The 56,452-nt window shown below is 59.1% G+C and carries 52 protein-coding genes, 2 tRNA genes and 3 pseudogenes (1 of these 57 running past the window's edge); 39 read left to right on the top strand and 18 right to left on the bottom strand.

The window, feature by feature from the left end; genetic code table 11:
• Together ALO80_RS07735 and ALO80_RS07730 are read left to right on the top strand one after the other, a co-directional pair.
• Positions 1 to 83: the final stretch of a tannase/feruloyl esterase family alpha/beta hydrolase gene (locus ALO80_RS07735; RefSeq protein ID WP_055008535.1), read on the top strand. The gene continues 1,657 nt to the left of window position 1, outside the view; 83 of the gene's 1,740 nt are visible here — the last part of the coding sequence; its start codon lies off the left edge, out of view; the stop codon is at positions 81 to 83.
• Positions 84 to 281: 198 nt separating this feature from the next.
• Positions 282 to 355: transfer RNA gene (locus ALO80_RS07730), tRNA-Cys, on the top strand.
• A gap of 82 nt (positions 356 to 437) precedes the next feature.
• On the opposite strand, the gene ALO80_RS07725 is transcribed toward ALO80_RS07730, so the two are convergent.
• A complete protein-coding gene (locus tag ALO80_RS07725; RefSeq protein ID WP_055008534.1) occupies positions 438 to 821 on the bottom strand; it encodes a YceK/YidQ family lipoprotein in 384 nt (127 codons plus the stop codon).
• A gap of 166 nt (positions 822 to 987) precedes the next feature.
• Here ALO80_RS07725 and ALO80_RS07720 point away from each other — a divergent pair, with 166 nt between their 5' ends.
• From ALO80_RS07720 to ALO80_RS07705, 4 genes are all read left to right on the top strand, one after another.
• Positions 988 to 1,626: an isochorismatase family cysteine hydrolase gene (locus ALO80_RS07720; RefSeq protein WP_055008533.1), complete on the top strand. Its 639-nt coding sequence runs from the start codon at positions 988 to 990 to the stop codon at positions 1,624 to 1,626.
• A 227-nt stretch (positions 1,627 to 1,853) separates the two neighbouring features.
• Complete coding sequence (locus ALO80_RS07715) at positions 1,854 to 2,855, top strand: isopenicillin N synthase family dioxygenase (RefSeq protein ID WP_055008532.1); 1,002 nt, start codon at positions 1,854 to 1,856, stop codon at positions 2,853 to 2,855.
• A gap of 1 nt (position 2,856) precedes the next feature.
• Complete coding sequence (locus ALO80_RS07710; protein WP_055008531.1) at positions 2,857 to 3,243, top strand: VOC family protein; 387 nt, start codon at positions 2,857 to 2,859, stop codon at positions 3,241 to 3,243.
• A gap of 172 nt (positions 3,244 to 3,415) precedes the next feature.
• A complete protein-coding gene (locus ALO80_RS07705) occupies positions 3,416 to 4,066 on the top strand; it encodes a lytic polysaccharide monooxygenase auxiliary activity family 9 protein (RefSeq protein ID WP_083493191.1) in 651 nt (216 codons plus the stop codon).
• 389 nt (positions 4,067 to 4,455) lie between these two features.
• Here the strand turns inward: ALO80_RS07705 and ALO80_RS07700 are convergent.
• Both ALO80_RS07700 and ALO80_RS07695 read right to left on the bottom strand, forming a co-directional pair.
• A pseudogene (locus ALO80_RS07700) lies at positions 4,456 to 4,845 on the bottom strand (tyrosine-type recombinase/integrase); the annotation flags it as partial.
• Positions 4,846 to 4,897: 52 nt separating this feature from the next.
• Positions 4,898 to 5,200, bottom strand: coding sequence for a hypothetical protein (locus ALO80_RS07695; protein ID WP_055008529.1), 303 nt, complete (start codon positions 5,198 to 5,200; stop codon positions 4,898 to 4,900).
• A 140-nt stretch (positions 5,201 to 5,340) separates the two neighbouring features.
• On the opposite strand from ALO80_RS07695, the pseudogene ALO80_RS31950 reads away from it, so the two are divergent.
• Positions 5,341 to 5,937: pseudogene (locus tag ALO80_RS31950) on the top strand (SGNH/GDSL hydrolase family protein); the annotation flags it as partial.
• A 28-nt stretch (positions 5,938 to 5,965) separates the two neighbouring features.
• On the opposite strand, the pseudogene ALO80_RS07685 reads toward ALO80_RS31950, so the two are convergent.
• Positions 5,966 to 6,184, bottom strand: a pseudogene (locus tag ALO80_RS07685) (SOS response-associated peptidase family protein); the annotation flags it as partial.
• A gap of 224 nt (positions 6,185 to 6,408) precedes the next feature.
• Here ALO80_RS07685 and ALO80_RS07680 point away from each other — a divergent pair.
• Together ALO80_RS07680 and rarD are read left to right on the top strand one after the other, a co-directional pair.
• A complete protein-coding gene (locus ALO80_RS07680) occupies positions 6,409 to 7,344 on the top strand; it encodes a LysR family transcriptional regulator (protein WP_055008527.1) in 936 nt (311 codons plus the stop codon).
• Positions 7,345 to 7,374: 30 nt separating this feature from the next.
• The gene (gene rarD / locus ALO80_RS07675) at positions 7,375 to 8,280 is read left to right on the top strand and encodes an EamA family transporter RarD (RefSeq protein ID WP_055008526.1); all 906 of its coding nucleotides are present in this window, start codon (positions 7,375 to 7,377) and stop codon (positions 8,278 to 8,280) included.
• Positions 8,281 to 8,452: 172 nt separating this feature from the next.
• Here rarD and ALO80_RS31385 read toward each other — a convergent pair whose 3' ends face one another.
• From ALO80_RS31385 to ALO80_RS07640, 7 genes are all read right to left on the bottom strand, one after another.
• Positions 8,453 to 8,797 carry a hypothetical protein gene (locus ALO80_RS31385; protein ID WP_055008525.1) on the bottom strand — a complete coding sequence of 115 codons (345 nt, stop codon included), beginning with the start codon at positions 8,795 to 8,797 and terminating at the stop codon, positions 8,453 to 8,455.
• 184 nt (positions 8,798 to 8,981) lie between these two features.
• Positions 8,982 to 9,067, bottom strand: a tRNA-Leu gene (locus tag ALO80_RS07665).
• Between the two features lie 166 nt (positions 9,068 to 9,233).
• Positions 9,234 to 10,304, bottom strand: a complete 1,071-nt coding sequence (locus ALO80_RS07660) for a DNA topoisomerase IB (protein WP_055008524.1) — start codon at positions 10,302 to 10,304, stop codon at positions 9,234 to 9,236.
• A gap of 88 nt (positions 10,305 to 10,392) precedes the next feature.
• The gene (modC, locus tag ALO80_RS07655; RefSeq protein ID WP_055008523.1) at positions 10,393 to 11,481 is read right to left on the bottom strand and encodes a molybdenum ABC transporter ATP-binding protein; all 1,089 of its coding nucleotides are present in this window, start codon (positions 11,479 to 11,481) and stop codon (positions 10,393 to 10,395) included.
• Between the two features lie 3 nt (positions 11,482 to 11,484).
• Positions 11,485 to 12,165 (bottom strand): molybdate ABC transporter permease subunit, encoded by a 681-nt coding sequence (gene modB / locus ALO80_RS07650; RefSeq protein ID WP_055008522.1) that lies wholly within the window; start codon positions 12,163 to 12,165, stop codon positions 11,485 to 11,487.
• Positions 12,166 to 12,933, bottom strand: coding sequence for a molybdate ABC transporter substrate-binding protein (gene modA, locus ALO80_RS07645; RefSeq protein WP_055008521.1), 768 nt, complete (start codon positions 12,931 to 12,933; stop codon positions 12,166 to 12,168).
• Positions 12,934 to 13,034: 101 nt separating this feature from the next.
• Positions 13,035 to 14,114 carry an NAD(P)H-dependent flavin oxidoreductase gene (locus ALO80_RS07640; protein ID WP_055008520.1) on the bottom strand — a complete coding sequence of 360 codons (1,080 nt, stop codon included), beginning with the start codon at positions 14,112 to 14,114 and terminating at the stop codon, positions 13,035 to 13,037.
• 142 nt (positions 14,115 to 14,256) lie between these two features.
• Here ALO80_RS07640 and acuR point away from each other — a divergent pair, with 142 nt between their 5' ends.
• Together acuR and acuI are read left to right on the top strand one after the other, a co-directional pair.
• Positions 14,257 to 14,892, top strand: a complete 636-nt coding sequence (acuR, locus tag ALO80_RS07635) for an acrylate utilization transcriptional regulator AcuR (RefSeq protein WP_055008519.1) — start codon at positions 14,257 to 14,259, stop codon at positions 14,890 to 14,892.
• Between the two features lie 50 nt (positions 14,893 to 14,942).
• Complete coding sequence (gene acuI / locus ALO80_RS07630) at positions 14,943 to 15,926, top strand: acrylyl-CoA reductase (NADPH) (protein ID WP_055008518.1); 984 nt, start codon at positions 14,943 to 14,945, stop codon at positions 15,924 to 15,926.
• Here the strand turns inward: acuI and ALO80_RS07625 are convergent.
• Positions 15,887 to 16,408 carry an antitoxin Xre/MbcA/ParS toxin-binding domain-containing protein gene (locus ALO80_RS07625; protein WP_055008517.1) on the bottom strand — a complete coding sequence of 174 codons (522 nt, stop codon included), beginning with the start codon at positions 16,406 to 16,408 and terminating at the stop codon, positions 15,887 to 15,889. The genes acuI and ALO80_RS07625 overlap by 40 nt on opposite strands.
• A gap of 234 nt (positions 16,409 to 16,642) precedes the next feature.
• Here ALO80_RS07625 and ALO80_RS07620 point away from each other — a divergent pair, with 234 nt between their 5' ends.
• The 11 genes from ALO80_RS07620 to ALO80_RS07565 all read left to right on the top strand — a co-directional run bounded on the left by ALO80_RS07620 (position 16,643) and on the right by ALO80_RS07565 (position 30,227).
• Positions 16,643 to 17,608: a site-specific integrase gene (locus ALO80_RS07620; protein ID WP_055008516.1), complete on the top strand. Its 966-nt coding sequence runs from the start codon at positions 16,643 to 16,645 to the stop codon at positions 17,606 to 17,608.
• A 332-nt stretch (positions 17,609 to 17,940) separates the two neighbouring features.
• Positions 17,941 to 18,333, top strand: a complete 393-nt coding sequence (locus ALO80_RS07615; protein WP_054987414.1) for a cupin domain-containing protein — start codon at positions 17,941 to 17,943, stop codon at positions 18,331 to 18,333.
• The gene (locus ALO80_RS07610; protein ID WP_055008515.1) at positions 18,326 to 19,825 is read left to right on the top strand and encodes a methionine--tRNA ligase; all 1,500 of its coding nucleotides are present in this window, start codon (positions 18,326 to 18,328) and stop codon (positions 19,823 to 19,825) included. Before ALO80_RS07615 ends, ALO80_RS07610 begins: the two co-directional genes overlap by 8 nt.
• A 13-nt stretch (positions 19,826 to 19,838) precedes the next feature.
• Entirely contained in the window at positions 19,839 to 20,978 is a 1,140-nt protein-coding gene (locus ALO80_RS07605; RefSeq protein WP_055008514.1) for an NAD(P)/FAD-dependent oxidoreductase, read from the top strand.
• Positions 20,975 to 21,952: an ABC transporter substrate-binding protein gene (locus ALO80_RS07600; RefSeq protein ID WP_055008513.1), complete on the top strand. Its 978-nt coding sequence runs from the start codon at positions 20,975 to 20,977 to the stop codon at positions 21,950 to 21,952. Before ALO80_RS07605 ends, ALO80_RS07600 begins: the two co-directional genes overlap by 4 nt.
• A gap of 54 nt (positions 21,953 to 22,006) precedes the next feature.
• Positions 22,007 to 23,326, top strand: coding sequence for a lysine N(6)-hydroxylase/L-ornithine N(5)-oxygenase family protein (locus ALO80_RS07595; RefSeq protein ID WP_055008512.1), 1,320 nt, complete (start codon positions 22,007 to 22,009; stop codon positions 23,324 to 23,326).
• A gap of 5 nt (positions 23,327 to 23,331) precedes the next feature.
• Positions 23,332 to 25,434, top strand: a complete 2,103-nt coding sequence (gene sbnB / locus ALO80_RS29225) for a 2,3-diaminopropionate biosynthesis protein SbnB (RefSeq protein WP_083493184.1) — start codon at positions 23,332 to 23,334, stop codon at positions 25,432 to 25,434.
• Positions 25,434 to 27,179 (top strand): FAD/NAD(P)-binding protein, encoded by a 1,746-nt coding sequence (locus tag ALO80_RS07580; RefSeq protein ID WP_055008511.1) that lies wholly within the window; start codon positions 25,434 to 25,436, stop codon positions 27,177 to 27,179. Before sbnB ends, ALO80_RS07580 begins: the two co-directional genes overlap by 1 nt.
• 27 nt (positions 27,180 to 27,206) lie before the next feature.
• Entirely contained in the window at positions 27,207 to 27,851 is a 645-nt protein-coding gene (locus ALO80_RS07575; RefSeq protein ID WP_055008510.1) for a LysE family transporter, read from the top strand.
• Between the two features lie 24 nt (positions 27,852 to 27,875).
• Positions 27,876 to 29,030 (top strand): iron-containing alcohol dehydrogenase, encoded by a 1,155-nt coding sequence (locus ALO80_RS07570; RefSeq protein WP_055008509.1) that lies wholly within the window; start codon positions 27,876 to 27,878, stop codon positions 29,028 to 29,030.
• Between the two features lie 3 nt (positions 29,031 to 29,033).
• Positions 29,034 to 30,227 (top strand): serine hydrolase domain-containing protein, encoded by a 1,194-nt coding sequence (locus ALO80_RS07565; RefSeq protein ID WP_055008508.1) that lies wholly within the window; start codon positions 29,034 to 29,036, stop codon positions 30,225 to 30,227.
• Here ALO80_RS07565 and ftrA read toward each other — a convergent pair.
• On the bottom strand, positions 30,187 to 31,140 hold the full coding sequence (gene ftrA / locus ALO80_RS07560; protein ID WP_055008507.1) for a transcriptional regulator FtrA: 954 nt from the start codon (positions 31,138 to 31,140) through the stop codon (positions 30,187 to 30,189). The two genes, ALO80_RS07565 and ftrA, sit on opposite strands and share 41 nt — an antisense overlap.
• Positions 31,141 to 31,270: 130 nt before the next feature.
• Between ftrA and ALO80_RS07555 the strand changes: the two genes are divergently transcribed.
• The 4 genes from ALO80_RS07555 to treS all read left to right on the top strand — a co-directional run bounded on the left by ALO80_RS07555 (position 31,271) and on the right by treS (position 35,192).
• Positions 31,271 to 31,876 carry a DJ-1/PfpI family protein gene (locus ALO80_RS07555; RefSeq protein WP_005734627.1) on the top strand — a complete coding sequence of 202 codons (606 nt, stop codon included), beginning with the start codon at positions 31,271 to 31,273 and terminating at the stop codon, positions 31,874 to 31,876.
• A gap of 228 nt (positions 31,877 to 32,104) precedes the next feature.
• On the top strand, positions 32,105 to 32,365 hold the full coding sequence (locus ALO80_RS07550) for a helix-turn-helix domain-containing protein (RefSeq protein ID WP_010430082.1): 261 nt from the start codon (positions 32,105 to 32,107) through the stop codon (positions 32,363 to 32,365).
• Positions 32,366 to 32,400: 35 nt separating this feature from the next.
• Entirely contained in the window at positions 32,401 to 32,970 is a 570-nt protein-coding gene (locus ALO80_RS07545; protein ID WP_235812457.1) for a LysR substrate-binding domain-containing protein, read from the top strand.
• Positions 32,971 to 33,128: 158 nt separating this feature from the next.
• Positions 33,129 to 35,192 (top strand): maltose alpha-D-glucosyltransferase, encoded by a 2,064-nt coding sequence (gene treS / locus ALO80_RS07540; RefSeq protein ID WP_055008506.1) that lies wholly within the window; start codon positions 33,129 to 33,131, stop codon positions 35,190 to 35,192.
• A 42-nt stretch (positions 35,193 to 35,234) separates the two neighbouring features.
• Here the strand turns inward: treS and ALO80_RS07535 are convergent, their stop codons facing one another.
• Complete coding sequence (locus tag ALO80_RS07535; protein ID WP_055008505.1) at positions 35,235 to 37,007, bottom strand: sigma-54-dependent Fis family transcriptional regulator; 1,773 nt, start codon at positions 37,005 to 37,007, stop codon at positions 35,235 to 35,237.
• A 280-nt stretch (positions 37,008 to 37,287) separates the two neighbouring features.
• Here ALO80_RS07535 and ALO80_RS07530 point away from each other — a divergent pair, with 280 nt between their 5' ends.
• The 3 genes from ALO80_RS07530 (at position 37,288) to ALO80_RS07520 (ending at position 40,653) form a co-directional block, all read left to right on the top strand.
• On the top strand, positions 37,288 to 38,769 hold the full coding sequence (locus ALO80_RS07530) for a benzaldehyde dehydrogenase (RefSeq protein ID WP_055008504.1): 1,482 nt from the start codon (positions 37,288 to 37,290) through the stop codon (positions 38,767 to 38,769).
• Positions 38,770 to 38,852: 83 nt separating this feature from the next.
• Positions 38,853 to 39,620: a coniferyl-alcohol dehydrogenase gene (locus ALO80_RS07525; protein ID WP_055008503.1), complete on the top strand. Its 768-nt coding sequence runs from the start codon at positions 38,853 to 38,855 to the stop codon at positions 39,618 to 39,620.
• Positions 39,621 to 39,705: 85 nt separating this feature from the next.
• On the top strand, positions 39,706 to 40,653 hold the full coding sequence (locus ALO80_RS07520; protein WP_055008502.1) for a SphA family protein: 948 nt from the start codon (positions 39,706 to 39,708) through the stop codon (positions 40,651 to 40,653).
• Between the two features lie 112 nt (positions 40,654 to 40,765).
• On the opposite strand, the gene mhpT is transcribed toward ALO80_RS07520, so the two are convergent.
• A complete protein-coding gene (gene mhpT / locus ALO80_RS07515; protein WP_055008501.1) occupies positions 40,766 to 41,980 on the bottom strand; it encodes a 3-(3-hydroxy-phenyl)propionate transporter MhpT in 1,215 nt (404 codons plus the stop codon).
• A 327-nt stretch (positions 41,981 to 42,307) separates the two neighbouring features.
• On the opposite strand from mhpT, the gene ALO80_RS07510 reads away from it, so the two are divergent.
• Positions 42,308 to 43,630 carry an OprD family porin gene (locus ALO80_RS07510; RefSeq protein WP_055008500.1) on the top strand — a complete coding sequence of 441 codons (1,323 nt, stop codon included), beginning with the start codon at positions 42,308 to 42,310 and terminating at the stop codon, positions 43,628 to 43,630.
• A gap of 44 nt (positions 43,631 to 43,674) precedes the next feature.
• Here ALO80_RS07510 and ALO80_RS07505 read toward each other — a convergent pair whose 3' ends face one another.
• Complete coding sequence (locus ALO80_RS07505; RefSeq protein WP_055005022.1) at positions 43,675 to 44,163, bottom strand: MarR family winged helix-turn-helix transcriptional regulator; 489 nt, start codon at positions 44,161 to 44,163, stop codon at positions 43,675 to 43,677.
• Between the two features lie 211 nt (positions 44,164 to 44,374).
• On the opposite strand from ALO80_RS07505, the gene ALO80_RS07500 reads away from it, so the two are divergent.
• The 5 genes from ALO80_RS07500 to ALO80_RS07480 all read left to right on the top strand — a co-directional run bounded on the left by ALO80_RS07500 (position 44,375) and on the right by ALO80_RS07480 (position 50,547).
• The gene (locus tag ALO80_RS07500) at positions 44,375 to 45,205 is read left to right on the top strand and encodes a p-hydroxycinnamoyl CoA hydratase/lyase (protein ID WP_054987395.1); all 831 of its coding nucleotides are present in this window, start codon (positions 44,375 to 44,377) and stop codon (positions 45,203 to 45,205) included.
• Between the two features lie 130 nt (positions 45,206 to 45,335).
• Positions 45,336 to 46,784, top strand: coding sequence for an aldehyde dehydrogenase (locus tag ALO80_RS07495; RefSeq protein WP_055008499.1), 1,449 nt, complete (start codon positions 45,336 to 45,338; stop codon positions 46,782 to 46,784).
• A gap of 155 nt (positions 46,785 to 46,939) precedes the next feature.
• Entirely contained in the window at positions 46,940 to 48,826 is a 1,887-nt protein-coding gene (locus tag ALO80_RS07490) for a feruloyl-CoA synthase (protein ID WP_055008586.1), read from the top strand.
• Entirely contained in the window at positions 48,823 to 50,064 is a 1,242-nt protein-coding gene (locus tag ALO80_RS07485) for a thiolase family protein (protein ID WP_055008498.1), read from the top strand. Before ALO80_RS07490 ends, ALO80_RS07485 begins: the two co-directional genes overlap by 4 nt.
• A 141-nt stretch (positions 50,065 to 50,205) precedes the next feature.
• On the top strand, positions 50,206 to 50,547 hold the full coding sequence (locus ALO80_RS07480) for a hypothetical protein (protein ID WP_055008497.1): 342 nt from the start codon (positions 50,206 to 50,208) through the stop codon (positions 50,545 to 50,547).
• A 133-nt stretch (positions 50,548 to 50,680) separates the two neighbouring features.
• Here ALO80_RS07480 and ALO80_RS07475 read toward each other — a convergent pair whose 3' ends face one another.
• Complete coding sequence (locus tag ALO80_RS07475; protein ID WP_055008496.1) at positions 50,681 to 51,598, bottom strand: LysR family transcriptional regulator; 918 nt, start codon at positions 51,596 to 51,598, stop codon at positions 50,681 to 50,683.
• A 156-nt stretch (positions 51,599 to 51,754) separates the two neighbouring features.
• Here ALO80_RS07475 and ALO80_RS07470 point away from each other — a divergent pair, with 156 nt between their 5' ends.
• The 3 genes from ALO80_RS07470 to ALO80_RS07460 all read left to right on the top strand — a co-directional run bounded on the left by ALO80_RS07470 (position 51,755) and on the right by ALO80_RS07460 (position 54,441).
• Positions 51,755 to 52,510, top strand: a complete 756-nt coding sequence (locus ALO80_RS07470; RefSeq protein ID WP_055008495.1) for a 5-oxoprolinase subunit PxpA — start codon at positions 51,755 to 51,757, stop codon at positions 52,508 to 52,510.
• A gap of 87 nt (positions 52,511 to 52,597) precedes the next feature.
• Positions 52,598 to 53,470, top strand: coding sequence for a 5-oxoprolinase subunit B family protein (locus ALO80_RS07465; RefSeq protein ID WP_055008494.1), 873 nt, complete (start codon positions 52,598 to 52,600; stop codon positions 53,468 to 53,470).
• Positions 53,467 to 54,441, top strand: a complete 975-nt coding sequence (locus tag ALO80_RS07460; RefSeq protein WP_055008493.1) for a 5-oxoprolinase subunit C family protein — start codon at positions 53,467 to 53,469, stop codon at positions 54,439 to 54,441. The genes ALO80_RS07465 and ALO80_RS07460 overlap by 4 nt, the downstream gene beginning before the upstream one ends.
• Positions 54,442 to 54,447: 6 nt before the next feature.
• Here the strand turns inward: ALO80_RS07460 and ALO80_RS07455 are convergent, their stop codons facing one another.
• On the bottom strand, positions 54,448 to 55,029 hold the full coding sequence (locus ALO80_RS07455; RefSeq protein ID WP_083493181.1) for a TetR/AcrR family transcriptional regulator: 582 nt from the start codon (positions 55,027 to 55,029) through the stop codon (positions 54,448 to 54,450).
• A gap of 222 nt (positions 55,030 to 55,251) precedes the next feature.
• Between ALO80_RS07455 and ALO80_RS07450 the strand changes: the two genes are divergently transcribed.
• Entirely contained in the window at positions 55,252 to 56,259 is a 1,008-nt protein-coding gene (locus ALO80_RS07450; RefSeq protein ID WP_055008491.1) for an aldo/keto reductase, read from the top strand.
• Positions 56,260 to 56,452 lie beyond the last annotated feature (193 nt).

Here is a 56,452-nt window from a genome sequence, read left to right as displayed (position 1 = left end):
CATTGACCACGGATAAAACACCCCAATGGATGGGGTCGGACTTTTTTCGTCCCTATGCTCCTCTTGAGCGACAGACGGAATAACGAGTACGTCTACGCGCAGGGCGAATTATTTTCTCCTCGTTCTTGACATGGCATGCGAAGCAGTACAGAATTGCGTCCATTCCTGAGCGAGGAATTGAAAAAAACCCTTTAGATTCAATGGGTTGAAAGCCCAAGAAATATTGGCTTCCCGCTAAATCAAAATGCGTTTGATGTTTAAGTGAAGCATCTTTCGTTTGAGGCCGAGTAGCAAAATGGTTATGCAGCGGATTGCAAATCCGCCTACGCCGGTTCGATTCCGACCTCGGCCTCCACTATTCAAAGCCCCGCAGATTAACGTCTGCGGGGTTTTTTATTGGATGCGGGAAAGTGAGGGGTTCCGAAACCAGAATTCGGCTATTTAAAGCGGCTTGCGTTGATGTAGCCGTATTGGTTTTGCTGATAAATCGTATAGGGCAGGAGCAATGTATCCGCGATGCCTGATACGCCCATGTCCAGTAGAACCCACGCAGGTTCACCGCTCTTCTGATAAGGGCTACTCGGTTTTGGCTCGGCGTTCAGTTCACAGAAATCGAGCATAACCCCACCGTAGACTCGTGGAATGGATGAGCAATGTGATTTCCAGTCAGTGAGTTTTTCACCTGCTACGGAATCGGGTCTGAACGTCGTGTTGATCGTTCCACATCCCGTCAAGGCAAGCACTAGCGCCATCACCCACATGCTATGGGGTTTCAACTGAAACCTGCCTGACTCTTTTTGCTCTGCGAAGCCTGGGCTCATAACAACGCTCCTTGTATTTGATTGCGTTTAGGACGCCAGTTCAGGCGCGCGAGACACACGCTCTTTACTGGCGTGTGACCGATGCGCAGTTCTTCCTTGATACATACAGCACGATTATTGCTTGGCAAGGCTATCCAGCCCGTCAGGCTAAATCGAGGTATGTAGCATGAGCAAACCCCTTGTCCGGTGGCCGATCAACCCGCGTAGAACGGCTGTCATCGTCGTAGACATGCAAAAAGTCTTTTGTGAGCCCACCGGGGCGTTGTATGTGGAAAGTACAGCGGATATCGTCCTGCCTGTCCGGAATCTGCTGCTGGCCGCACGGGCTGCCGGGATGATGGTGGTTTACCTTCGCCATATCGTACGCGGTGATGGTTCGGACACCGGGCGCATGCGTGACCTTTATCCGAATGTGGACCAGATCCTCGCACGGCATGATCCGGACGTTGAGATCATCGAGGCGCTCGCGCCTCAGTCGGGTGATGTGATTGTCGACAAGCTGTTTTACAGCGGCTTTCACAATACGGACCTGGACACCGTGCTGCGTGCGCGGGATGTCGACACGATCATCGTCTGCGGTACGGTTACCAATGTGTGTTGTGAAACCACGATCAGGGACGGCGTGCACCGTGAGTACAAGGTCATCGCCCTGAGCGACGCCAATGCTGCGATGGACTACCCCGATGTGGGGTTCGGTGCTGTTTCAGCCGAAGAGGTTCAGAGAATATCGCTAACGACGATTGCCTATGAATTCGGCGAGGTTACCACGACCGCAGACGTCATCCGGCGCATTGAAAGTGCATAAGAAAACCCGTTCGAGTGTGCGCAGTTCTGGCTCGTTTTTCAGTACCTGCGCATTCAAACCATGCGTTCTGTTTCAGACCGTTTGATCTGGCTTGAACGCTCGTAACAGCTAACTGTTTGTATGATTTATGAATTCTTCCAGTGGCATGATTTCTGCTCCTGTCTCGCTGACCTTCACCTTTGCCGGTGAGACTTTCCCGCACTGTGTCAGCAAGAGGAAGCAGCCGTATGACTCTGCAATATGTGCCCATTATCGACCTGGCCCCGTATTTTTCAGGAGAACCGGACGGCAAGGCAGCCGTGGCTCAGGCAGTCAATCAGGCGTGCAAGGACATTGGTTTTCTGGTCATCACCGAACATCAGATTTCCGGAGAGCTTGTAGATCGGGTCTCGCAGTTAACTCGTCAGTTTTTTGATTTACCGCTCGCGGAAAAACGCAAAGTGGATCGTCCCAGCCCCGAGATGGTGCGCGGTTACAGCGCTGTTGCCGAGGAGAGCCTGTCGTATTCTCTGGAAGAAAGTGCGCCTGGGGATCTCAAAGAGTCTTTCTCCATCGGGCCGAGCAATGTGCCGGATGAAGATTATTATCACAATGCCCAAGCAGGGTCGCACTTCGCCCCGAATGTCTGGCCTGCCGACGCGTTGCTACCCGGATTCAAAGCGGCTTACCAGGCTTATTTCGAACTGGCTCAGTCGTTGATGCGCCTGTTTGCGTTGGCATTGGAGCTGGACGAATGTTTTTTCGATGACAAGATTGACCGGCATATCAGCATGTTCCGTAGCCTGAGTTACCCGGACATCATGACCGAAGTCGAGGCCGGCCAGTTACGCGCCAGTGCGCACACCGACTACGGCAGCCTGACCATCGTGCGCCCCGACAACGCGCTGGGCGGCTTGCAAGTGCGCAATCGGCAGGGCGAATGGGTCGATGTGCCGTATGTCGAGAATGGTTTTGTGGTGAACATTGGCGATCTGATGATGCAGTGGACCAACGACCAGTGGATTTCCACCTTGCATCGAGTAGTCAACCCGCCGATGACCAGCGAGCAGGACAACCGTCGGCAGTCGCTGGTGTTTTTCCATCAGCCCAACTACGACACCTTGATCGAGTGTCTGCCAGGTTGCCTGTTGCCTGGCACAACGCCTCGGCATGCGCCGGTTACGTCAGGCGATCATTTGCTGTCCAAGTTCGTCAAGCAGACCACCTTTGGCGGCAGCAAGGTGGCCTGATATGAACTCACTGTCTTACGTCAACGTGTTCGCGCAGGACATCGTCCGCCTGAGCACCTTTTACTCGAACCTGTTCGGCTTTCGCGAAATCGAGGCCATCAGGTCACCGATCTTTCGCGGACTGGACACAGGCAAGTCCTGCATTGGTTTCAACGCACTGGATGCGTACGAGCTGCTTGGCCTGGAAGCGTTTGCAGGCAGCACGGGGTGCAGGTTCTTGCTCAACATCGACGTGTCCGAACAAGCCGAGGTAGACCGACTGGTGCCGCTGGCAGTGGCGCAGGGCGCGAAACTGATCAAGGAACCGTACTTGACCTATTACAACTGGTATCAGGCGGTGTTGCTGGACCCTGAGGGAAACATTTTTCGGATTAACTATATGCTTTGAACGCCGCCTTTTTGGAGCACGGTTGAGGCGTGCGTCGTGACGTGAAACACGGCCCTATCAGAGTCTGGAGAATAACGTCTACTGTCTGAACTGTTAGGTCGTCTACTGGAGAAAATGCGCTTCAATTAATGAACAGGCCTGGTGTGCCTGCTGAATAATTGAGGATATGGATATGAGCAATCTTGATAGCAATCAGGACAGGCACGGACGCGTTATCAGTCCCGCAACTCGTGGCTCGCAACTAATGGACCTGGGGGTCCTTGGGGAGTGGCAAGACAATGAACTGGAGGGAGGAAAGAACTTTCCGTCGACTGAGGCAGGAGATTTCCCTGGCTATCCGACCGACACGAAGAGCAACACGCCGCCGGCGGACGGCGTTATTCTAAGTGGAGGCAAGGCTGATGATGCACGCAAGTATGTAAACTACACGGACCAGGAGTTCGGCGACGAATTCAAAAAACTCAATCCCGGCAAAGAAGTGGCCGGGTGGAAACGTCATGACGTCGCGGCCGGTGCAGACTTGCGCGTTGAATGGAAATATGCCGCACCTCATGTTACACGTGGCTATCTGGGGTTCATCACCAAGGACGGTTGGGATGAAACTACCCGCATCACACGTGATCACCTTGAGTCAGAACCTTTTTACGAGGACCTGTACACTCAGGTACCGTTCGACCAGCACAAAGACGAGCTAAAGGCCAAGACAGCTCTCACCGTTAAATTACCGTCTGGCAAACAAGGGCATCACATCGTCCTTCTTCTGTGGATCATCGCCGATACGGGGGCTGCTTTTTACCAGACGTTTGATGTTGATTTCAAATGACGTATTGATTTTCAATAGTCGGCTATATTTTTGCGCTCGGTAAAGTTGCGGCTTTTCGTCTTGTCAGTATTCGCATTCGAGGTAAATTTTACGTGCAGGTGAAGGGGGGCTAGACCTGCAATAGCTCATCGCAATGAGTGGTGTAAAACTATTTCCGGATACCGGGCGTAACAAGGGCCTACGCACATAAAGCACGTAAGCCCTTGATTTGTATGTGGTGCCCCGAGCCGGGGTCGAACCGGCACGTCCAAAGGACGAGGGATTTTAAGTCCGTAAATTTATCCTTAATAAACATATAGTTAGCAATAATCCTGCACCGCATGACACGTTAATTACCTGCCTTGCAGCCCTTTAAAATCAAGGGGGTAAAAACTATTGCGGTGCAGAATTTACTTGGTTGGAGTGACCTTTTTCCCGATCCTTTTGCGGATGTAGTTCTCGGTCATCACCACGGTGGTGTGCCCGAGCTGATCGCGAGCTTGAAGGATATCGCCGCTCGACTCAGCCTTATCCGTGCCGGCTTTCGCTCGCAGGTCTCGCATCTGAAATTCTCCCTTCTCCACGCCGGCCGCCTCGCGTGCCGCGTCAAATCTTCCCCGCAACATACTGCTCGTCATAGGCTGGCCGTTATCCATAACGATCAGCCTGGAAGTGCGGATCCTGTGTCCTTCCTTTCTGGTCATAATGCGGTCAATGACCACCTTCAGCTCACCTGTAATTTCAATCCTCCTCTTCGCATTCGTTTTGCTTTGCTGAACCCATAGCCTGCCGTCGCGTATACCAGTATCTAGTGGAGCTGGCTCATAAGCGATTCCAAAGGGTGGGGGTGGTTCAGAATTCGGCGAAAACCGGCACGCCCTTGCGGCGGCAGAGGTCGGCCAGGGCATCCCAAGGGGCTGTGTACCCGATTTGCTTCGCGCGTTGATCGATGTTGTCCCAAGCGCAGGCTTTGGATAGCTCGGCCTTCTCGGCACGTCGCGCTTCGATGCGGGTGAGGATTTTCCGGCAGCGCTTGCAGGTGACCATTTCTGTGTAGGCGGTGAGATGTTCGGGCCAGAACTCTCCCTCGGTGCCGCAGAAGACGCGATCCGAATCGTCAACGTCTGGGTCGTAGTGAACAGCTCTCGCCGCCATGTGTTTTCTCCAGGCAGCTGCCCGCCTGCCGAGGCGTTCAGCGCAATAGGTGAGGGTGGGGTTAGGCTGCCTTGGCTTCGGCTTCTTTTCTTCGTTCGGCTTCAGCCTCGGACATTGCCCAGGCCGGCATGATGGTCTCGATCTTCTCGGATATCCGCCCGTTCGGTTGCCTCAACGCCAACCCGCTGATGGCGGGCACTGGCGGCACGCTCCCGGCTGGCGTGAACGCTGTGGCCGGGTCGGTGCTGGCGGACGGCTACAAGGCCGTTGGCTCTGGCCTGACCGGTATCACCACGCGCTGGTTCAAGGAGCCTGCCCCCTATGGTGAGGCGCAGTGCATCGAGCTGCGTGGCAACATGGCGGCTGCGGGGGGCTACATCTACATGCAACCCACGGCCAACGTGGTACAGACCAATCTGGCGGCCGGCGACGTTATTGAAATGGTGTCGGCGGCGGAAATCATGGGGTCGTCGCGCGGCATTCTGGCTTGGGAGGCTGAATTGACCATCACCAAGACGGTGGGCGGGGCCTCGTCCACGTTCTACTATCGGTCAATGGACAAGTACCAAGAGCCGTTCACCATGCCGGCCAGCTTTTCCGGGGCACTGGAAACGCAGCGCGGCACGATTGACCTGAGTGAAACCTTGATCACCTCGCGCATGGGCCTGTACCTGGCTGCAGGTGTGCCACAGGACTCGACGGTCAAGGCCGCTCAGTTCGGGATACGCAAGGTTTAACTGCTTGGGCTGCCTTGGGCGTATGAATTTATTCGACTTCCTCTATCAGTTCCGCCCCTTGGTTCCGGACGTTGCCCACGGCCTTGCCAACCGTATACCACTCAAACTCATCGACTGGGGCACAGCATTCCCTAGCTATCGCGGCAGCGCGCGATGGGGCAGTGGACGGGCCTGTCCACTCGCGAGCCAGTTCAGGACTGAGGAGCAGTGGTCTCCGGTCGTGTATGTCGACCATTCCCTGATCGCTACCTGGTGGTGTAACTCTGGCTCATCAAGTCATGCCTCATGGCCCTTAAGGGTTTGCCGGCACGCTCTCAGTGGATGCAGGAAAGTTTGTAGCGGTACGAAGACCGATAGCAGAATCATTGCTGCATCTGGTGCAACATTTACATGCAAGTGAACCGGGTTGCTGCACGTGAAGCTTGGCGATCATACTGCCCTCATCGTTTTTGCTGCCTTATAGACCCGATGATGAATCTTGACGTTTTAGACTCACAACACAGTGATGAGATTGCTGCATTTCTTGCGATAGCTTCACAGGGAACATTCGTGTCAGCAGGGCGTTTATTGCAACGGCATCCCAGTATTATTTCGAAGCGGCTGGCTTCTATGGAGAAAAGGCTGGGCATCCGCTTGATTGAACGTTCCACCCGCCAAGTGCGCTTGACCGAATCAGGGAACAAGCTGGAGCAACGTTTGAGAGCGGCAGTCGAGACGCTGCGCGAAGCCCAGCAGGAAGCTGTCCTGGGCGCAAGCGAGGTACGCGGTGTGCTTCGTCTCGCATTGCCTGGGGCTTTTGGGCGCATGTGGCTGGCCTCCCTCCTGCCGGAGTTCATGCAGTTGCATCCCGATGTTGCTGTCACGGCTGACTATAGCGAACGACGGGTAGATCTCATCGAAGAAGGGTTCGACGCGGCGATCCGTATCGGAGAGCTTGAAGATAGCCGTTTGACTGCTATTCGGCTCTGCCACCATCGACGAGGCCTTACCGCCTCACCAGGCTATCTCGGACGGTACGGCATACCCAGAATTCCAAATGACCTGAATGAGCATAGATGTCTGCGCTTTAGCGGGCTGGCATCGTTCCCGCAATGGCGACTTTATCGAGACAAGGAGCTTCACACCATCTCCACTACAGGCAACTTGACCAGTAATGACAGCGAGTCCTTGCTGCAAGCTGCCAGGGCCGGCATGGGAATCCTAGGGGCTGGTGACTGGCTGACTAGCCAAGACATTGCCTCCGGCACGCTGGTCTCGGTTTTGCCTGATTGGCAGCTGGATACGGCAGGCGGCATATATCTGGTCAGGCCATCGGTTCGATTCAACAGTGCTGCAATGACCGCCTTTAAGCAATGGATAGAGTCGAAGTTTAAGCCGACGCCCCCGTGGTGTGCAGTCCAAGGCTAGTTATATTTCATAAGAGCGTCTGGAGGTTTCTTGTACAAGGGTATCGCGCTGTCAATTGGCTCATCCTGTCTTTTCGGCTTCCTGTACTACTATGCAACACTGTTGCGGCCCTTGAATGGGGAGCAGATTTTTGGGTGGCGCATGCTACTGATGCTGCCCTGCATAACGGTGTTTCTGCTGGTAAGCGGAGAGTGGCGGCACGTGGCTTCAATCAGCCAACGCCTCAGGCATAAACCTTCGCAACTTGCGTTGCTGTGTCTGAGCAGCCTTTTGCTGGGTTCGCAACAGTGGCTGTTCATGTGGGCGCCGCTGAATGGACGAGGGCTGGAGGTATCCTTGGGGTACTTCTTGTTGCCGCTGGTAATGCTCATGGTGGGTAAGGTTTTCTATGGCGAGCGTTTAAGCGCGATGCAGAAGGCAGCAGCGGTTTTTGCCGTACTTGGGGTGCTGAATGAACTGTATCAGGTGGGTCAATTTTCTTGGGCAACGATGCTCGTAGCCATCGGTTTCCCGCTGTACTTTATGCTGCGACGCAAGCTGGCAACTGCGAACTTGGGTGGCCTCTGGTTCGATATTCTGCTCACGTTCCCGGTGGCGGCGTGGTTTGCGGTGGGCCAAAGCGGCGAGGAAAACGCGCCTGGATTTACCTGGCAGCTGGGCGTCCTTCTTGCCGGCCTGGCAATGATCAGCGCAGCGGCCTTCATGGCCTACACCCTAGCGGGAAAGCTTTTGCCATTTGGTCTGTTTGGTTTACTTGGCTACGTGGAGCCTGTGCTCTTGGTCGCTGTGGCATTTGCGTTGGGAGAGCACATCAAGCCAGCGCAATGGCTGACATATGTTCCCATCTGGATTGCAGTAGGGTTGCTGCTAGCGGAAGGGGGCCGCTATCTAGCGCAAACGTCCTGTCATTCCCTAGAGAAAAACCAGCCCTTATAGCGCTTCTGCACTTTTTGCGACAACCTGAAGTGCCGTAGGGAGTGGTCCCTTTGAGAGCTACTGACGTGGAGATGGGGGGAACCCCCGTACGCCGGTACTCCGCTTTCGGGTTGGACTGGATAGTCAAAGTCGCGCAGTTCGGGATTCGCAAGGTGTAGGCCCGCTTAGAGCGCTAAACCTTTTCACCCCATCTTTCCGGGTTGATTCCTGCAGATCTCATAACTTCACGATGCTGGTCGATGACGTACTTCTGTGAGTTGATTGTCGCCCAAGAGTCGCAAGCGTCGCGCAGCAGATCAGATATCCGGCTGTCCGCGTCTCTCAGCTTTATCCGGAGCCTGTCACGCTCGAGGGCTGCGTCTTTGTGCATGTCGATGAGCTTCGTGACGTGCTTGCGATATCGGTCGACCTCGTCGCGCAGCAGTCTGTTTTTCTCCGCCACCAGGTGCGCGTGCTGCTTAAGCATCTGTTCCGCGCAGGGGCAAAACGGCCAGTCTTCGGCGTAGTCGATGTTCATGATGGGTGATCCTCAAATGCTGTGTGTGCATGCAGTAGTTGGGTCATTCAGATTTGGGGAGTGGTGTTCGTCGGCAGGACGCCGGGGGAGGGCTTTTTTAGAATTGCGGACCACGACTGTTTTTGCGGACCAAAACAAGAAGGGCCTACTGAGCAAAATGCCCCATAAGCCCTTGATATATATGTGGTGCCCCGAGCCGGGGTCGAACCGGCACGTCCAAAGGACGAGGGATTTTAAGTCCCTTGCGTCTACCAATTTCGCCATCGGGGCGGTAGCGCCAAGAGCAGGGAATATATACACCCGGCCCCCATGAAGCAAGCTCGAAAGCGTCACAAATGGCTCAGGATGACGCTTTTTTGTCTGTCAGAAATGCTTGGCAAATCATGAGGCTACGAATTTTTATTGGAGCAAAGGCTGAATTTCCGTCTCCGGCCGATCAGGCTTTGCGCTCTTTCGCCACCGCCTCGTTAACCACGGCGTCGACTTTGTCAGCCAGTATCCGCAGGTAACTGGCCAAGGCAACTTCTTCCAGGCGCAGGCCTTTACGCTGTCGGGAGCGGGGGAGTTTGGCCAGGTTGCCGAGCAGAAAGCCCTCCAGCACCGCAGGATGGATGTAGCATTTGCGGCAGATGGCCGGGGTGTTGCCCAGTTGTTTCGAGACGGCCTTGACCATATCGACGATGTGTCGTTTAGCGTCGGCTTCCGGTTCCCAGTGCAGCTTTTGCAGGGTGGCCAAAGCCAAAGCGCTGGCTGCCCAGGTCCGGTAATCCTTGGCGGTGAAATCCGAGCCGGTGAGGCTTTGCAGGTAGGCGTTGATATCGGATGACGTCACCGCATGACGCACGCCGTCTTCATCCAGGTACTGAAACAAGTTCTGCCCCGGCAATTCCATGCAACGCTTGATCACATTGGCCAGACGCCGATCCTTGACGCTGACTTTGTGTTCGACGCCGCTTTTACCCCTGAACTCGAACAGGATCTGGCCACCTTTGACCTCGACATGCTTGTTACGCAGAGTCGTCAGGCCGTAAGAGCGGTTTTCCTTGGCATACTGGCTGTTGCCGATGCGGATCAGCGTTGCATCGAGCAGCGAAATAACCGTCGCCATGACTTTTTCCCGGCCCATGCCGGGTTGAGCGAGTTGCGCCTCAATCTGTTTGCGCACCTTGGGCAGCGCATGGCCGAACTCGATCAGGCGCGAGTATTTGTCCTGGTCACGAATCTCGCGCCAGCGTGGGTGGTAGCGGTACTGCTTGCGGCCACGCGCATCGCGCCCGGTGGCCTGCAGGTGGCCCATCGGGTCAGCACAAATCCAGACATCGGTGTAAGCGGGTGGGACTGCCAAGGCGTTGATCCGCTTGATCTCTGCCTCGTCTTTGATCCGCTCACCCTTGGTATTGAAGTAGGCAAATTTGCCGCGCAGTACCTTGCGCGTAAGGCCCGGCTGAGTGTCGTCTACGTAATGCAGTTCACTGGCGGGCGGGCTGATGGCAGTCGAGTCAGGCATGGCTAAGTTCCAAAGGCAGTTAAAAACACTGACCTCGGCCTTTTACCGTGGTGCCGTTTATTTGTTGCCTGACCGGTTTTTCAGGGCGTCAGGCCAGTACGGCAACCGCCTTTATCTGCGCCCAAAGCGACTGGCCTCTGTGCAGATTCAACTGGTCGCTGGAGTAGCGCGTGATGCGCGCCAGCAAAGGCGTGCTCCCGGTGTCCAGTTTTACAAGTACATGTGCCGAATTGTCGGCCAGCGCTTCCTCGACCACGGTGACCGGCAAACGATTGAGGATGCTGCTTTGATCGTCGGGTTGCAGGTTCAGACTGACATCCCGGGCCTGAACCTTGACGCGCAGATGGGTGCCGATCTGCATTTCGGCGTGTGCGACGCGCATGCTCAGGCTGCTGCCCGGCAGGGTGACGGTCAGCAATTGATAATGACGGTCGTACGCGCTGACCGTGCCTTCGATGACCACGCCTGCATCGTCGCCCATCGCCAGCGGCAGGTCCAGGCGCGCCAGTGTTTCGCGGATCGGGCCGCTGGTCAGCACCTTGCCGGCCTCAAGTAACACCAGATGATCGGCCAGCCGCGCCACCTCGTCCTGAGCGTGGCTGACATACAGCATGGGGATGTCCAGCTCGCGGTGCAGGCGTTCCAGGTACGGCAGGATTTCACTTTTGCGCCTGGCGTCCAGCGCTGCCAAGGGTTCATCGAGCAGCATCAGGCGCGGGCTGGTCAACAGTGCGCGTGCAATGCCCACGCGCTGACGCTCGCCACCGGACAGCTTGTCAGGGCTGCGCTCTAACAGATGGTCGATGCCGAGCAGCTCGGTGGCCTGCGGCAATTGAATGCTGCGCTGCTGACGCGGGATGCGTTTCATGCCGAATTCCAGATTGGCTCGCACGGACAGGTGCGGGAACAGGCTGGCTTCCTGAAATACATAGCCGATCGCCCGCTTGTGCGGAGCGAGGAAAATGTCTTTTTCAGTGTCTTGCCAGACTTCATCATGAACACGAATGAAGCCGTGGCTGGCTTTTTCCAGCCCGGCAATGCAGCGCAGGCAGGTGGTCTTGCCCGAGCCTGAAGGCCCGAACAGCGCCGTGATGCCCGACCCCGGCAGGGTCAGGTCGGTACTCATGGTGAAGTCCGGGTAGCTCATCTGCATGCGAACGTCTATCGGTGACGCCATGACTCAGCTCCATCCTGCTTTGGATTTACCGCTGGAATACAGCGCCAACAGCACCAGAAAGGAGAACACCAGCATCGCTCCGGCCAGCCAGTGTGCTTGCAGGTACTTCATGGACTCGACGTGATCGAAAATCTGCACGGATACCACGCGGGTTTTCTCGGGGATGTTGCCGCCAATCATCAGCACCACGCCGAACTCGCCGACCGTGTGCGCAAACCCCAGAATCGCCCCTGTAATAAAGCCAGGCTTTGCCAGCGGCAGAATCACGTGGAAGAACGTGTCCCATTGACCCGCTCTCAACGTGGCTGCTACCTCCAGCGGACGGGTGCCAATGGCTGCAAATGCGTTCTGCAGTGGCTGGACGACGAAAGGCATTGAGTACAGGACCGAGCCGATCACCAGTCCGGCAAAGCTGAAGGTCAGTGTGCCCAGTCCCAGACTCTGGGTGAGCTGGCCCACTGCGCCATTGGGGCCAAGCAACAGCAGCAGGTAAAAGCCGATGACCGTCGGCGGCAAAACCAGAGGCAGGGCGACGACTGCGCCAATCGGCCCCTTGAGCCATGAATCAGTGCGCGCCAGCCACAGCGCGATGGGCGTGCCGATGATCAACAGGATGACGGTGGTCAATGACGCCAGCTTCAGTGTCAGCCAGATCGCCGCGATGTCGGCACTTCCCAGGGGCATTTACAGCTGGTATCCGAAAGACTTGATGATGGCGGCGGCTTTTGGGCCTTTAAGGTACTCGACCAGCGCCTTGGCAGCGGCGTTGTCCTTGCCCTTGTTGAGGATAACGGCGTCTTGCTTGATCGGGTCATGCAGGGCGTCCGGGACGATCCAGGCCGACCCGCTGGTCAGTTTGCCGTCCTTGTAGATCTGTGACAGAGCCACGAAGCCAAGTTCCGCATTGCCGGTGGAAACGAACTGGTAGGCCTGGGTAATGCTCTGGCCTTCGACTATTTTGGCTTTGGTTGCGTCGGTCAGGCCCAGCTTGCTCAGAACTTGTGTCGCTGCCAGGCCATAAGGGGCAGCCTTGGGGTTGGCGATGGACAAGTGTTGATATTGATTGGCCTTGAGCACTTCGCCCTTGCCGTCTACATAACCGTCCTTGGCCGACCACAGCGCCAAGGTGCCTACAGCATACGTGAAACGCGATCCCTTGACGGTGTCGCCTTCCTGCTCGAGCTTTGCCGGGGTGGTGTCGTCGGCCGACAGGAACACCTCAAAAGGGGCGCCATTCTTGATCTGTGTGTAGAACTGACCGGTAGCGCCAAACGCGGCAACAAGCTTGTGGCCGGTGTCCTTTTCGAAGTCAGTGGCAATCGCCTGGATGGGCGCGGTGAAATTGGCTGCGACGGCGACCTGAACCTCGTCGGCAAACACGTTGGCTGTAGCTGATGCGGCGAGGGCCAGGGCAGAGAACTTGAGGATGGCGCGCAGCGTGGTCGTTCGCATGGAACAGCTCCTTGATGATGAAAACGCACGCCGTCGAAATAAAGGCGTTTCGCTATATAGTTAAATATATAGCGATAGCCTGTTGTTCTGAAAGCACTGTTTTACCGGGGCGAGAGAATTTTCAGCGCGTTTTCAGCCAGTTGCCGAGTCAGTTCGGTCGCGCCCAACTGATGTTTGATACCAACCGCCTGACCTGCCCAAAGGTTCGTGAAGTCACTGCTGCCGCGTTTTTCTGCTTGCGCGCGCAATGGCATCAGCGCTCCGCCCGCTAAGGGGAACGCCGGGGCGAGGGCACTGACAGGGCCTGTTTCGCGCATGATTCGATTGACGATACCGCGCGCCGGACGCCCGGTGAAGAGATTGGTCAACGCAGTCTGGCTGCCCGTGGCAGTGTGCAGCGCCTGGCGATGCAGTGCACTGACGCTGGCTTCAGGGCAGAACAGATACGCCGTACCTACCTGGACCGCCGAAGCGCCCAGAACAACTGCCGCCGCAACTCCGCGGCCGTCTGCAATACCGCCCGCAGCGATGACCGGGATGCGCACGGCGTCCACTATTTGCGGCACCAGCGCCAGAGTGCCGACCTGAGTGTGCAGTTGATCGCTGAGGAATAGACCCCGATGACCACCGGCTTCGTAGCCCATGGCAATTACCGCATCGCAGCCATGCTGCTCCAGCCAGACGGCTTCCTCGACCGTAGTGGCCGATGAAATGATCTTTGCCCCAGTGGCTCTGACCCGCTCCAGCAGTGCTCGCTCGGGAAGGCCGAAGTGGAAGCTCACCACCCCCGGCTTCAGGCGCTCGACCAGCGTACAGGTGTCGCTGTCGAAAGGGGCACGGTTGGAAACGGGCGTCGGTGCATCGAAATCGGCCCCCAACTCTTCGTAATAAGGTTTAAGCGTCTGTTTCCAGAGTTCGGCGCGTTCTGCATCATAGGCCGGAGGCTGATGGCAGAAGAAGTTCAGGTTCAGCGGTGGATTGCCGGCGTATTGCCGAAAGGTAGTGACTTCCTTTTCGATTTGCTCAGGGTTCAGCATTGCGCAGGGCAGCGATCCCAGCCCGCCAGCCTTCGCGACAGCAATGGCCATTTGTGATCCGGTGGCTCCGGCCATAGGAGCTTGCAGCACCGGCAGTTCGATATTTAGCAGGTCAATAATGCGGGTGTCCGGCCATTGGCTCATGTGTTTCTCCAGCTTGCATTCAGGCAGTCATGCACAGGGTATTGAGCGCGAGACTGGCGTGAATGGCAAACGGCATTTCCGGTGCAAAACATAGACCGCGCGGCGAGGTTGACATAAAAAACGATCGGTCTAATATTCCGGCATGACTCAATTGCCTGTAAAAACCAGACGCCCCGGGCGGCCACCGAAAGTGGACCGCGACAACCTCGAAACCCGCGAGGTACTGCTGCGCCGTGGTCTGGAAGTGCTTACTGAGCAAAGCTTTTCGGCCACCGGGCTGGATTACATCCTTAAGGAAATCGGCATCCCCAAAGGCTCGTTCTATCACTACTTCACCAGCAAGGAAGCCTTCGGCCGGGCGGTACTGGATGAGTACGCCCGCTATTTTGCACAGCGGCTGGACCACTGGCTGCTGAACGAGGCGCTATCGCCACTGGAGCGACTGGTCGGCTTTGTGCAAAGTGCCAAGAGCGGCATGGCGCGGCATGATTATCGACGCGGTTGCATGGTCGGCAACTTGGGCCAGGAAGTCGGTCTGTTGCCGGAAGGGTTTCGTAACGTACTGGAGCAGACGCTGCTGGACTGGCAGTTGAAGCTGGCGTGTTGTCTCAGGGCCGCACAGGCGCACGGTGAGTTGGCCAGAAGTGCCGATTGCGACGAACTGGCCGCGTTTTTCTGGATCGGCTGGGAAGGGGCGGTGCTCCGGGCACGGCTGGTCAAAAGCGACACACCACTGAACACGTTCATTGCCGGTTACCTTCGTGGTTTGCCGCAATGAATTGTTCTTCAGGACTATTTAAAGACGATCAGTCTAAATTGGAGGCGCACATGTTCAAGGGCATTTTGATCGACAAGGACGATGCGGGCTATCGCGTCAATCTGACCGATATCGACGAAGCACAATTGCCTTCTGGTGATGTGACGATAAACGTGTCACACAGCACGCTGAACTATAAGGACGCGCTGGCAATCACTGGCCAAAGCCCTATCGTGCGCAGTTTTCCGATGGTGCCGGGCATTGATCTGGCGGGTACGGTGCAAGCCAGCGAAACGTCTGAGTACAAGGTGGGCGACAAGGTCCTCCTAAATGGCTGGGGTGTTGGCGAAGGGCACTGGGGCGGCCTGGCGCAAAAGTCGCGACTCAAAAGCGAATGGCTCATTCCATTGCCGGATGCGTTCACGCCCGCGCAGGCGATGGCCATCGGCACGGCGGGTTACACCGCGATGCTCAGCGTATTGGCTCTTGAGAAGCACGGTTTGACGCCCGACCACGGCGATGTGCTGGTGACCGGTGCCAATGGTGGGGTTGGCAGCTTTGCCATCGCTATCCTGGCCAGGCTCGGCTATCGGGTAATTGCTTCCACCGGGCGCGTTTCGGAAAGTGAGTATCTGCACCAACTCGGCGCAGCGCAGATCGTTGACCGGGCGACCCTTTCGCAACCGGGGCGACCTTTGGTCAAGGAGCAATGGGCGGCGGCAATCGACTCTGTCGGTAGTCATACGCTGGCAAATGTGTGCGCCGGTATTCGTTATCGCGGCATAGTGGCGGCCTGCGGCCTGGCGCAGGGTATGGAGTTTCCGGGCTCGGTTGCGCCGTTCATTCTGCGGGGTGTCACGCTGGCCGGCATCGACAGCGTGACCCGCCCGCGCGCTGATCGGCTTGAAGCCTGGTCCAGGCTGGCGACCGATCTTGACCTGGCGTTGTTGCCGCTGATCAGCCGGGAAATCGGCTTGAGCGAGGTGATCGATACTGCGCCGCAACTGATTGCGGGTCAGGTTCGTGGCCGTGTCGTGGTGGACACCGGGCGCTGAACAGGGTCAAAAAGGTTGCTTTGGCCTTCGTCATGCCGCTCCGGCAAGCCGCCAAGTTGACGATGCAACTGAGCCGTGCCGAGCCCGGTTTCGCAGAGTTGCAACGGGATGTGATTGCCAAGTGCTGAGTTCGGGGTGATCAGCCACTGAGCGGCCCGTTCGGGCGTTTCAAACGCCCGTAAAGCGTGACTGGCAACCATTGCGACACGATCCAGACGCTCAGAGGCCACCGGGTCCAGTGACTGTTGCTGGCGCTGGCGACGTTCCAGGGTCGAGATCGATGCGTTGAACAGTGCTTCCATTTGCGGGGGAGCCAGGCGTAGCGCTTCCCGGACTGCGCGGATCCAGCCAGGCGCAAAGCCCGCCTGAATGTTAGTCAGGCGTTCGGCTGCGCTGCGCTGACTGACCTGATGGGCCAGCAACCAGAAACGTGCAGCCGCCTCGCGACGGCCATGTGCTTTGCTAGCGAGGGGCAGAATCAAGATGCCTAATTGCCTTTGGTATCTGGGAAGAAGGCCAAGGCTATATCAGTCAGAGCGTCGTTCAAGCGGCGTGCTGTTACCGGTGATTGCCGCATGGGCTGAGGTTGTTGCGCTGAACACGCTGCGGCAAAGGTGCCGCGCCAGAGGCTCCGTGCTAAAGTCAGCCGCCTGAATACGAATGAAGAGCGACGGGGCTGTCCGCACGCGCTTGCACCAGAAAAGGCGTCGCTCCACATGCCGCATGACCGTCACAGCAACCAGGACGCACGCATTGTCAGCCAGCCTTCGCTGCCTGATGTCAACAAGCCGCTGCGCCTCTACCTCGACCGCCTGGCACCTTCGAGCCGCCTGACCATGACCTATGTTCTGCAGGACGCGGCAGATCGTCTGGGCATGGCTGACGTCGATATTCATGACATTCCCTGGCACACCCTGCAGCCTGGCCATGTCACCGCACTGGTCGCGACGCTGCGTGAAGACGACTACGCGCCCAACACCACCTCGCTGTATGTGAATGCTATCCGTGGCGTGATGAACGAAGCCTGGCGGCACGACCTGATCAGCCACGATCAGTTGCTGAAAATCCGCTCCATCAAGCCTGTCGGCGGCACGCGCCTGGTCAAAGGCCGTAATATTCGCCGTACGTTGATTCGTGAACTGATGGAGGCATGCGCTGCAGACCCCAGGCCACAGGGGCGTCGCGATGCCGCGATTATTGCGATTCTGTATGGGTCGGGGATGCGCAAATCCGAGTCGGTCAACCTGGATCTTTCACAGATCGATTTCGCCGAACGCAGCCTTCGAGTGCTGGGCAAAGGCAACAAACAGTTGATCAAATACGCCCCGGAGTGGGCGTTCAAGGCGCTGAACGACTGGCTGGAACTGCGCCGCTCGTGCCTCCAGCCGGGGCAGGGCGATGACGCCTTCCTGTTCAACCGGATTCGACGCGGCAGTCATATCACCCGCGACCGAATCACCAAACACGCCATTTACTTCATCGCCAAGCAGCGTGGACGGCAGGTGGGCGTCGATATCATGCCTCACGATTTCCGGCGTTCGTTCATCACCCGGGTGATCGAAGAGTTCGATCTGTCGATTGCCCAGAAGCTCGCGCACCACACGCACATCTCGACCACCGCCAGTTATGACATGCGCAGCGAGAACGAGCGCCGCAACATAGTGGACGGGTTTGATCTTTAAGCAAAAAAAAGCCACCTCGCGTAAGCAGGGTGGCTTAAAGATCTAACCAAAGGAGTGATGAAGCAGAGCAGAGATTCTCAGGCCTAGCGACGCGGATTCGCCAGACCGGGGATATGTTCGTTCATCGCCGACAACGTTAACACGGCAGCCGCCGATTCAATTATCAGCGTTATTGATACCCGTCATTGCCAAAAAACATAGCGACGGCCAGCGTTTGCGGCGATGGCCATCCAGAAAATCGATTTCTCGAACCTGAGCTATCCGGCAATCGAATAGCCAACAATTGGCAACACTTTCATGCTTTACCGCACTTGAAACGTACGGAAATGAGCATGGAAAAGTTCGCTATACACCGTAAAACCCGCTTCGACTCACTGGTACATGAGTACGGGCTGGAAGGCAGTCGCCTGTTGCCATGGGACGGCTATCCAATGCCGTTTGCCGGCGGCTGGTGCGTGGTCCGTCCGGGCACCTGCAGCGAAGCGCATACCCAGATCGATCAGGAAATCTTCATTGCCATCAAGGGCAGTGCCCGTCTGGTAATCGGCGACAGGCAGATGGAATTCACTGTCGGCGATATCGCCGCCATTCCGAAACATACCAACCATTACGTCATCAATGATTCCACCGAGGACTTCCACTTTTATGTGGTGTGGTGGGACATGAACTACGTGAACGCCTTCGTGGCGCAGCATGACCAGAGCACGGGGTGCCTTGATGAGTAAGTTCATCGTTACCATCACGCCGCCCACTCCCAATGGCGATTTGCACATAGGCCATATTGCAGGCCCGTTTCTGGCGGCAGACGTCTTTACCCGGGTTCAGCGCCAGCGTGGTCACGAATGCGTGCTGGTTTCCTATTCCGATGATTACCAGTCCTACATGTTGCGTAAGGGGCTGGAGCAGGGCGTCGATCCGATCGAACTGGCAGGACGTAATTCCGACCGTATCGAAGCGTCGCTGGCGGCGATCAACATAAAACCCGACAACTGGATGCGTCCGCACGACAACCCCTGGTTCGCAGAGGCGGTTGGCGAGGTCTTCAACGCGTTGCGTGACGACGGTTCGATCGAGTTTCGTGACTCCAGCGAGCCTTACTGCCCCGATTGCGATGTCTGGGGCTATGAGGCATTCGCCCGGGGCAACTGCAATTACTGTGGTGCCGAGTCCGATGCCAGCCAGTGCGAGAACTGCGCTCAGGCCCCCGACGCAGAACTGATGATCGGCTTGCACTGCAAGCTCTGCAAGCAACCGTCGCAATGGAAAACGGCTCATCGCGCGTTTCTGAAGCTGGCTGATTTCAAGCCGCAACTGGCTAATCGTCTGTTGGGCCAGCAATGGCGCAAGCCGCTCGACAACTGGCTGCGCGACACGCTGGAGCACCTGCATGACTGGGGCGTAACCCGTCCGGGCGACGGCGGGCTTGACCTGCAGGCCGACGGTTCCTGCCGCACCCACACCTGGTTCATGGGCCTGGCGGGCTATATGGCGGCATTTCGTGAATATGCCGACAGCGTCGAACGTCCAGAGCTGTTCCGTCAGTACTGGCAGTCGGGGCAGGGCACGCTGGTGCATTTTCTCGGCTTTGACTGCGTGTTCAGCCACGCCGTCGTCTACCCGGCGCAGCTGTCGGCGCTGCGCGATATCAAGGTTCGCCAGCGCTTCATGCCCAATCAGTTTCTGAAACTGGACGGCCTGAACCTGTCGACCAGCCGCAACCACGCGATCTGGGTCGGCGATCTGGCCCGTGAAGCCTGCGCCGACAGTGCGCGCCTGTATCTGGCGAGCATCGCTCCTGAGGAAAGCGAAGGCGATTTTCGTCTGGCGCATTTCCTTGAGTGGCGGGCGGAGGTGTTCAACGAGTTTTTCCCCGCCTTGCTGGACGCCGGAAAAAATCGCGACGACAGCTGGTGGAGCGGTCTCTGCGGAGCGGACGCCGGGTTGTTGGAGGCATTGCGCGTGCAATGGAACAGAGCCACAGAGCCTGCGAAATTCTCGATGAAAAACATGGCTCTGGTTCTGCTCGACGTGATCGCCATTACCCGTGCGCGTCTGGCTGAAGGCCGGTCCGTCAGCCATCTGGCGGCGTTCATCGCAGTGGCTGGCAGGGCGCTGATTCCAGAGACGTCAGCGCACATCATGATGGCATTCGATCTGCCCGAAGCCCGGGTGAACGCCACGCTCATGAACGGCGCGGCTGCCGAATACTCCATCTGAACGGATGCACCCCATGTTCATCGATTATGATATAGCGGTCATCGGCGCCGGGATTACCGGTGCCAGTATCGCGGCGAAGCTGTGCAGCGAAGGTGTGTCGGTCGCGCTGATCGACAAGGCCGCAGCCGGCAGTCTGGGCGCAAGCGGTTACTCTGGTGGGCTGGTTCGCCTTTACGACAGCGATCCTCTGCTGATGGAGCTGGCAGCCTGCTCGATAGGCTTGATGAACGACGGTGTTTTCGCGACGACATACGCCAGCGCGCTGCGCTGCACGGGTGTGATCTATCGGGCCGCCACCGAGCAACTGGATAATCTGTGCCGCGCCATTGAGCAATACGGTAACGAGCGCTACCCGATGCGCCTGCTTGCAGGTCATGAACTGGATGGAAGCCGCTATCCGCACTGTCCGGCAGCGAATCGGGTGAACCTGTTCGAAGCCCGCGCCTGCGTCGGCAATGTCCGTCAAGCTGTTGTCGCGCTGTGTCAGGTGGTCCGTCAGCAGGGTTTGCTGCTGGAGCATCGCGAGATCAAGGCCATCGATTGCCGCGCTGCTGATCTTGTGCACATCGAAATGGGCGATGCAACGCTGCGTTGTCGAGCCGTAGTGGTGGCTGCGGGTGCCTGGAGTCAGCATCTGGTGCCGCAGGCGGGGCTGGAAGCCCGTTCGATTCCATTGGCTCGGGTCGTGACCGAGAGCGACTGGTCAATGCCGGTGATCGATGAGGTTACGCAGAGCTATGGCGTGCCGCTGACTCGCCCTATCGTGCAGACCGGCTGTGGCACGCGCGACAGCGGCCCTTGGCCGGAGCATCTGGCGCAGCCCGATGCGCGGCATGCCGAGGACGCCTGCAGACGGATTGCCCGGTTGTGTGGTTCTACAGCCAGCACGCGGGTACTGGATGTGCTGCCGGGTTTCGACAGCTACAGCGCCGACGGTCGTCCGATGCTGGGGTTCTGCCCCGGACAGAGCCCGGTTTATCTGGCAGCCGGCATGTCGGGGCTGGGTTTCAAGTTTGCGCCTGGCGTCGCCAGGATCGCTTTCGAGCAATTGCGAGATCACCTGGCCGGGAAGGACCGGTCGTGCTCCGGCTGGTCGGCATTGTCGCCACGTCGGCAGATGCCCGCTGCCAGTCTGGCGGGGATACAGCCATGATGCCCCTCGCCTCACTGGTGCCAGGCTTGCGGGTCGGTGTCAGCGCACTGTTCGACCCCCACGACACGCCGCACGCCCGGACCTTCATGAGGGCGCTGGCGGTGGCACGCAACTGCGTGCCGGGACTTGCGCGGGTGCAATGGCACTTTCTCGACGACGGAGCCGATGCCGTTCGCGGGGCCGAAGTGGCGCGGCAAATGATTGATTGGAAAGCCGATCTGGTCATCGGCCATTTCTCTTCGGACGCTGCCGTCAGCGCCGCCGCGCTATATCGGCAAGCCGGTATCGCGCTGCTGACACCCGCTGCGACGATTGACTGCCTGACGCTGGAGCATCGCAACGTCTTTCGTTTTTGCCCGGCGGACAGGCAACTGGCGGTGGAGCTGGTGAATTGGCTGGCGATCCGTCAGTGGCGGCGCGTGCATGTTCAGGCTGACGACAGTGCTCATGGTCAGGCTCTGGGCGCAGCCATCAGTAAAACCCTGGCAAATGCCGGGTTGCAGTGCGTCGACGAGCCAGACCGCGCCGATGTGGAAGTCTTTGCCGGGCGTCTCAAAGCCAGTCGCGAACACTGGCTGGCGCGCCGACAGGCCGGCAGCACTCTCCCGTTGGTGCTCACCGACGACGCGGCCTCGCCATACCTGGGTCGTCCTGCATCGCGCGACCGCAACACTTTCGTCATCGGTTTCGGCGCTCCCGACAGCACAGCAAATGCCTGCCACGCCCAAGCGCTGCACCGGAAGCTGTTTGCTGCCGAGCCGCCTGCCTACTTTCGCGAAAGCCTGCTGATGCTTTACGCGCTGGCTGAATTGGCCAATGGCGGTCTTCGCGCCGGGCAACTGCTGGACGCGTTGCAGCACACCACCTTCAACACACCGTTGGGCGCAGTTAGCTTTGATCGGGGTGAGCTGCGAGGCGCGATGACCTGCATCTGGGCCCCGGGCCCCACAGGACTGACCCGCGTCACCCGATAGCCGCAAGAAAAACCAAGAACACCGCTTCACGCCAACTCTAAGGACAGGAACTTCATGGGTAACTCTACACCACACACGTTGAACCCGGACGCCGTCTGTATCGGCTTCGGTCCAGCCGGCATCGCGCTGGCCTGTGCTGTTGAAGACGCACGGGAGGCCAATGACCCGCTCGGTTCGCTGTCCATCCGCTATCTGGAAGCCGCGCAAGACAGCCAATGGCACCGCGAACTTTTGCTGTCCGGGACCGACATCAACCATCACGTATTTCGCGATCTGGTAACGCCGCGCAACCCGCGCAGCCGCTTTTCCTTCGCCATGTACCTCAAGGAACAGGGGCGGATGTTCGATTTCGGCTTGTTGGGCCGTCCCGCCAGTCGCCATGAATGGTCGGATTATCTTGCCTGGGTTTCCAGGCAAGTGGACAGCCAGACCCGCTTCAATACTCCAGCAACCGGAATTGACCCGGTGATCCGCAACGGTCGCCTGCATGAAGTCCGGGTCTGTACGCCGGATACCTCCTTCTCGACGCGCAACATTGTGCTGTCCAGCGGCAGCGCACCGCGTATTCCACACGCATTCGAGGCGCTGCTTGGCCCGACGCTGTTTCACACCTCGCAGTTTCTGACCCGCCTGCAAGCTTTTGGCGAACACTTGCCCAAGCGCTGGCTGGTGCTGGGCTCGGGGCAAAGCGCCAGTGAGTCGGTGCTGGAGCTGGTCAGTCGCGATCCTGCCATCAAGGTGCATTCAGTGCATCGCTCTGCCGGTTTCAAGCTCACTCAACTGGGTCAGTTCCCCAACCGGGTGTTTGCCCCGGATCACGTCGATTACTTTCACAGCCTGAGCCCCGCCGCGCGGCAGCGTTTTCTCGACTGGAGCCGCTCGACCAACTATGCGGGAATCGACCCGGATGAAAGCCAGAAGCTGTTTTCGCTGATTTATGAGGACTCCATCGCCGGACGCAAGCGTCTGCAGACCCACGCCTACAGCCTGATCAGTGCCATCGAGCACAGCGCCGATGGCTACCGGGTCGAGCTGACCGACACCTTCAGTCAGCGTACCCAGATGATCGAGGTCGATGCGGTGGTGCTTGGCACCGGTTATCAGCAGTACCTGATACCGCCGCTATTGAGTGGCTTGCAGCCATGGCTCAAGGCCGATCTGGATGGCGGCCTGCTGATTGGTCGGGATTACCGCGTCGCTACGCAGGGCGAGTGCGACGTGAATATCTGGGTCAACGGACTTTCCGAACGCAGCCACGGAATCAGCGACAGCCAGTCGTTCTCGCTGATGGCGCTGCGCGCCGAGCGTATCGCCACTGCGCTTCAGCAGGCGGTAACACCGGCAGCCGAACCTTTGTTGGCACAGTGGAAGTGACCCCTATGTACGACTCTCTTTGCGACATCGTCCACGATCAGACCTTCCTCAAGGTTTCTGGCCTGGGCGAAGACTTTTTCCTGAAGCTGGAATCACTCAACCCGGCCGGCTCGATCAAGCTCAAGACCGCCGCAGGGCTGATCAATGACCTTCAGACTCGGGGTTTGCTGGGCCCTGACACGATTCTGATCGAGTCTTCGTCGGGCAATCTCGGTGTGGCGCTGGCGATGATCTGCGCGGAGCGGGCGATACCCTTTACCTGCGTGGTCGATCCCAACAGCTCCAGCCATAACATCCGCATGATGCGCAGCTATGGTGCCGAGGTGATTCAGGTTCAGGCCCCGGACGCCAATGGCGGTTTTCTGGGAACACGCATTGCGCTGATCCGGGAAAAGCTGGTCAGCGACCCACGATACGTCTGGCTCAATCAATACGAGAATGCCGCCAACCCGCGTGCTCACGCCCGGACCACGGCACGCTCGATCAGCCAGCACTTCGGTCATGTCGACTATCTGTTCGTCGGTGCCGGGACCACCGGCACGCTGATGGGCTGTGTCCAGCATTTTCAGCGGCATCACCCGAGCACCAGAATCATTGCCGTCGACAGCGTCGGTTCGGTGACCTTTGGCACTCCGGCCAGCCGTCGCTTCATACCGGGGCTGGGCACCAGCCAGCATCCGCCGATCTTCAAGGCTGATGGTATTCATGCGCTGGAGATGGTCCCGGAATCCTGTACCGTCGCCATGTGTCGCATTCTGGCGCGCAGCAAGGGTTTGCTGGTTGGCGGGTCCACCGCGACGGTAATCGCTGCGGTACATGCCTGGCGCGAGCGCATCGAGCCGGGTTCGGTGGTCGTGGCGTTGTCGCCGGACTGGGGCGAACGTTACCTGGATACCCTCTACGACGATCAGTGGGTCGAGCAGCGTTTTGGCCGTGAAGTGCTGAGCATGACCCTGGCGGATCTGCCCCCATCAGGGGCTGCGACATCTCAGGGAAACGTAAAAACGCCTTCGCGAGCAGGCTCGCTCCCACAGGATGGGTGTGTATCTGTCCTGCCTCCACAGCAGCAGTGTTCAACCCTCTGGCTGGCCGCCGAGCGGTTGAAGCAGGCAGCCTTTCATGTGGTCGATGGCGAGGTGGTCGCGCGCCTGCTGGCGGCGGATCCTCTGGCTTGTATCAATGATGTGCAGGCGGCTTATCTGGCCCATGAGGCCGGACGTACGATCAATCCCGACAGTTACTTTCTGCGTTTTCCCGAGGCACCGGCCAATCGGATCATTGCCTTGCCCGCCAGCCTGTCCGGCGAGCAGGCAGTCAGTGGCATCAAGTGGATATCCAGCTTTCCGGACAATATCGAGACGGGCCTGCAACGCGCCTCGGCCGTGCTGATCCTCAATGACCCACTGACCGGCTACGCCTTCGCCTGCCTGGAAGCCTCACGGATCAGCGCCATGCGCACGGCTGCCTCGGCGGTACTCGGTGCGCGATGGATGAACCGTCATCAACGTCATGTCGGACGAATAGCGTTCATCGGTGCCGGTTTCATTGCCCGGACAATCCTCGACATGTTTGTCAGCGATGGCTGGACGATGGACGTAATAACCGTCTTCGATCAACACGAAGACTCGGCATCGGCGTTGGTGCAGCATGCTGCCAGTCGACATCGGATGAACAGCCGGCCAAGCGATTTGCCGACCGCCTTGCAGGCTGATGTGGTGGTGTTCGCTACCACCGCGTCGAGCCCTTATGTGCTGGAACCGGTGTTTCAGCCCGGGCAACTGATACTGAACATTTCGTTGCGTGATCTGGGCTCGGAAGTCATCGCGCAAGCCAACAATATCCTTGATGACGTCGAACACTGCCTCAAGGCGCAGACTTCACCTGATCTCGCCGTTCAGCAGTATCAGGACCGTTCCTTCATCACCGGGACGCTGGCCCAATTGATGACCGGGCAGGTGGAACTGAGCCCGGATCGGGCCTCGATCTTCTCGCCATTCGGTCTCGGCGTGCTGGACCTCGCCGTGGGCCAGCGCGTGTATCGCCAGGCAGTGGCCGAAGGCAGTGCGTTGCCGGTGCCGAAGTTCTTCTTTGAGTCGAAGCGCTGGTGATGGCCGTGCAGACGCATACCGTCGCCATTATCGGCATGGGCTCACGTGGCTTGAGCATTCTGGAGCAGTTGATCGGCCTGAGTCGCCATGCCGATCGGCCTTTGAATATCGAAGTGTTCGACCCGCAACCACCCGGCAGCGGGCTGCACCATATACAGCAGCCGGATTACCTGATGCTCAACACCGTGGCCGGCCAGTTATCCGCGTTTTCTTCCGCATTCCCGGCTTGCGCGAAAGCCGGTCCGACCTTTCTGCAATGGTGCCGCAGTCAGGATGTGCGCCTTGACGAGCGCGGCCATGTCAGCACGGACGGGCAGGGCAGAGCGGTGGCGTTTGGCGACTTTTTGCCGCGCGCATTGCTCGGGCGCTACTTGCAGGACAGCTATCGCTTGCTCCTGCAGTGCTGCCCGGCGCATGTGCAGGTGCGCTATCACGCCGAGCAGGTCATGACCTGTAGGCCGCTATTGGAAACGCCCGGCTTCAGGTTGCGCACTCGACGTCTGGAGATGGATGTCGATGCCGTGTTCCTCACCAGCGGGCATGCCCCTGAAACCGGCGCGCAGTTGGAGGTCGGCGATAGTGTGGCCATCGAGGGGCTGGGACTGACCGCGATGGACACACTGGCCCACCTGACTCAAGGGCGCGGCGGGCGCTACGTGCGGGATGCTGGCTTTGCAGGTTGGCGATATCTGCCGTCCGGACGCGAGCCCAAGGTGTTCCTGTACTCGCGCACAGGGCTGCCGTTTCATGCACGGCCGCAATGGCATGCCTCCAGCCAGCCCCCATTGCCGAGGCTGTTCTTCACCGCTGCCGCCATAGCCCGTTTGCGCGAGCAAAAGGAGGGCGGGCAACTCGACTTTCGGGCCGATGTGCTGCCGCTGATCAAGGATGAAATGTGCGCCGTGTTTTATCAGGCCAGGGTCCGGCTCGATGCGCCCGCGAAGTTCGCTTCCGTGCAGCGGCTGCTGCGCGAGTCAACCGCCAGACCGGTAGCGCTTGAGCGGCTGGCTGAGTTGTGGGGTGAGTTTGACCCTGAGCAATGGCTGTTGACCCAACGCTGGTCGGGTGCGCAAGGCACGTATGGCCAATGGTTCGTCGACTGGATCAAACGGGACCTGGCGCTGAGTCGACTGGGCACGGCAGGCAGTCCGATCTGCCAGGCACTGGGGGTCTGGCGAGATTGCCGCGACCTGCTGCGCCTGATCGCGGATCGCAACGGCCTGACCGAGTCGTCGACCCTGGAGTTTTATGGCACATGGGCCGGGTTGAGCAACCGGCTGGTCGGCGGGCCGCAGAAGGAGCGCCATGAAGATCTGCTGGCGCTGATCGAGGCTGGCGTCGTGACGATCCTGCCACCGATGGACGATGTGCAAAGGACCGATTTTCGCCCCGACAGCATCATTGGTGCGCGGGTCGCCCACGGCGGTCTGTCGGGCAATGGCCCTGGACTGATCAGTGATTTGCACGAGCAAGGACTGATTCGCGCTGCGCATGCCTGGCCTGCCGACGGTATTGAAACCGATGAGTCTGCTCGTGCCATTGGCCGCGATGGTTCTGTGCAGCAGCGGCTCTGGGTTCTGGGGCCAGCCGTGGAAGGCTGCACCTTCTACAACCACTACGTGCCCACGCCTGACCCGACCTGCCGCGCACTGATCGAAGCGCGCAGGGCGGTCGAGTCATGGTTGGAGATGCTGGCGAAGCACACTTCAAGTTGCATTACATTCAAGTTTAATAAAGCTGTTTAACTTATTAATTAAAAAGGAATTACTGATATGTATGAAGTCACTTTACTGACCGCGCTGGCGGGAGCGTTCATCGTGCTGATCATCAGTCCCGGCCCGAACTTTCTGGTGATTACTCAACTGTCGTTCAGCCAGTCCCGGCGGCAGGGCATCTGTGCAGGGCTGGGTGTGGCTTCGGGCAGCATTCTCTGGGCGTTGCTGGCGGCTACCGGATTGGGGTTGGTGTTTCAGCAGTTGCCGTGGCTGCAACCGGCGTTGCAGTTGCTGGGCGGTGCTTATCTGACCTGGCTCGGCACCAAGAGCCTACGCAGTGCCGGCAGCCAGCCCAAACCGAGGGACATCGGTGCACTGGGCATCGGCAGCCTGAGCCGTGCCTATCGGTTCGGCCTGCTGACCAACCTGACCAATCCCAAGGCGCTGGCGTTCTACACCAGTGTGTTCACCACTGTGACCACGCCGGGCATGCCGATGTGGGTGCGCACTGCGGGGGTGTCGATCATTGCGGTACTGGCGATCTCCTGGTTCGTGCTGCTGGCCACATTGTTTTCGATCCCTGCCGTGCAGGCGCGCTATCAGCGCATGAAAAAGGCCATCGATATCGTCACCGGTCTTTTCATGATCGCCTTCGGCCTGCGTCTGCTGATCGGTTTGCTGCCTGCCAACTTCATCTACTGAAATAACCTGCAAGGGACTACGTACATGCACAGCAACGACTGGCACTACCCGACTTCAATCCGTGCAGGCGCTGGACGCGTCAACGAGCTGGCCGACGCTTGCCGGAAGACCGGCATAAAACGGCCGTTACTGATGACTGACAGCTTTCTCGGCAGTACCGACATGATCGCCAGCGCCGTGGAGGATTGCCGCAGCCAATTAGGCCATTGCGGTCTGTTTGACCGGGTCAAGGGCAACCCGACCGGGAGCAACGTCGCCGACGGTCTGCACGCCTACAGAACCGGCGATTATGACGGCGTCATTGCGTTTGGTGGCGGTTCGGCGCTGGACGCGGCCAAGGCGGTTGCTTTGATGTCTGGCCAGACCCGCCCGTTATGGGATTTCGAAGACATCGGGCAGAACCATCTGCGCGCCGACCCGAAAGGCATTGCGCCGGTGATTGCGCTGCCGACCACGGCCGGGACCGGTTCTGAAGTAGGGCGTGCATCGGTGATTACCGACGAACAGGCACAGGTCAAGCGCACCATCCTGCACATTCGCATGATGCCGCGCATCGCGATTCTGGATGCCACGCTGACCCTTGACCTGCCCAGGCACCTGACCGCCGCGACGGGTGCGGATGCCTTGACTCACTGCATGGAATCCTGGTGTTCACCGGCGTGGCACCCGATGGCCGAAGCGGTTTCGGTCAAGGGCATGCAGATGATCAAGGAATATTTGCCTCGGGTTGTTGCTGACGGCCACGACCTGGAGGCGCGGCAGCAGATGCTGGTGGCCTCCAGCCTCGGTGCAGCGGCGTTTCAGCGCGGGCTGGGCGGCGTACACGCGATTGCACAGAGCCTGGGTGCGCTTTACGACCAGCATCACGGTTTGCTCAATGCGATCCTGCTGCCTTACGTGCTGGAGGCCAATCGCTCGGCATTACTGACGCAAATGGATGAGCTGGCAGTCTACCTGCGTTTGCCCACACCGGGTTTTAGCGGGGTTATGGAGTGGTTATTGACATTGCGCGAGCAGATTGGAATCCCGCATACGCTGGGCCAGATCGGTATCGATGATCGCGACGCCGAGCGCGTCGGGAAGATGGCGTTTGCCGATGGCTGCTCGCACACCAACCCGATTCGTCATTCGGCCGAGGTGTACGCGCAAGTCTTCAGCCGTGCGGTCAGGGGCCAGTGAGTCATGACCGCACTGGATGAACCCGCCATGCGGCGTCTCGACAGCGTCTGGCAACGCTTTGTCGGTCAGGGCCGGATCGTCGGCGGGGTCCTGTTGCTGGCTCGTCGTGGGCGCACATGTTACGCCAGTGCGCTCGGCTGGGCTGATCGCGAACAGCAGATTCCGATGACTCGCAGCACACGCTTTCGGCTGGCGTCACTGACCAAGCTACTGACCTCGGTGCTGGTGTTGCGGCTGTGCGAGGCGGACGTCCTGAAGCTTGATGCCTCGGTGACGGACTGGTTGCCAGCCTTTCGTCCGCGTCTGGCCTGTGGCCGTGAGCCTGTCATTACGCTGCAGCATTTGCTGTCGCACACTTCCGGCTTGAGTTACGGCTTCGAACAAGCGCCCGACAGCGCCTATCACCGCGCAGAAGTGTCGGACGGGCTGGATTGTGTCGCCTTCGATCTACAGGAAAACCTGGCCCGGTTGGCGCGTCTGCCCTTGTTGTTCGAGCCGGGCAGCGCCTGGGCCTATTCGTTGGCCACTGATGTGCTGGGCGCGGTGGTCGAGCGGGCCACTGGCATGGCCTTGTCGGAAGCCGTTGCCAAATGGGTTACGCAGCCGTTGCACATGAGTGCAACCTCGTTCAGGCACGAGCAGCAACTGCCGCTGGCCAGTGCCTACAAGGACGGAGTTGGCGGCCCGGAACGTGTCGGCGACGATGATTGGCTGTTGCTCGACAGCGGACGGGCGCGGCTGTCGTCGGCCCGCGCTTGCGACGCTGGTGCCTATAAGTCCGGCGGGGCTGGCATGCTGGGCACAGCGGATGACTATCTTCGGCTGCTTGAGTGTCTGCGTCTGGGGGGCGCGCCGTTATTGAGCGCCGTCAGCACCGAGCGCTTGCTGAATAACGCGATTGGAAACATGACCATCGCCAGCCGTGGGCCCGGCTGGAAGTTCGGCCTGGGGCCGATGATCCTTGCCGAACCCGCTGCTGTGCGGGGGCAGCAGCAGGGTGTCGGAACCTGGTCATGGTGCGGCCTGTATGGCAGCCATTACTGGGTCGATCCGGTTTCCTCGCTCAGCATGGTTGTCCTGACCAACACGGCTGTTGCGGGCGCGTGGGGTGAGTTTGCCGAGGCGCTCGTCGATGCGGTCTACGCCAGACACGAGGTCACGCCCGGGCAAACTGCTTGCGGTAGCTGCTCGGGCTGACGCCCACCAGATTGCGGAAGTGCCGGCGAAAGGACTCTTCAGAGCCAAAACCGGCCCGATCCACCACTTCGTTGAGACGCAACTTCGAGGATTCCAGTAATTCCTTGGCGTAGGCAATGCGTTCGCCAAGCAGCCAGTCGTAAGGCGTCAGGCCGGTACTCTCCATAAAGCTGCGGTGCAATGTCCGGGTACTGAGCGCCGCCCGTGAGGCCATTTCCTTGATGGTGTGGGGACGTTGCAGGTCGCTGCGAATCCAGTCCATGAGGTTGGAAATCGGCCCGTCGCTGGCCGACACCAGTTGCCTGGAAGCATATTGCGACTGACCGCCTTCGCGATGCGGCGGTATGACCATGCGCTGCGCCACCATGTTGGCAACGCGCGAGCCGTGATCGTTACGCACCAGGTGCAGCATCATGTCCAGCCCGGCAGCCGAGCCCGCAGCGGTCACGATTTTGCCCTGGTCCACATACAGCTCGTTGGGCTGAATGGTCAAGCCCGGATACATGGTCGCCAGCAGGTCGGTATAGCGCCAGTGGGTAGTGACCTTGTGCCCGTCGAGCAAGCCGGCTGCGGCCAGAACGAAGGCACCCGTACAGATGGAACAGATCCGCGCGCCGCGTGCATGAGCAGCCTGGAGCTGTTCGATGAGCCGTTGCGGAACCTCGGACTCCACCCCGCGCCAGCCCGGCACGATGATGGTATCGGCGTTTTCCAGCAGCACTTCGCCTGGCGTTGGCACGATGGTAATGCCACCGGCGGCGGTAATCGGCCCATCGTCGACCGGAAAGGTCGCGAACTCGTACCAGCTGACGCCCAGTTCGGGCCTTTTCAGTGCAAAGACTTCGACCGTGCAGCCAAATTCGAAGGTGCACAGCTGGTTGTAGATAAGTGCGACGACAAGGTGATTTTTCATGGCGCGATGTTACCGGATATTGGCATTTCAGCCAGTAGTTTGGCGTGATGCTACTGGTTAATCTGCACGCTGTCACTCGCTTGAACCCTAATATGCAAGAGGCCTGCCCGGCAGGCCCTGGAGCCAACTCGTGCCACTCAATATCGGTATCTACGTTTATGACGACGTCGAGGTTCTCGACTTCGCTGGCCCCTACGAAGTGTTCACCACCGCAACGCGCATGCACGCTCGCAACAGCCGTGATGACCGGCAGTTGTTCAACGTGTTCACCATTGGGCGCAGCACTGCACCGGTGCGTGCCCGCGCCGGTCTCAAGGTCGATCCGGATTTCTCGATCAATGACCATCCGGCCATCGACTGTCTGATCGTCCCTGGCGGCGTTGTGACTGCCGAGCTGGAAAAACCTGACGTGATCCACTGGATCAGTGATCAGTCGGAGCCCGGGCGCGTCGTCGCCGCAGTGTGCACCGGTGCCTTTCTGTTGGCCCGGACCGGCAAGCTGGCAGGCAAACAGGTCACCACACACTGGGAAGACATTGACGATCTCAAGGAAATGTTCCCGTCGGTAGACGTGCTCAGCACGCTGCGCTGGGTCGACGAAGGCTCGTTCGTGACATCGGCAGGCATCTCCGCCGGTATCGACATGAGCCTTCATCTGGTGGAGCGCCTGCACAGCCGTGAACTGGCCGAACGCACGGCGCTGCAAATGGATTTCGACTGGACCGAGAACGACTGAGGCTGTCACTAACCCCCGGTCACCTCTGAAGACGCTGTGTGCCCGAAACGTGCATAGCAAACCCTTCAAAGCGATAGCCAGCCATCGCCATACCCCCGCTCGAGACATTCGTCCGAATGGCCGATAACCCGGCCATTCCGGTGTTTCAGCGGGGGTTTCCTGTATTCCCGAGCCTTTGGCTCAGCGGCAGGGCCGCACCCATCTTTGCAAAACCAGAGTGCAGGACACATGAAAACCCATTTCTTTAAAGTCGTTCAAACCGTTGCACAGCACGGTTCGTTCTCGGAGGCCGCAGCCATTCTGGGCTGCAGCCAGTCGAACATCAGTTATGCCATTAAGGAAGTCGAAGATTTTTTCGAGAAGCGCCTGTTCATTCGCAGCCGCACCGGTTGCACACTCACTCCTGAAGGCAAGGTCATCAGCCAGACCCTCGGGAACATCATGGCCACGCTCGAACAACTAAAAAAAATGGGGTCAGTGGCAGCGTAACCATTCATTACCATTCGCATATCCTCGAGACCAGCCTGAGCGCCTCGCTGGACTTTCTCGCCCATCACTACCCCGATATTCATCTGAACGTGCTGCACCGCAGCGAACAAAACCCATCGCTGGATGCCTTGATAAAGGGCGTGGCCGATATCGTGGTTCTGCCGGCTATCGTGCTGGACGAGCATTATCTCGAGCATCATTGCTGGTCGGATCATTACGTGCTGGTGGCGGCGCGCAGTAGGCAGGAGGCGCCGCAGAGCTTCGCCGAACTGTCGCAGGTGTCACGTTACGTGGCCTGGCGGCATCCGGGCGTCGAACGCCTGCACCAGCAACTGGCATCGGCGCACGTACGGCTCAGTCAGCGCGGCGAACTGACCTGCCTGGACACGCTTCTGGATCTGGTCGCAAAACGCCATTGCATCTCGATTCTCCCCAGCGCGCTGTTGAATGGACGCTTGCGTGAACTGGAGTCGATCCCGCTTCCATTGACTGTGATGCGACACATCAGTGTCGTGGCGCGGCCGGTTTCGCTGCTGTCCAATGCCGCAACTGCAGTCATTCAGGCTCTGAAAAAGCCCACGGCCTCCATTCCTCAGCCACATTGACACTGCAAAAGCCTGTCAGCGTGCTGTCGACGAGCGTTTGACCGTGACATGAATGCAACGAATCGGGCCCTGTGGGCTCATATCCGTAGGTAATACATTCAGGACGCTCCGCCCGCGGAGCGTCTCAGTTCGCCGATTCGAGAGGAAGACTGGACGCTATGACGATACCGGACAAGCAGTACGTGGACTGGCTGGTCGAGCAATCGATGCTTAATGCTGCAAAACAGCGCGCCAAGACCTATTCAGGGCAGGGCAGGCTCTGGCAGCGTCCTTTCGCCCTTGCACGTCCCAGAGATGCATCCGCTATCGCATCGGTCTGGTTCACCGCCTATCCGGCTTCTATCGTCACCCGCGAAGGTGGCTCGGTGCTGGAAGCTCTGGGCGATGAAACCCTGTGGCATGCGTTGTCGGAGATCGGCATTCAGGGCATCCACAATGGGCCTCTGAAGTTGTCCGGCGGGCTGAAAGGCCGCGAACGGACCCCGAGTATCGATGGCAACTTCGACCGGATCAGTTTCGGCATCGACCCTGATCTGGGCACTGAAGCGCAGCTGTTAAGCCTGACGCGCATTGCCGCAGCGCATAACGCCGTGATCATCGATGACATCATCCCGTCGCACACCGGCAAGGGGGCGGACTTCCGTCTTGCCGAGCTGGCGTACGAGGATTATCCCGGCCTGTTTCATATGGTCGAGATTCGTGAGGAAGACTGGCAGTTGCTGCCTGACGTGCCGACCGGGCGCGATGCGGTCAACCTGATGCCCGACGTGGTCGATCAATTGCGCGACAAGCATTACATCGTCGGCCAGTTGCAACGAGTGATTTTCTTCGAGCCCGGCGTCAAGGAAACCGACTGGAGCGCAACCGACGTGGTGCACGGCGTCGATGGCAAGGCTCGGCGTTGGGTCTATCTGCATTACTTCAAGGATGGTCAGCCTTCATTGAACTGGCTGGACCCAAGCTTCGCCGCGCAGCAGATGATCATCGGTGACGCGCTGCATGCCATTGATGTCATGGGGGCCAGGGTATTGCGTCTGGACGCCAACGGTTTTCTCGGTGTGGAACGTCGCGCCGAAGGCACCGCCTGGTCGGAAAGCCATCCGTTGTCGATCACCGGCAACCAGCTTTTGGCCGGGGCGATCCGCAAGGCGGGCGGTTTCAGCTTTCAGGAACTGAACCTGACCATCGATGATATTGCCTCCATGGGGCAGGGTGGCGCGGATCTGTCCTACGACTTCATCACCCGACCAGCCTATCAGCATGCCCTGCTGACCGGCACCACCGAGTTCCTGCGCTTGATGCTGCGTCAGGTGCATGCGTACGGCATCGATCCGGCCTCGCTGATCCACGCCTTGCAGAATCACGATGAGCTGACTCTGGAACTGGTGCATTTCTGGACGCTGCACGCCCACGACACCTTCCATTATCAGGGCCAGACGTTCCCTGGCAATATCCTGCGCGAGCACATTCGCGAAGAGATGTACGAGAAGTTGTCCGGCGAACACGCGCCGTACAATCTCAAGTTCGTCACCAACGGCGTCTCCTGCACCACGGCGAGTATCATTACCGCGGCGCTGGGTATTCGTGATCTGAGCACGATTACTGCTGCCGACATTCAACAGATTCAGCACATTCACCTGCTGCTGGTGATGTACAACGCTATGCAGCCGGGCGTATTTGCGTTGTCGGGCTGGGACCTTGTGGGCGCGTTGACGCTCCCTGCGGAGCAGGTTGATCACCTGATGCAGGACGGCGACACTCGCTGGGTTCACCGAGGTGCCTACGATCTGGTCGATCTTGACCCGGACGCCGAGTTTTCTGCGGGCGACATGCCGCGTCCCCAGACGCTGTACGGCAGCCTGGTCAGTCAGCTGCAGCGATCTGACTCGTTTGCCTCGCAGCTCAAGAAGATTCTCGCTGTACGCCGCGCCTATGACATCGCGGCAAGTCGCCAGATTCTGATTCCCGATGTCGAGCATCCAGGGCTGCTGGTCATGGTTCATGAGCTGCCAGCCGGGAAGGGGACCCAGATCACCGCGCTTAATTTCAGTGCCGAGACCCTGGTTGAAACCCTGCACCTGCCCGGTATCGCGCCGGGTCCGGTGGTCGATATCATCAATGAACGGGTTGAAGGCGATCTGAGCGAGCAGGGCGAGTTCACTATCACACTGGACGCCTATGAAGGGCTTGCCTTGCGCGTGGTCAGCACCTTACCGATCTGACCAGCGACGCGCAGCCTGACGGGCTGCGCGTTACCATCAAGGTCAGGACCCTCCTGACTGCTGTTTCTTCAGGCGATAGGCGAACTGGGCGCGACTCAGGCCCAGCAACCGTGAGGCAGCCGCCAGGTTGCCTTCACTCTTGTCCAGTGCTTCCTGAATCAGTCGTTGTTCGAGTTCGTCGATGGAAAACGCCTGATCGGGTTGCGTCAGGTTGTCCAGCAGCGCGGCTGTGGGCGCTTGCTGCGCGTCTGAAGCGGGAAGCTGTCGCAATGCGCCTTCGTGGTTCAATGAGTAGGAATCCACGGGTAGCGGCTCATTGCGGAAAATATGCATCAGATCGATCGCCTGGCCTTCGTCGCTGGCAATCAGCCCGCGCTCGATCAGATTCTGCAACTCGCGCACGTTCCCGGCGAAGTCGTAACGCAACAGCGTTTTCAGGGCCCGCATGGTCAATCCGGCCGGCGTCCTGCCGTACTCCTGACAGAAACGTTTGAGAAAGGCATTGATCAGCAATGGAATGTCATCGCGGCGTTCGCGTAGCGGAGGCAGGGCGATCGGGTAAACGTTCAGTCGATAGAACAGGTCTTCGCGAAAATCGCCGTCGGCCACGGCCTTGCGCAGGTCAACGTTGGTTGCCGCCACAACCCGGACATTGACCCTGATGCCATGGCCGCCCCCGACACGTTCGATCTCCCGTTCCTGCAAGGCGCGCAACAGTTTGCTCTGGCCGGCCAGGCTCAAGGAAGTGATCTCGTCCAGAAACAGCGTACCGCCGTCGGCACGCTCGAAGCGCCCGGGCCTTGAATGTGTCGCCCCGGTGTAAGCCCCACGCTCGACTCCAAACAGCTCCGCCTCGATCAGGTTGTCGGGAATGGCTGCGCAGTTAAGCGCAACAAACGGGCCTTCACGGTTGCGGCTGAGCTGGTGCAACTGACGGGCAAACATTTCCTTGCCGACGCCTGACTCACCGCTGATCAATACCGTCGCCGGGGTCATGGCCACGCGTTGCAGAGCCTGGGTGGCAGCGTTGAAAGCGGCGCTTGCGCCGATCAGTGGCTGTTCGGTGCCGGTCGGCGGCTCGGGATGGTGCCTTACCTTTGCCAGCGATACGGTTTGTTCCGGGGCGGCTGACTTGACCACATTCAGGTAGCTCAAGTCTCGTTCGACATCACCCCATTGTTCCGACGTCTTGCCGACTACCCGGCAGCTCGCGTGACCCATGCCGCGGCACTCCACTTCGCGGAAAACCACCATTTGCCCGAAAAGCCCGCTGACGAAACCCATGGCATAGCCTATTTCGGTCCAGCACACCGCATCCTGTCCGATACCATACGCCGCAACATGCTCGTCGGCTTCGCAGGAGTTGTGCCAGAGAAACTCCCCTTCATAAAACCCGGACTCGGCGTCGAACTTGAAGTGCATGGGCTCGACCTTGGTCATGCCTTCCAGCGTATGCAAGTGCGTACCGGCACGAAACGCCGAGGTGGCATCAGCCAGTGGCCAGCGCTCCCGAATCAGCCGCGCATCGCGCGCCCCGGAGAGGTAGCCGGCACGGGTGAACATGCCGCGCGCCTGCTCCTGGCCCAGACGCTCGATGATTTCGCGGCGCAAGGTGCCGAACGATGAGGTGTGCAGTAACAACATCCGTTGATCGTTAAGCCATATGCGCCCGTCGTCAGGCGAGAAAAACAGGCAACTGGTCAATTCCTCGGCGGTCGGCGAGCCACTGGCGTCCGGCTGACTGCTGTCGCCCTTGGGCGAGAGGCGTTCGGTGGGGGCGGCAGGGTCGGAAAGCTCGCAGTGAGGAATTCTCATTTTTTGTATCTCGTCCTGGTATTGCTCTAAATGATCAACTGATGAGTCGGTTAATAAACATAACTTGATCAAATGAACAAGTCGGCTCAGGCGTACTTTTCGACTCGGGACGCCGGAAACACCTTTGCCATTGGCGGAGACGCCTGTTCCAGAGCGTTCCAGACGCTATATGACAAACTGTTTGCAATCCCGGCACAGGCTTTGCTCAGGCCTGTTTACGGCGCGTGCTGTCCATTGGAGTGGAGCAGGCGATTACAACCATAAAAGCCGGAGTCTGAATATGTCAGCGTCTGATGGCACCCCTCTGTTGCAGCGCGCGATTGAAGCCGAATGTGTATTCAATGGCGACTGGATTCCTTCCTTTTCTCCCTTACAGCCTGTCATCGAGCCTGCGACCGGTGAGCTGTTGATGAACACGGCCATGGCCGATGCGGCGGATATCGCCGTTGCGTGCCGGGAGGCTGCGCTTGCCCAGCCTGCCTGGGCGGCGCTGGGGCCTCGTGAAAAAGCCGAAATATTTTTGCTGGCTGCCGATCACGCGGTCTGTGCTTACGATGAACTGGCCTTGTATGTCGCACGCGAAACCGGTGGCAGCCTGCACAAGGGACAACACGAGGTGAACGAGGCCATTGTGTTGTTGCGACAAGCAGCAGGCATGCTGTCGCAGGCTCATGGCCACGGCCTGATCTTGCCCAGCGCGGCTGGCCGCCTGTCTTATGCACGGCGCGTGGCGCACGGCGTGGTAGGGGTGATTTCGCCTTTCAATTTTCCGTTGGTGCTGTCCATGCGCTCGGTCGCTCCGGCGCTTGCGGCAGGCAATGCCGTGGTGCTGAAGCCTGACCCGCAGACGCCGGTCAGTGGCGGCTTTCTGATTGCCCGGCTGTTCGAGGAAGCCGGACTGCCCAGAGGACTGTTGCAGGTGCTGCCGGGTTCGGCTGATGCAGGCGAAGCATTGTGCCGCGACACCAACGTGCAGATGATCACTTTCACAGGTTCTACCGGGGCCGGACGCAAGGTTGCCGAAGCCGCCGGGCGTAACCTGAAGAAAGTCTCGCTGGAACTGGGAGGCAAGAATCCATTGGTCATTCTTGAAGATGCCGATCTTGACCTGGCCGCCGGCAGTGCCGCGTTTGGAGCCTGGCTGCATCAGGGGCAGATCTGCATGGCCACCGGCCTGATTCTGGTTCACGAATCGATTGCCGCTGACCTGACCCGCAAGCTGGCGGACAAGGCACGGGCGCTGTCGGTCGGTAATGCCGCACGCGGCGAAGCTGCACTGGGGCCGCTGATCAACAAACGCCAGTTGCAGCACGTACATCAGGTGGTCAGCGACAGTCTGCAAGCCGGTGCGCAACTGGAAACCGGTGGTGAATACGAGGGGCTGTTCTATCGTCCTACGGTGCTAAGCGGCGTGAAGCCCGGTATGCGCGCATTCGAGGAAGAAATTTTTGGCCCGGTGGCGGTGGTGGTCAGCTTTTCGACCGACGAGGAAGCCGTCGAACTGGCCAATCGCTCTGAATATGGCCTGGCCGCTGCTGTTATTTCTCCAAATGTGGGGCGTGCAACGGCCATTGGCGACAGGCTCCGGTGCGGCATGCTGCACATCAACGACCAGACCGTGGCGGACGAGTGCATCAACTCGTTCGGCGGGCGAGGCGCGTCGGGCAACGGCGGCAGCGCAGGCAGTCCGTCGGACTGGGAGGAGTACAGCCAGTGGCAGTGGGTGACGGTGAAGAGCCAGCCTCCGGTCTATCCGTTCTGAGTGTGCCTGCGGTTTTAAATTGTATTGCAAGTAGTGTGATTCAACGACAAGACGTGATCCAACAACAATAAGAGCGCGCGACTATGAACCTGAATAACAAAACACTGATCGTTACGGGTGTGTCATCCGGTATTGGCGCTGAACTCGCGCGGGTGGCGCGCTTTCAAGGTGCCAGAGTCATTGGCATTGATCGCCATGAGCCGCAGTTGACCGTGGACGGGTTCTTTGAGGCGGACCTGGGCGATCCGGACAGTATCGATGCGCTGATCGAGCGCCTGCCAAGGCAGATCGACGCCTTGTGCAATATCGCCGGCGTACCCGGCACTGCGCCGGTCCAGACGGTAGCCCGAGTCAATTACCTCGGGCTGCGCCATCTGTCTCAGCGCCTGCTGCCACACATGGCACCGGGCGGCAGTATCGTCAACGTAGCGTCGATACTCGGTGACCAGTGGGCCAGACGGCTTGAACTGCACAAGGCACTGGCTGCCACTGAAAGCTACCGCGAAGGACAGGCGTGGCTGGCGGCCAATCCGGTGGCCCAGGAGACCTGCTATCAGTATTTCAAGGAGGCGCTGATCGTCTGGAGCTTTCAGCAATCGCAAGAATGGTTTCGCGAGCAGTCGGTGCGCGTCAATTGTGTCGCGCCGGGGCCGGTGTTCACGCCGATCCTCGGTGATTTTGTCAGCATGGTCGGCCAGGAGCGTGTCACCCGTGATGGCTTGCACATGAAGCGTCCTGCGCTGGCCGATGAGGTGGCCGAGGTGATTGCGTTTCTGTGTTCCGACGCATCGCGATGGATCAACGGTGTCAACCTGCCGGTAGACGGAGGGCTGGCAGCCTCTTACGTCTGATGGCGGCAGGCGTTACAACCCCGGCGGCGCGCTCGCGGCGTCGGGGCTATTGAAAAACAACAACAATAAGTACAGGAATCCCAAGATGCCCAAGTCTATCTTGCGTACCGTCGCGACCGTATCAATCATCGGCCTTTCATCGACCGCTTATGCCTATGACCTGCCTGGCCTCAATCTGGGCAACACCAGCTTTTACGACGGCTCGCCAGCCCCGGACGGGCCAGGCTGGTATCTGGAGGAATACCTCAACTACGCCAGGGCCGATCGTTTCAATGATGTAAATGGCAACAAGCTGCAACTTCCCAGACAGGATGTGGATGTACTGGCGGTGACCACCCAGCTCATTTATGTCAGCCAGCCGATGGACAATGGCGCGATGCCGGGGATTACCGCCATCAATACTTCACTGGCGCATGCTGATGTGGACGATGGTCTGGATAACACCGTACTAAGTTCGCGCGCAGGTTTCGGCGACCTGATCATTGGCCCGTTTCTGCAATTACCGACCCTCACTCGCGCTGATGGCAGCCCGCTGCTGACCCAGCGTATCGAGGCGGACATTGCGATTCCGGTCGGTGCCTACAATCGCAATCGCTCGATCAACCCTGGCAGTAATTTCTGGTCGTTCAACCCGTACTACGCGGCGACTTACTGGTTTTCTCCGAAGTGGTCGGCCAGCGGGCGGTTCATGTACCTGTGGAACGGCAAGAATGACGACCCGCAGGCCGGGTTCGGCAATGTCTCCGACACCCAGGCAGGTCAGGCGCTGCATGCCAACCTGACGTTGCAATACGCTGTGACCGAGCAGCTCTCTCTGGGGCTAAATGGCTATTGGCTCAAGCAGTTCACTGACACTCAGGTAGATGGCCATGATGTCAGTGGCCGCAAGGAGAAAGTCTGGGCCATCGGCCCCGGCTTCCTGTATGCCTTCAGCAAGAAGAACGTGCTGACGGTCAACAGCTACTTCGAACAGGGTGCCGAAAACCGCACCGAAGGCAACAAGGTTGTGCTGAATTTTGTGCACAAGCTGTAGGACGCTGCCGTCGGATGACTGCCGTGTCGGTGCGTTGTATTGCCACGATAGTCCGCTCAACCCCGGTTGCAGCGATGATCGCTGCGACGTGAGGCTCCATCCGCCAGGCCGCTCAGCCGGTGGCCTTGAGCGCATGCTTCCCGGCTGCGGCCGACCGGGACAGCACCACGATCGCTGCCAGTGCGGCGACCACCAGGCCTGGCGAGGTGGCCAACAGTACGCCGGCGGTTCCCGCACCGGCTCCGAGCAGATGCCCGGCAGCCAATGGACCGGCCACAGAACCGAGGCGGCCGATGGCTACCGCAGCACCGACGCCGGTGGCACGTACCAAAGTCGGGTAGGAAGGAGGGGCCAACGCGTACAGCACCAGTTGTGCGGCCATGACAAATACGCCGGCAGCAAACCCGGCAATTGCCATTGGCACGATACCGATCGATAAACCCACGCCCGCCAGTGCAGCCAGCAAACCGGCATAAACGAACAGCACGACCTTGATACCGTTGCAGCGATCCAGCAACAGCCCGCCCAGCAACGAACCCAAGGCACCGCCAATGTTGAACAGCATCTGCACCATGCCTGCCTGCGGTTTGCTGAAACCCTGGCCGATCAACAGCGACGGCAGCCAGTTGAGCAGCATGTACATCACGGTCAGCGTAAAGAAGTAGCCGACCCACAAGGCCAGTGTCGTGCGAGCCCGGCCTTCACCGAACAGCGCACTGGCACTTGAATGTCGAACAGGGCTGGCAGTCGTCTGCTGTTTAAAGGCGCTGGATTCGGGCAGCGACAGGATCATCAGCGGTACTACCAGCAAAGGCACCAGACCGCCAATGATGAAGGTTGTCTGCCAGTGGTCGCTGGTAAACATCGCGACAACCGCCGCCAGCGCACCGCCGAGCGGAACGCCTGCGTACATGACGCTGATGGCGAGCCCTCGGTGGCGCTCGCCGACTGCTTCGGCGCACAGCGCGATCAGGTTGGGCAGTGCAGCCCCCAGCCCCAGGCCGGTCATGAAGCGCACCAGTAACAGCGCGGAAAAGCTTTCGACGTAAGCGGTGCTCAGAGAAAAGACCCCGAACAGCAGCACTGCGCTGACCAGAATCTTCTTGCGGCCAATCCGGTCGGCGATCCAGCCACCAAAAAAAGCACCTGGCAGCAGGCCAATGATGCCGGCACTGAATACCCAGCCCATCATTTTCGGGTCAAGGGCAAAGCTCTGACGCAGTCCTGCGGCGGCTGTTCCGGCAGCCTGCAGGTCGAACCCTTCGATGAGCGCGACGATAAAACACAAGACGATGGTCAGCGTCGAACGACGCAATGAACTGTTCATGGCAAGCCTCGTTGTTGTTTTTGTTGTGGAGAAAAGCCTGTTTCCGGGCGCCGGCTACGGCGTTGTGACAGGTACGATCAAGGTAACAAAAATAACTAAAAAGTGAATCTGCGCCGACATTTCAGGAGAATCAGGGTTTATTCATTTAGAAACATTGGGTTAGGTCGTCAGGTCGAGCGTGCCGATCAACTAGTTAATTATATTAACGTTCGATTATCGAACAGTCTGGATTGACGTCGATACCGAATCCTTCAATTCTCTGTCCACGGGCCTGCAGCGAATCGCCGGACCGAATCCAAAAACAACAACAATAAGTGGACAACTGACATGCCAACGCTCACTCGTGGTACAGCAAGCGCTGTGTCAGCGCGCTTTTTTCGTGGGAAAAATTGCAGCCTTGCACTGGGCCTGCTGGGCATCAGCGCTATCCCCGATCCTGCACAGGCTCAGGGTTTTATCGATGACAGCCACGGCACTCTGACGCTGCGTAATTACTACATGGACCGTGATTACAAGGACGATGGCACCAAGACTGCCATTCGGGAGTGGGCGCAAGGGTTCATCTTCAATGCCGAGTCCGGGTTTACACAAGGGCCGGTAGGTTTCGGCCTTGATGCGCGAACGCTGATAGGCATAAAGCTTGATTCCTCGCCAGACCGCAGCGGCACCGAGCTGTTGCCGGTATCCGCCAGCGACGGGCGGGCTGCTGACGAATATTCCCGATTGGCCCTGACGGGCAAGCTGAAATTTCGCGAGACGACCGTCAAGACTGGCGATGTGTCGATTTTCCTGCCGTTCGCCTTCGCCAGCCCCTCACGTCTTCTGCCACAGACCTTTCGTGGCACCACAGTGACCTCAAAGGAAATCGACAATCTGACCTTCAATGCGGGCTATATCGACCGGGTCAACAAGCGCGACTCCAGCAACTATCAGGCGATCACCATCGCCGCGCCGAACCGTCGCTTCAACGGTGCAGCAACGTCCTCGCACATGGCCTACGCCGGGGGCGACTATCAGGTCGACAAGGAACTGAGCATTCGTGCCTATCACGCCGAGGTGGATGACCTCTATACGCAGAACACGCTCGCGCTGCTGCAAAAACTGGCGATCGGCGATGGCGTACTGACCACTGATCTGCGGAGCTTTTTCAGTCGCGACACGGGGAGTGCGAAAGCCGGGGAAGTGGATAACCAGAACCTCTCGGCGCTACTGGGCTACAAGTGGGGAGGACACAGCGTCAGTCTCGGCTATATGCATTCGAGTGGCGATACGGCTACGCCCTATGTATCGGGAACCGAACTGATGGGCTTGAGCGAGATGACCATGAGTTCTGACTTTCTCAATGCCAGGGAGCGCACCTGGCAAGCCATTTACGACTATGACTTCACTGCTGTCGGCCTTGTCGGGCTACGCAGCCGGCTGCGTTATGTGCGGGGCGACAACATCGAGCTGGCTGCTTTCAATGCCGACGATCGCAAGGAACGTGAGTTTCAGATGGAGCTGGGTTACGTCGTTCAAAGCGGCCCGCTGAAGAATATCGGCTTGCTGGCGCGCAAGTCGATCTACCGCAACGACTTCCCGGCAGGTGCAGCCTTTCGTGATGAAAACCAGACGCGTTTCATTGTGCAGTACAGTTTGCCGCTCTGGTGATCAGCCGGTCATCGATGGCAGGACCTGCCGTCGATAACTTGCTCTTACGACTGATAAACCTTTTTCAGCAGCCTGAGCAGGTCCTGGCGTTCCTTGTCATCCAGCGCTGAAGTGGAATCAAGATCGCTGTCGGCGGCGATCTGTTTCAGTTCGCGCAGCAATGTTTCACCACTCTTGCTGAGAAAGATGCCATACGAGCGTTTGTCCGGTTTGCAACGAACCCGTACGGCTAGCGCGCGCTCCTCGAGTTTGTTCAGCAACGGTACGACCTGGGGCGGCTCGATCGCCAGCGCCTTGGCCAGATCAGCCTGCATCAGGCCGGGGGTCTGCTCGATGATCGCCAGCGCCGAGAACTGCGCGGGGCGCAAGTCGTGGGAGGACAGGCGACTGATCAGGTTCTGGAACAGCTTGAGCTGTGCCCGGCGCATGGCATAACCGATCAGATCATCCAGCGCAGAATCCGTTGGCAAAGCTGCCTCGGCGACCTGTGTGGGGGCCTGGCAAATGTCGGCAATGTCGGATGGCTTGGCCATTGAAAGTGCAGTCCTTTTGATGGGGTGGGTCAAACAGCCGATCAGTTTGCCGAGGTTAGCGAACGATAGCTATGGGGTATACGTGACTGTGACCAGCCTGTACGGGCAGAGTGCCGATTTTTTGATTAATATTAATAACAGTTAATTGACATAACTATATTTGCGGTTTAGCGTTGAGCTATCGTCAAGTCAAGAACAAGAGAGTATCGCCATGAGCAAGTACGAAGGTCGCTGGACAACCGTCAAGGTCGAGATCGAGCAGGGCATCGCGTGGGTCATCCTTAACCGGCCCGAAAAGCGCAACGCCATGAGCCCGACGCTGAACCGCGAAATGATCGATGTACTGGAAACACTCGAGCAGGATCCCGAGGCGGGCGTGTTGGTGTTGACCGGCGCCGGTGAGGCCTGGACCGCTGGAATGGACCTCAAGGAATACTTTCGCGAGGTGGATGCAGGGCCGGAAATTCTTCAGGAAAAAATCCGTCGTGAAGCCTCCCAGTGGCAGTGGAAGATGCTGCGCATGTACGCCAAGCCCACCATCGCAATGGTCAATGGCTGGTGCTTCGGCGGTGGTTTCAGCCCTCTGGTGGCATGTGACCTGGCGATCTGCGCCGATGAAGCGACCTTTGGCCTGTCGGAGATCAACTGGGGCATTCCGCCCGGCAACCTGGTGAGCAAGGCGATGGCCGACACGGTGGGCCATCGTCAGTCGCTGTACTACATCATGACCGGTAAAACCTTCGACGGTAAGAAAGCCGCTGAAATGGGACTGGTCAATGAGAGCGTGCCGCTGGCACAGCTGCGCCAGGTGACTATCGATCTGGCCCTTAATCTGCTGGAAAAGAATCCGGTGGTGTTGCGCGCCGCGAAGCATGGCTTCAAGCGCTGCCGCGAACTGACCTGGGAGCAGAACGAAGACTACCTGTATGCCAAGCTCGATCAATCGCGCCTGCTGGACAAGGAAGGCGGCCGCGAGCAGGGCATGAAGCAATTCCTCGACGACAAGAGCATCAAGCCAGGCCTGGAGGCGTACAAACGGTAGATGCGAACCATACGCATCGGTGATGCGGCGTTGAAAACAGGCTCGGAATGCAAGCGTAACACTTTGAGTTTCAAGCGTGCAGCTTGAAACTCGTAGCGCCTCTGAACACTAATAATAAAGAGGAATCACCATGCTGGACGTGCAACTGCTGATCGGCGGCCGGTCGTGCCCCGCCCATGATGGACGTACATTTGAACGCTGCAATCCGGTGACCGGCGACGTGGTATCGCGTGTCGCCGCTGCGACTCTCGACGATGCCGATGCGGCAGTCGCGGCCGCCCAGGCTGCTTTCCCTGTCTGGGCGGCGCTGGCACCGGGTGAGCGTCGTGATCGCCTGCTCAAGGCTGCCGGGCAGTTGCAGGCCCGCAGCGGTGAATTTATTGCCGCTGCAGGAGAAACCGGGGCGATGGCCAATTGGTACGGCTTCAATGTACAACTGGCCGCCAGCATGCTGCGCGAAGCCGCGTCCATGACCACACAGATAACCGGTGAAGTCATTCCCTCCAACGTCCCCGGCAATTTTGCCATGGCGCTGCGCCAGCCCTGCGGAGTCGTGCTCGGTATCGCTCCATGGAACGCTCCGGTGATCCTGGCTACCCGCGCCATCGCCATGCCGCTTGCCTGCGGCAATACCGTGGTACTCAAGGCGTCGGAGCTCAGCCCGGCGGTGCACCGTCTGATCGGTCAGGTATTGCAGGATGCCGGACTGGGTGATGGCGTGGTCAACGTGATCAGCAATGCGCCGGACGATGCTGCGGCGATAGTCGAGCGCCTGATTGCCAATCCGGCTGTACGGCGGGTCAATTTCACCGGGTCGACGCATGTAGGGCGCATCGTCGGTGAGCTTTCGGCACGCCACCTTAAACCTGCCTTGCTGGAGCTGGGTGGCAAGGCACCGTTTCTGGTGCTGGATGACGCTGATCTCGACGCTGCGGTAGAAGCGGCAGCATTTGGTGCGTATTTCAATCAGGGTCAGATCTGCATGTCCACCGAACGACTGATCGTTGATCAGAAAGTGGCCGATGCGTTCGTGATGAAACTGACGGCCAAGATCGAGACACTGCGTGCCGGCGATCCGCAGGACAGCGAATCGGTGCTGGGTTCGCTGGTAGATGTGGGCGCTGGCACACGCATCAAAGGCCTGATCGACGACGCCGTCAATCTTGGCGCAACGCTGCTGGCGGGCGGGCAACTGCAGGGCAGTATTCTGCAACCGACGCTCCTCGACGGCGTAACGGACAGCATGCGTCTGTACCGTGAAGAGTCCTTCGGCCCGGTTGCCGTGGTCCTTCGCGGTAGCGGTGACGAGGCGTTGTTGCGGCTGGCCAACGATTCGGAATTCGGCCTTTCAGCGGCGATTTTCAGCCGTGACACCGGCCGGGCGCTGGCACTGGCGCAACGGATCGAGTCCGGTATCTGCCATATCAACGGCCCGACAGTGCATGACGAGGCGCAAATGCCATTCGGTGGCGTGAAGTCCAGCGGTTATGGCAGTTTCGGCGGCAAGGCTTCCGTCGAGCACTTTACCCAGTTGCGCTGGGTGACCTTGCAAAACGGGCCACGACATTACCCGATCTGAATCCTCCGGAGCTGGCTTCAACGGCCTGTTGCAAGAGACCGTGTCGCCAGCAAATCAGGCATAACAATAACGAGGCTGCAGCCTGGTCCTGCTACGCCCGGCCCTAACCGCTGCAAGCCGTTCGGTGTCTGCGCACCTTGATGGAGAGAATGCACGTGAGTTCCGATATCAGATCATCAACGCTGCACAGTGAAGACAGCCTGCCGCGCTATCGCCAGGTCTCCATCGGCCACCCGCCCATCGAGGTGCGGGAAGAGCAGGGCATTCTGCACATGCGCGCCCTTGAACCCCTGGATCCATTGCCCGACCGATTGCTTGACCGGCTGGTGCACTGGGCCCGCTTGCGCCCGCAACAGACCTTTATTGCCGCCCGCGACAGCCGTGGCGGCTGGCGCAAGGTCAGTTACGCCGACATGCTGAATGACGTGCGCGCTGTCGCGCAGGGCCTGCTGGCTTACGGGCTGTCAGCCGAGCGGCCGCTGGCGCTGCTGTCAGGTAACGATATCGAGCATTTGCAGCTTGCTCTGGGGGCCATGTACGCGGGAATTCCCTACTGCCCGGTATCACCGGCGTACTCGGTGATGTCGCAGGATTTCGCCAAATTACGTCACGTCTGCGACGTTTTGCAGCCCGGGCTGGTATTTGTCAGCGACGCCGCGCCGTTTCAGCGCGCCATCGACGCGGTCATCCCGGTGGATACTCCCGTTATCACGGTACGCGGTCAGCTCACTGGCCGGCATAACCTGAGCTTTTCCAGCCTCTTGGAACAGCCGGGGGGCAGTGAAGCCGAGGCTGCTTTCCAGGCCAGCGGTCCGGACAGTATCGCCAAGTTCCTTTTCACGTCCGGGTCGACCAAACTGCCCAAGGCGGTAGTGACCACCCAGCGCATGCTGTGTGCCAATCAGCAGATGTTGCTGCAGACCTTCCCGGTGTTCGGCGAAGAGCCGCCGGTACTGGTCGACTGGCTGCCGTGGAACCACACCTTCGGCGGCAGTCACAACCTCGGCATCGTGCTCTACAACGGCGGCACGTTCTATCTGGATAATGGCAAACCGACGGCTCAGGGTTTTGCCGAGACATTGCGCAATCTCAAGGAAATCTCGCCCACCGCTTACCTGACCGTGCCCAAGGGCTGGGAAGAGCTGGTCAACGCCCTTGAGCAGGACGCCGAACTGCGCGACCGATTCTTCTCGCGCATGAAACTGTTCTTCTTCGCTGCTGCCGGCTTGTCACAAAGTATCTGGGACCGCCTCGACCGGGTCGCCGAGCAACATTGTGGCGAGCGCATCCGCATGATGGCCGGGCTGGGCATGACCGAAGCCGCGCCGTCCTGCACCTTCACTACCGGACCCTTATCGATGGCCGGGTACATCGGTTTGCCCGCACCCGGATGCGAAGTCTGTCTGGTGCCGGTGGATGGCAAGCTCGAAGGGCGTTTTCGCGGCCCGCACATCATGCCGGGTTACTGGCGCTCGCCGCAGCAGACTGCCGAGGTGTTCGACGAAAACGGTTTCTACTGCTCCGGCGATGCGATCAAGCTTGCCGATCCTTCGGCACCCGAACTGGGCCTGATGTTCGACGGGCGTCTGGCTGAGGATTTCAAGTTGTCGTCCGGCGTGTTTGTCAGTGTCGGGCCGATGCGCAACCGCGCAGTGCTGGAAGGCTCGCCTTACGTCCAGGATGTCGTCATCACCGCGCCTGATCGCGAATGCCTGGGCGCGCTGGTGTTTCCGAGGTTGCATGAGTGTCGACAATTGGCCGGGCTGGAGACACAGGCTACTGATGCGCAGGTACTGGCCAGTGCGCCGGTGCGTGCTTGGTTTGCCGACTGGCTGGCGCGCTTGAATCGAGGCGCGAATGGCAACGCCAGCCGCCTGGAGTGGATCGTGCTGTTGGCTGAACCTGCGTCCATCGACCGCGGCGAAATCACCGACAAGGGGTCGATCAACCAGCGCGCTGTGTTGCAGTGGCGCGCAGATAAGGTCGAAGCACTTTATCGTGATCAGGACCCGGACAAGTTACGGGCAGAGCTGAACTCATGAGCAGTGGCGGGCACTATTCGGCGTACAGCGACGTGGCCATTGTCGAGGCTGTGCGCACACCCTGGGTCGACCTGGGTGGCGCTCTAGGGCATGTCTCGCCCATCGATCTGGGTATAAAGGTCGGTCGTGAGGTACTGACGCGTGCTGCCGTCGACTCGCGTCAGGTCGACAGCGTATTGACCGGGTCTATGGCGCAAGCCAGTTTCGACGCCTACCTGCTGCCCCGGCACATAGGCCTGTACAGCGGCGTGGCGCAAAGCGTTCCTGCGCTGGGAGTGCAAAGGATCTGCGCGACAGGTTTGGAATTGTTGCGCCAGGCTGCTCAGCACCTGAGCGAGGGCGGGCAGATGGCGCTGTGCGTCGCTGCCGAATCCATGTCGCGTAACCCGATTGCGGCCTATACCCACCGCGACGGCTTCCCGTTGGGCGGCACGGTGCAGTTCAAGGACTTTCTCTGGGAAGCACTGTACGACCCCGCACCGGCGATGGACATGATCGCCACCGCGGACAACCTCGCGAAACGTTACGGGCTGGGCCGTGAAGCCGTGGATGGCTATGCATTGCTCAGCCATCAACGGGCACTGCAATCGCAGCTTGCCGGCAAATGGACTGGCGAAATTGTGCCGGTCCGCAGTGAAGGCTTCGAACTGGAGGGGTATCAGCCGCGTGGCATCCAGTTGCCGCGAGGGGTTGAAGCGGTCACACAGGACAGTCACCCGCGAGCGACCAATCTGGCCGCGTTATCCCGTTTACGTGCCATTCATGCCGATGGCGTACAGACCGCAGGCAATAGCTGTGCAGTGGTCGACGGCGCGGCGGCCGCATTGATAGGCCGTGCGTCGCAGTCAAAAGGACCGGTACTGGCGCACCTGCTGGCCAGCGCCGTGGTTGGCGTCGCTCCAGAACTCATGGGCATAGGCCCGACGCCTGCGATCCGGTTGTTATTGCAGCGCAGCGGCCTGACGCTGAGCGACATCGGCCGGCTGGAAATCAACGAAGCGCAGGCGGCCCAGATTCTGGCAGTGACCCGGACACTGGATCTGGACAGCGAAAGGCTCAACTGTCTGGGTGGCTCACTGGGTCTGGGGCACCCGTTGGCAGCCACCGGGCTACGCCTGATCATGACCCTGGCCCGGCAACTGCGTGAGGAAAACCTGCGCTACGGCATCGCCGCTGCCTGTGTTGGCGGGGGGCAGGGCATGGCGTTGCTGATCGAGAATCCGGCGTTTTCGGGCTGATAAGCCTGCGTTTTTGTCCATGACTCGAAAGCGACATTCGGCCATTCAAGGCACTGCTCTGACACAGGCCATCCGTTAGCGCTTGACCGAATCGAAGCGAACAGTGAATCTCGCACCTCTCGACACTACGGAACTCCGTCTATGCGTGCCCTCGCTGAGCTTTCTTTCGATTTCGTCTGGCATTTGATGTTCACGGATGACGAGCAGCTCGACCAGGATCTGGCGGTGCGCTCGCTGGAAAGTCTTTCCGACTGTTTTTCGATGATGTCCGAAGAAGAGAAAAGGGCGTTCATCGCGGTTGCGCATGAACGCAAAGCGCGTCTTTTCGCAGTGCCTGATGCCGACGGCTACTCGCCGCTAAGACTGGTGACCGAAGAGCAGGCGCAGTTTCTCGATCATGTGGTATCCGGTCAGTTCTTTCGCCAGTTCGAAGAGCCCGTCACGGTCGACACAAGCGACCGCGTGGTACCGATTCGCCGCTGAGCGGATGCCGGTCTGGTAATTATTCCACGGTGGTTTCCGGCAACCTGGCCATCACCTTGATTTTCAGGTCAAAGCCGTAAAGCCATTCGCACGCAATTGGCAGTAATGTGGCCCGGCTCAAACGTGGCCCGGCTCAACGGCGTGCAGAAAGTTGCTGCGGTGCCAGAAATGCATCGTGGAAATAATTACGGAATGCCTGCATCGCCGGGCTCAATTCGCGTTCGCGGTGCCAGGCCAGGCCCACGCTCATCGGAGTGACTGTATCGGTAACGGTCATCGTTTCAATACGTTTGCCTTCCAGCGACCAGGGACGATGCACCAGGTCGGAAAGAATCGCTACGCCGCTGCCGTTGGCGACCATGCTGCGCACCGCTTCCACCGAGCTGGTCCGTACTCTCACGGCAGGCCGCTGGGCGGCCAGTTCCCAGTAACGCATGGCACTTTGCTCCGCTTCGTCGACGGTCAGCAGGATATACGGCTCCTGCGCCACATCGGCCAGACTTACGGCGGCGCGCTGGCACAGCGGATGGTGGCTGGACAGCCACAATCGGCGTTCGGAATTGAATAGCGTCTCCGAGATGATATCCGGGTGAGTGATGTTGGCCGTAAGCACCACCGCCATATCGAATTGGCCCTCCAGCAGGCCCTGTTCGATGGCGTGCCGTTCCCGTTCATGAACTTCGATGGCCACGTCCGGGTGCCAATGTTCCAGCCGCTGCAGGTGATGCGGCAGGAAGTAGCCAATCACGGTATAGCTCGCAGCCAGGCGCAAGACGCCGCTGGCACGCACGTCGGGTAGCGGGCTGTTCAGTGCGTCGTCGACGCTGCGCTGAATCACGTAGGCGCGGTTGAGAAAATGCCGGCCCGCTTCGGTCAGGTTCATGCCTTGCGCCGAGCGCTGAAACAACAGCGTACCGAGCATGCTCTCCAGTTCCTTGATCGCCGTGGTAACCGCTGACTGGGAAATGTTCAGATGGATAGCCGCCTGCGAGATCTGCCCGATCTCGGCAGTTGCCACAAAATAGCGGACTTGGCGCAGGGTAAGGGACATAAGCACTCCAAATAGGCATTGCACGGAGCAGGGTATCTGTTTTTCAGAAGATGGCGTATCTGTTAATAGATCTACCCAAGGGGTGCGAGTGAATCTAACGTGCTTTGCATGAAGCCGGACAGTCCCTTGCCCGGCCAGCCCTCAGGAGCAACAGCCATGCAGGTGGATTTCAACTCGGACATGGGTGAGAGCTTTGGCGCGTGGACCATTGGTGACGGCGTCGATACTGAATTGATGACTTTTATCAGCTCGGCCAATATTGCTACCGGTTTTCACGCGGGTGATCCCGGCACCATGCGCCGCACTGTCGAGCAGGCGAAACGTCTGGGCGTTGCCATCGGTGCACACCCGGGTTTCCGCGATCTGGTCGGTTTTGGACGGCGGCATATCAACTCGACGCCTCAGGAACTGGTCGATGACATGCTTTACCAACTGGGGGCCCTGCGAGAGCTGGCACGGGCTCAGGGCGTGGCATTGCAGCATTTCAAACCTCATGGGGCTTTGTACATGCACCTGGCCAGGGACGAGGCAGCAGCCCGACTGCTGGTCGAGAACCTGCAACGCCTGGAGCCCGGGTTACTGCTTTACTGCATGCCCGGTTCGGTGATCTGCAGGATTGCCGAGGAGCTGGGCCAGCCAGTGATTCGCGAGTTCTACGCTGATCGCGATTACGACCTCAGCGGCTCGATCGTTTTTACCCGCAACGTCCGGTCCCTGGACCCTACCGAAGTCGCAGCGCGCGTGGTTCGCGCTTGCCTGCAAGGGCTGGTGCGCACCGTCGAGGGTGAGGACCTGAATATCGAATTTGATTCGATCTGCCTGCACAGCGACACACCGGGCGCGCTGGACCTCGCCGAGGCGACCCGCAAGGCGCTGGACGCGGCAGGTATCAAGGTGCGTGCGCCGCGCTGAGTCAAATGGCATCGTGCGCGCAGATGCACGAGCCGTATCACTGATGTTTGCCTGCCGTTCTACAACGATTTCAAGAAAGGAACAGACATGGCTGATCCGATTCGCTACAGCTTTGGCGCTGATGAACATTTGTTCGCCGAGGTCAGTGACAGTATGTCGCTGGAGGCATTTTTCAAGGGGCTGGCGGTAACCCGTGCGGTCGAGCGCCTGGCGCTGGACGGTGTGCTGGACGTGTGCCTGGCCAATGCTTCGTTCCAGATCCGCTTCGACCCGGACCGTATTGCACCTCAGGCATTGCTCGAAGCGGTAAGAGCTGCCGAGGCCGGTGCGGTCGCTGAGCGTACCCTGCAAACCCGAATCATCGAAATTCCGGTGCTTTACAACGATCCGTGGACCCATGAAACCCTGATGCGTTTCCGTGACCGCCACCAGGACCCGGGTTCGACGGACTTGGAATACGCTGCGCGGATCAATAATCTGGCGGATGTCGATGCCTTTATTGCTGCTCATAGCGGCGCGCCGTGGTTCGTCTCGATGGTCGGTTTTGTGGCCGGTCTGCCGTTCATGTTTCAGATGGTCGAACGCGAGCGCCAACTGCAAGTGCCCAAATACCTGCGGCCACGTACCGATACACCCAAGCTTACGCTGGGTCACGGCGGCTGCTTCGGCTGCATCTACTCGGTGCGCGGAGCAGGTGGTTACCAGATGTTCGGCGTCACGCCCGCTCCGATCTACGATCCGCAGCAGGGTCTGGCCTATCTGCAGGAGCACATGGTGTTTTTCCGGCCGGGCGACATCGTCCAGTTCAAACCGGTTGATCGGGACACCTATGATACGGCCGTTGCAGAGGTCGAAGCCGGACGCTTCGATTTGCGGATTCGTCCGGTCGAGTTTTCCCTGGATGCCTTTCTGGCTGATCCCGCTGGTTATCCCAAGTCGTTGCAGGAGGTGCTGGCATGATCAAGGTGCTCAAACCCGGTCTGGCGACCTCGGTGCAGGATCTTGGCCGCGAGGGCTATTACCATCTGGGCATCCCGCCGTCCGGTGCGCTGGATCAATATGCGCTCAGCGCCGCCAATCGACTGGTAGGCAACCCGCCAGGCGCTGCGGGGCTTGAATGCACGTTGCTGGGGCCGGAGCTGGAGTTCCAGTGCGACACATTGGCAGCCGTCTGCGGCGCGCACATGGCGGCACGTCTCGACGGTGTGGAGATGCACCACGACACCGCCTTTGCCGTAAAAGCCGGGCAGGTACTGCGTTTCGATTTCCCCAAAGACGGTGCGCGCGCCTACCTGGCCGTTGCGGGCGGTATTGATGTGCCGCTGGTGCTGGGCAGCCGATCCACTTATACCCTGGGCGCGCTTGGCGGTTTTGAGGGGCGGCGCCTGATGGCTGATGACCGGTTGCCGATCGGCGTTCCCGGCGGCAAGGGCCGTGCCGGGGCCAGCCTGCCGATGGCGTTGCGACAGTCTTTGGGTGGGGAGGTGTATCTGCGTGTAGTGCCGGGTCTGTATTACGAACGCCTGACCGAGTTCGCAGCCACCAGTTTTTTCTCTGAGCCCTGGAGCGTAGGCTCGGAAGCCGACCGTATCGGCTACCGCTTCAAGGGTGGCAGGGCATTGACGTTTCAGCCTCGGGAACAGCCTTTCGGGGCAGGTTCGGACCCCTCGAATATCGTCGACAGCTGTTATCCGATAGGTTCGATCCAGGTCCCTGCCGGGCTGGAGCCGATCGTGTTGCACCGCGATGCGGTGTCTGGCGGAGGCTACGCCATGATCGGCACCGTGATCAGTGCCGACCTCGATCTGATCGGTCAGATGCAACCCAATCAGAAAGCCCGGTTCGTGGCGGTAACGCTTGAAGAGGCCCTGGAGGCACGGAAGTCATACAAGAAGAAGCTGGCGTGCCTGAGCAAACTGTTTCCCGACTAGGAACAGTCAGCGGGCCTGAGCGGGTTGCAACTGTGCCAGCATATTTGCACGGCACACATCGAGTATTTCGTCTGCCAGTGGCGAGTCGTTCGGGCAACTGCGCGATAACAGCAATGCTCCCAGAGCGTGGGCAAACAGGTCGATGGTGTTTGCCCGCGCCTGTTTCCATTGCGCGTCGTCCAGGGACATATTTGCCGGAGCAAGCGCTGCGATCATGCTCTCGATGCCATCGGCAAAGGTCGCTTTGACGTCGTCCGACTGACGCGCTGCATCACCGCTGAGCGCGGCCATCGTGCAGCCCGTGCCCGGGTTATCCCGGTGCTCTCTGGACAGGTAGTATTCAATGAACCGCGCAGGATCGACGTCTTTCGATTGCTCGACCGCTTGCGAGATGGAGCAGGCCGCCGACTCGGCCATCAGGTCGGACTTGGAGCCAAAATGCTTGTAGAACCCGCCGTGGGTAAACCCCGCGGCGGCCATCAAGTCTGCCACCCCGACACCGTCAAAGCCGTGCTCGCGAAACTGGACGGATGCCGTCTCGACAATGTGTGCCCGGTTGGCCTGGGCCTGCGCCTTGGTGACTCTCATGTGGGTTGCCTCTCTTGCCTGACTGATTTTGCCCGGCTGGGTTCGCCAGGACGTGAATATAGCATTGATGCTGACCATCATCAAAGTGATTGACAGTTAAGATGTTGATCGTAATTATAATTGCTCGACGCAGCGTGTTGCTCGCTATCCGTAGGCCCCTGCTATTCAGCAAGCACAAGCTCTGCCTGCTGAGCAGTCCTCTCCATCGTCAGGATCAAGACCATGAAATACAGAACGTTTGGCAAAACCGGGCTCAGTGTTTCCCAACTGGCGCTGGGGACAGGAAACTTCGGCACGGGCTGGGGCTACGGTGCCGACCCGGTTGCCAGCAAGGCAATTTTCAACGCCTATGCAGAGGCGGGTGGCAACTTCATTGATACTGCAGACATGTATCAATTCGGACAATCCGAAGCGCTTCTCGGTACGCTGCTGGAAGGCCGGCGCGATGATTTCGTGCTGGCGACCAAATTTACCAACGGTGCCTCGGCCAATCCCGGCCGACTGGCCATCGGCAACAATCGCAAGGCAATGGTCAGCTCTGTGGAGGCAAGTCTCAAGCGTTTGAAGACGGATCACATCGACATCTATTGGGCGCACCATCCAGACGCTGTTACACCCATCGAGGAAATTGTCAGAGGGTTTGAAGATCTGGCGCGTGCAGGGAAAATCCTCTACGCAGGCTTGTCCAATTTCCCTGCATGGCGGCTTGCTCGCGCGGTTACGCTGGCCGAAATCAGCCGCGCATTACCGATTGCAGCCGCTCAGTTCGAGCACAGCCTGGTGCATCGCGAGCCTGAGGCTGATCTTTTTCAGGCTTCTTACGCGCTTGGCCTTGGCGTCGTCACATGGTCACCTCTGGGGGGTGGCATGCTGACCGGCAAATACCGCAAAGGGGAGAGCGGGCGCGCTGAGGGGTTTGGCGGCAAGGTGTTCCAGCCTGAGAACTCGGCGCAGCGCACACGGATTCTCGATACTGTTCTGGAGGTTGCCGGGGCGCTTGGCGTAAGCGCGGGTCAGGTTGCCATTGCCTGGGCAGGTTCGCACGGCGCTGTTCCTATCATCGGGCCTCGTTCGCACGAGCAGATTGCCGATAATCTGGGCGCCTTGTCGCTGACGCTGACTGACGAACAGATTCAACGCCTCGATGCGGTCAGCAGTCTGGACCCCTCAGCTGGGCCAAGGTCGGCGGCTGCTTGGTCGGATGAGACTCGTGCAAGGGGAGTGGCCTGAGTTGTTATTGGCCTGGCTCGGATAGTTGGTTACCAGCCGCCAAATGAGCGGCTGGAGTCCTCCCAAACGCAGCGCTGCCGCATGAGCGCGGTGCTTGCGTGCCTTGGCAAAGGCGGTGATCTTCGCCTCGGTGTTGAAAGTGTTAGCGTATTCCCCGCGTTTTTCTTTGTAATGAGAAAGACCAAAATACTCG

Source organism: Pseudomonas caricapapayae, assembly GCF_001400735.1.
Classification (GTDB): Bacteria; Pseudomonadota; Gammaproteobacteria; order Pseudomonadales; family Pseudomonadaceae; genus Aquipseudomonas; species Aquipseudomonas caricapapayae.
Note: the sequence above shows the minus strand (reverse complement) of the source record. Positions and strands in the feature narration are given on the sequence as shown.

Coding starts and splice junctions, on each gene's coding strand:
- sbnB (WP_083493184.1), top strand. CDS start 23,332: ATGTACGACTCTCTTTGCGACATCGTCCACGATCAGACCTTCCTCAAG.
- ALO80_RS07570 (WP_055008509.1), top strand. CDS start 27,876: ATGCACAGCAACGACTGGCACTACCCGACTTCAATCCGTGCAGGCGCT.
- ALO80_RS07610 (WP_055008515.1), top strand. CDS start 18,326: ATGAGTAAGTTCATCGTTACCATCACGCCGCCCACTCCCAATGGCGAT.
- mhpT (WP_055008501.1), bottom strand. CDS start 41,980: ATGAACAGTTCATTGCGTCGTTCGACGCTGACCATCGTCTTGTGTTTT.
- ALO80_RS07485 (WP_055008498.1), top strand. CDS start 48,823: ATGAGCAGTGGCGGGCACTATTCGGCGTACAGCGACGTGGCCATTGTC.
- acuI (WP_055008518.1), top strand. CDS start 14,943: ATGTTCAAGGGCATTTTGATCGACAAGGACGATGCGGGCTATCGCGTC.
- ALO80_RS07465 (WP_055008494.1), top strand. CDS start 52,598: ATGGCTGATCCGATTCGCTACAGCTTTGGCGCTGATGAACATTTGTTC.
- treS (WP_055008506.1), top strand. CDS start 33,129: ATGACGATACCGGACAAGCAGTACGTGGACTGGCTGGTCGAGCAATCG.
- ALO80_RS07535 (WP_055008505.1), bottom strand. CDS start 37,007: ATGAGAATTCCTCACTGCGAGCTTTCCGACCCTGCCGCCCCCACCGAA.
- ALO80_RS07660 (WP_055008524.1), bottom strand. CDS start 10,304: ATGCCTGACTCGACTGCCATCAGCCCGCCCGCCAGTGAACTGCATTAC.
- ALO80_RS07525 (WP_055008503.1), top strand. CDS start 38,853: ATGAACCTGAATAACAAAACACTGATCGTTACGGGTGTGTCATCCGGT.
- ALO80_RS07475 (WP_055008496.1), bottom strand. CDS start 51,598: ATGTCCCTTACCCTGCGCCAAGTCCGCTATTTTGTGGCAACTGCCGAG.
- ALO80_RS07520 (WP_055008502.1), top strand. CDS start 39,706: ATGCCCAAGTCTATCTTGCGTACCGTCGCGACCGTATCAATCATCGGC.
- ALO80_RS07510 (WP_055008500.1), top strand. CDS start 42,308: ATGCCAACGCTCACTCGTGGTACAGCAAGCGCTGTGTCAGCGCGCTTT.
- ALO80_RS07595 (WP_055008512.1), top strand. CDS start 22,007: ATGGGTAACTCTACACCACACACGTTGAACCCGGACGCCGTCTGTATC.
- ALO80_RS07575 (WP_055008510.1), top strand. CDS start 27,207: ATGTATGAAGTCACTTTACTGACCGCGCTGGCGGGAGCGTTCATCGTG.
- ALO80_RS07640 (WP_055008520.1), bottom strand. CDS start 14,114: ATGAGCCAATGGCCGGACACCCGCATTATTGACCTGCTAAATATCGAA.
- modC (WP_055008523.1), bottom strand. CDS start 11,481: ATGGCGTCACCGATAGACGTTCGCATGCAGATGAGCTACCCGGACTTC.
- ALO80_RS31385 (WP_055008525.1), bottom strand. CDS start 8,797: ATGAACATCGACTACGCCGAAGACTGGCCGTTTTGCCCCTGCGCGGAA.
- ALO80_RS07680 (WP_055008527.1), top strand. CDS start 6,409: ATGAATCTTGACGTTTTAGACTCACAACACAGTGATGAGATTGCTGCA.
- ALO80_RS07550 (WP_010430082.1), top strand. CDS start 32,105: ATGAAAACCCATTTCTTTAAAGTCGTTCAAACCGTTGCACAGCACGGT.
- ALO80_RS07695 (WP_055008529.1), bottom strand. CDS start 5,200: ATGGCGGCGAGAGCTGTTCACTACGACCCAGACGTTGACGATTCGGAT.
- ALO80_RS07480 (WP_055008497.1), top strand. CDS start 50,206: ATGCGTGCCCTCGCTGAGCTTTCTTTCGATTTCGTCTGGCATTTGATG.
- ALO80_RS07725 (WP_055008534.1), bottom strand. CDS start 821: ATGAGCCCAGGCTTCGCAGAGCAAAAAGAGTCAGGCAGGTTTCAGTTG.
- ALO80_RS07710 (WP_055008531.1), top strand. CDS start 2,857: ATGAACTCACTGTCTTACGTCAACGTGTTCGCGCAGGACATCGTCCGC.
- ALO80_RS07720 (WP_055008533.1), top strand. CDS start 988: ATGAGCAAACCCCTTGTCCGGTGGCCGATCAACCCGCGTAGAACGGCT.
- ALO80_RS07455 (WP_083493181.1), bottom strand. CDS start 55,029: ATGAGAGTCACCAAGGCGCAGGCCCAGGCCAACCGGGCACACATTGTC.
- acuR (WP_055008519.1), top strand. CDS start 14,257: ATGACTCAATTGCCTGTAAAAACCAGACGCCCCGGGCGGCCACCGAAA.
- ALO80_RS07470 (WP_055008495.1), top strand. CDS start 51,755: ATGCAGGTGGATTTCAACTCGGACATGGGTGAGAGCTTTGGCGCGTGG.
- ALO80_RS07620 (WP_055008516.1), top strand. CDS start 16,643: ATGCCGCATGACCGTCACAGCAACCAGGACGCACGCATTGTCAGCCAG.
- modA (WP_055008521.1), bottom strand. CDS start 12,933: ATGCGAACGACCACGCTGCGCGCCATCCTCAAGTTCTCTGCCCTGGCC.
- ALO80_RS07460 (WP_055008493.1), top strand. CDS start 53,467: ATGATCAAGGTGCTCAAACCCGGTCTGGCGACCTCGGTGCAGGATCTT.
- ALO80_RS07505 (WP_055005022.1), bottom strand. CDS start 44,163: ATGGCCAAGCCATCCGACATTGCCGACATTTGCCAGGCCCCCACACAG.
- ALO80_RS07715 (WP_055008532.1), top strand. CDS start 1,854: ATGACTCTGCAATATGTGCCCATTATCGACCTGGCCCCGTATTTTTCA.
- ALO80_RS07450 (WP_055008491.1), top strand. CDS start 55,252: ATGAAATACAGAACGTTTGGCAAAACCGGGCTCAGTGTTTCCCAACTG.
- ALO80_RS07500 (WP_054987395.1), top strand. CDS start 44,375: ATGAGCAAGTACGAAGGTCGCTGGACAACCGTCAAGGTCGAGATCGAG.
- ALO80_RS07580 (WP_055008511.1), top strand. CDS start 25,434: ATGGCCGTGCAGACGCATACCGTCGCCATTATCGGCATGGGCTCACGT.
- ALO80_RS07495 (WP_055008499.1), top strand. CDS start 45,336: ATGCTGGACGTGCAACTGCTGATCGGCGGCCGGTCGTGCCCCGCCCAT.
- modB (WP_055008522.1), bottom strand. CDS start 12,165: ATGCCCCTGGGAAGTGCCGACATCGCGGCGATCTGGCTGACACTGAAG.
- ALO80_RS07615 (WP_054987414.1), top strand. CDS start 17,941: ATGGAAAAGTTCGCTATACACCGTAAAACCCGCTTCGACTCACTGGTA.
- ALO80_RS07565 (WP_055008508.1), top strand. CDS start 29,034: ATGACCGCACTGGATGAACCCGCCATGCGGCGTCTCGACAGCGTCTGG.
- ftrA (WP_055008507.1), bottom strand. CDS start 31,140: ATGAAAAATCACCTTGTCGTCGCACTTATCTACAACCAGCTGTGCACC.
- ALO80_RS07600 (WP_055008513.1), top strand. CDS start 20,975: ATGATGCCCCTCGCCTCACTGGTGCCAGGCTTGCGGGTCGGTGTCAGC.
- ALO80_RS07705 (WP_083493191.1), top strand. CDS start 3,416: ATGAGCAATCTTGATAGCAATCAGGACAGGCACGGACGCGTTATCAGT.
- ALO80_RS07605 (WP_055008514.1), top strand. CDS start 19,839: ATGTTCATCGATTATGATATAGCGGTCATCGGCGCCGGGATTACCGGT.
- ALO80_RS07530 (WP_055008504.1), top strand. CDS start 37,288: ATGTCAGCGTCTGATGGCACCCCTCTGTTGCAGCGCGCGATTGAAGCC.